This is a genomic window from Streptomyces sp. NPDC007164, from assembly GCF_040634135.1.
In the GTDB taxonomy this organism is placed as follows: Bacteria; Actinomycetota; Actinomycetes; order Streptomycetales; family Streptomycetaceae; genus Streptomyces; species Streptomyces sanglieri.
On record NZ_JBEYFB010000040.1, the window covers coordinates 1 to 50,791 of the forward strand.

Genomic DNA, 50,791 nt, shown 5'->3' on the forward strand with positions numbered 1-50,791 from the left:
GACCTGCTGAAGGGCTGGACCGGCACCTGCACCACCTGCAACCGCCCCCTGCCCCGCAACCGGAGTAGACGCAGAACCTAACGAAGCACTACTAGGGTCTGTCCGGCGGATCAGGGTCGGTCAGGGCGCGGCGTCTGGTGCGGTGCATCGCAAGGCGCCGGAGCATTCTGATAGCGGAGCTATCCGGATGTTTCGGCAACGCCGCGAGGTGCCGTGCCAGACGCCGCGACCCCGGCCATGATCCGCCGGACAGACCCTAGTCCTGCCGGTTCTGCCGGTCCGTTCCGTCCGAACCACTGCCCGCACCACCGACAGCCCGCCGGCATCCCCCACCGGCGGGCTGTCGGCCCGCTGTCGGTGGACTGTCGGTGGCGGCTGGTCTGATGGTCGGCATGACGCGAATCGACAAGAACCCCAGGAGCGGCTCGAACGCCGTCGAGGTCCGGGGGCTGGTCAAGCACTACGGCTCGACCAAGGCTCTGGACGGCGTGGACCTCGATGTCCGCGAGGGCACCGTGCTCGGTGTCCTCGGCCCGAACGGAGCAGGCAAGACCACGCTCGTACGCTGCCTGTCCACCCTGATCCTCCCCGACGCCGGGCACGCCACCGTGGCGGGCTACGACGTGGTGAAGCAGCCCCGGCAGCTGCGCCGCACCATCGGTCTGACCGGGCAGTACGCCTCGGTCGACGAGAAGCTCTCCGGCTGGGAGAACCTCTACATGATCGGGCGGCTGCTCGATCTGCCCCGCAAGGCCGCCCGGTCCCGGGCCGACGAGCTGCTGGAGCGGTTCTCGCTCACCGACGCGGCCAAGAAGGCCGCGATGGACTACTCCGGCGGCATGCGGCGCCGGCTCGACCTGGCCGCCTCGATGATCGGCAACCCGGCCGTGCTGTACCTGGACGAGCCGACGACGGGGCTGGACCCCCGGACCCGTGGCGAGGTCTGGGACGAGGTGCAGCGGATGGTCGCGGAGGGGGCGACCGTGCTGCTCACCACCCAGTACATGGAAGAGGCCGAGCAGCTCGCCAACGAGCTGACCGTCATCGACAAGGGAAAGATCATCGCCCGCGGCGGTGTCGACGAGCTGAAGGCGAAGGTCGGCGGCCGCACCCTGCAGCTGCGGCCCTCGGACCCGGCGCAGCTGTCCGTGATGGCGCAGGCCATCCGGGAGGCCGGCCTGGACGGCGTCGCGGGCGCGCAGGCCGTCCCGGACGAGGGGCTGCTGTACGTGCCGATCCTCAGCGACGAGCAGCTGACCTCCGTCATCGGCCTGCTCGGCACCCGGGGCTTCTCGCTGGCGCACGTCGCCACCGCGCTGCCCAGCCTCGACGAGGTCTTCCTCGCCATCACCGGCGAGAAGTCCACTTCCGTCACCGACACGATTCCCGAGGAGGTCGCGGCATGAGCACGGCGACTCTGACACCCACGCCCACACCCACCGCGTCCGCCCGGGGCGGGGCGGTCCACGACGAGGGCCGGATCGGGCTGCGGAACAACCTGCGCCACATCGGGGCGCTGGTGCGGCGCAACCTGCTCCAGATCAAGAAGGATCCGGAGTCGATGTTCGACGCGCTCCTGATGCCGGTCATCTTCACGCTGCTGTTCGTGTACGTCTTCGGCGGCTCGGTCGGCGGCAGCATGGGCGGCGGCCGGCAGGAATACCTGAACTACCTGATACCCGGCCTGATGGCGATGATGGGCATGAACATCGCCATGGCGGTCGGCTCCGGGGTCAACGACGACTTCCGCAAGGGCGTCATGGACCGGTTCCGGACGATGCCGATCGCCCGTTCCTCGGTGCTCATCGCGAAGATAGTGGTCGAGCTGGGCCGGATGATGGTCGCCACCCTCATCCTGCTGGCCATGGGCTTCGCCCTCGGCATGGAGCTCCAGGAGTCGGTACTCGGGCTGATCGCGGCGATCGCGCTGTCGGCCGCGTTCGGCGCCGCCATCATGTGGATCTTCATCCTGCTCGGACTGACCTTGAAGACGACCCAGGCGGTGCAGGGGATGGGGATGCTCGTGCTGATGCCGCTCCAGTTCGGCTCCTCGATCTTCGCCCCGACGAAGACGATGCCCGGCTGGCTCCAGACGTTCACCGACTACAACCCGCTGTCCAACCTGGCCGACGCCGCGCGGGCCCTGATGATGGGCGGCCCGCTCGCCCACTCGGTCCTGGTGACGCTCGGCTGGACCGTGGTCATCACCGCGGTGATGGCCCCGCTCGCGGTCGCCAAGTTCCGCAAGAAGAGCTGACCCGGCGCGGGTTCAGAGGCTGTCGGGTGGCCTTCGATCGGAAAGCGGACGCGGTCTGGTGCGTGCGATTCCAAGGCGCCGAGATGTCCTCGGGTGGGGCCTCCCCTGCTCGAACGGAGTTGAGAGCTTGGGGAAGGAGCTACTAGGGCATTTCGGCAACGCCGGAAGCGTGCGTGCCAGGGCGTGGCCGCCCGATCAGAGGTCACCCGACAGCCTCTCAGCCCCGGTACGCGTCCGCGAGGGCGGTGGCCTCCTCCAGGGAGAGGCCGCCGCCCTCGGCGTACGCGGCCTCGTAGCCGGCCCGGCCGAGCACGGCCACGGCCAGTTCCTCCGCCCGTGTCCAGTCGTCCCGCTCCATCGCCGTCCGCACATGGCCCTCGGGCAGCAGCCCCCGGCCGGCCCCCAGCAGCCGGGCCGCCGCGGCGGTCCGCTGCTCGCCGCCGATGCCGGCCAGCGAGCGGGCGATGGCGACGAGATGGATGACGGACATCTGGGGCGCCATCATCTGCGACAGCCGGTCCGTGGACCGCTCCAGCGCCATCAGCCCCCGGGGCAGGGCCTGCGCGTACAGCCCCTCCTGGTTGTCCAGCCAGGCCGCCGCGCCCAGCACGACCCCTTCGAAGACCGCCCTGGTGTCGGACTGGAAGTCCTCGCGCAGCGCCGCCAGTTGCTCACGCGCCTCACCGGTGCGGCCGCTGAGGCCCAGCCACATGACCAGATGGAGCCGGGCGAAGGGCACCGCCCCGTGTCCCGCCCGGCGCCCCTCGGCGAGCACCTCGCGCAGGATCTGCTCGCCCTCGGCGCCGTGCCCCAGTTCGGTGAGCACGGCCGCGTGCCGGGTGCGCAGGACCGCCACCTGGGACTGGGCGCCGAGCTTGCCCGCGTAGCCGATCGCGGCCTGGAAGTCCTCGGCCGCCAAGGCGTACTCGCCCCGCCGCTCGTTGGCCTCCCCGCGGGCGGAGAGCGATTCGGCGGCACCCCAGTCGTCACCGATCCGGCTGAAGATGCGCAGGCTCTCGTCGGCGTCCGTGCGTGCCTCGCCCGCCCATTCGGGCCGGTTGGCCAGCACGTTGGCGCGCATCTGGAGGGCCTCGGCGAGCTCCCATTCGTAGCCGTACTCCCGGCAGGCGCGGACCGTTTCGTCCAGCAGCCGCGGCAGGTCGGCGGCCTCGCTGGTGAGCACGACCGCGAAGAACCAGAGCGATGCCGGAACCCGGCAGGTCTGCGGCTGGCCGGCCCGGTAGGTCTTCGCGATGACCCGCATCCGGGCCATGCCCTCCTCGTCGGCCCAGACGTTCTGGGCGTGGTCCGCGCTGACCATCTGGACCAGGGCCACCTGGCGCCGCGCCTCCGCGAGCAGTTCGGGCCCCATCGGCGGCGGCGCGTCGGTGCAGCGTTCGTGGATGGAGGGCGCCGGTTCGACGGCCGCGGTCCCGACGGGCGGGGCGAACGGGTCGGGGCCCAGCGCGGCGGCCGCCCCGGCCCAGTGCAGGGCGTCGGTGCGCAGTTCGCGCATCTGCCAGTACCAGCACAGCGAGAGCACCATGCAGAGCACCTCCTGCTCGTCGCGGGCGGCGACGGCGTGGCGCAGGGCGGTGCGGATGTTCTCGTACTCGCGCTCCAGGAGCGCGATGGCGGGCCGCTGTCCGGCGCCGCGCAGTTCGGGTTCGACGGTACGGACCAGCTCCCGGTAGAACACCAGGTGGCGCCGGACCACCGGATCCCGCTCCGCCGCCTCGTCGAGCCGGGCGGCGGCGTACTCGCCGACGGTCTCCAGCAGCCGGTAGCGCATCTCACCGTCCTCGGCGGGCTCGGCGACGACGAGCGACTTGTCGACCAGGGAGCCGAGCAGTCCGGCGACCTCGCGGGCACCCTGCGGCCCGTCCGCGCAGACCGCCTCGGCGGCGGCTAGGGTGCAGCCGCCCGCGAAGACGGAGAGCCCGCGCAGCACGGCACGTTCGGCTTCGTCCAGGAGGTCCCAGGACCAGTCGACGACGGCGCGCAGGGTCTGCTGACGGGGCAGTACGGTGCGGGCTCCGCTGGTGAGCAGGCGAAACCGGTCGTCGAGCCGGTCGGCGATCTGGCGCGGGGTGAGCATCCGCAGCCGGGCGGCGGCGAGTTCGATGGCGAGCGGCAGTCCGTCCAGGCGGCGGCAGATCTCCGCCGCGGCGGCCGCGGTCTCCTCGTCCGCGTCGGTCCGGAAGCCCGGCCGGGCGGCGGCGCCGCGTTCGGCGAGCAGGCGCAGCGCCATCGGTTCCGGCAGCGGTTCGACGGGGCGGACGAACTCGCCCGGGACACCGAGGGGTTCACGGCTGGTGGCGAGCACGGTGAGGTGCGGGCAGTGGGCGAGCAGGTGGTCGGCGAGGGCGGCGGCCGCGTCGATGACGTGTTCGCAGTTGTCCAGGAGCAGCAGCATGCGGCGCCGGGAGCAGTGCTCGGTGAGCCGTAGCAGGGGGTCGTTCGCGTTCCCCTCGGCGACCCTGAGCTCCTCGGCACCGGCGCCGCGCAGCACGGTCTCGCGGGCGCCGAGCGCGGTCAGTACAGCCTCCGGCACCGACTCGGGGTCGTCGACCGGGGCGAGTTCGGCCAGCCAGACGCCGTCCGGCCAGGTGGCCGCGACGGATTCGGCGGCCTCCTGGGAGAGCCGGGTCTTGCCCGCGCCGCCGGGGCCCAAGAGGGTGACGAGACGGGCGTGCGAGAGGTCCTGGCCCAGGGTCGTGATGTCGCCCTCGCGCCCGACGAAACTGGTGAGCCTGGCCCGGAGGTTGCCGTGCGGTGCGGCGGGGGCCGTGGGGCGGACGTTCGCCGGCGGGGCGGCCGGGACGGCCGGTTCCTGGCGGAGCAGTTCGGCGTGGAGCGCGCGCAGTTCGGGGCCGGGGTCGGTGCCGAGCCGGTCGGCGAGTCCGGTGCGCACCTCGTCGTAGGCGGCCAGCGCCTGAGCGGTGCGCCCGGCGTCGCGCAGGGCGCGCAGCCGCAGTGCCTGGAGGGGTTCGTCGATCGGGTGCTCGGCGCACAGCGCGACCAGTTCGGGCAGGGCCTCGTCCGGGCGGCCGAGCGCGAGGACCGCGCGGAGCCGGTTGCGGCGGGCGTCCAGCCACCGGGCCTCCCAGCGGGCGGCGGCGCTCAGGCGGTCGGGCAGATCGGCCAGTACCGGGCCGCGCCACAGGACGAGCGCGTCGTCGAGCACGGTCCGGGCCTTCACCGGGTCGCCCTCCTCCAGTGCCCGCGCGCCCTCCCCCGCGAGCCGCTCGAAGCGGTGGAGGTCGACGGCGTCCGGCCCGGCGGCCAGCCGGTAGCCGCTGTCCGCGGAGACGATCGCATCGTGGCCGAGGGCGCGCCGGAGCCGGCCGACGAGCGCCTGGAGGGCGCCCACCGCGTCGGCGGGCGGCTCGCCGTCCCACACCTCGTCGACGAGCGCGGTGGCGGGGACCACGCGGCCGGGGCGCAGGGCGAGGACGGTGAGCAGGGCGCGCAGCCGTGCCCCGCCGATGGTGACGGCGGTGCCGTCGTCGCGGAGTGCCCGGGTGGTTCCGAGGATGCAGTAGCGCACCGGCCCATTCTCCGTGACCGGGATCGACAGGCGCACATCTGTCCGCCCGTAACCCTGTGCGTCGTGTTCCGGATCGCTCGTCATGCCCCCACCCTTTCCGGAACCATCGCCCCGGCGCGAGACGTTTGTGACGTGTCGGCGGTACGGTCGGGCTCGCCGCCCGCCGCGCCGTTCCCTTCCGGCCGCCCGTCAGGAGTTCGCCGATGACCACCGCAAGCGCCCGCAGCGACCGGCGGATCAGCCCGGTCTTCCTCGGGATCGCCGCCGTGACGGCGGTGGCGGGCTGGGCGGTGTGGACGGGCACCGGGTATCCGTACGGGCTCGCGGTCTTCGTCTTCGTCACGGCGGCGTGGGTGGTCTCGCTCTGCCTGCACGAGTACGCGCACGCCCGCACCGCGCTGCACAGCGGGGACCTCTCGGTCGGCGCGAAGGGATACCTCAGTCTCAATCCGCTCGCCTACACGCACGCCCTGCTCAGCATCGTGCTGCCGGTGCTGTTCGTGATCATGGGCGGGATCGGGCTGCCCGGCGGTGCGGTCTTCATCGAGCGGGGGCGGATCCACGGGCGGTGGAGGCACAGCCTGATCTCGGCGGCGGGCCCGCTGACGAACGTGCTGTTCGCGCTGGTGTGCACGGCGCCATTCTGGCTGGACGCGCTGGACGGTGTCCCGAGGGAGTTCCGGTACGCGCTGGCGTTCCTGGCCCTGCTCCAGGTCACCGCGGCGATCCTGAACTTCCTGCCGGTCCCCGGGCTGGACGGGTACGGGGTGATCGAGCCCTGGCTGCCGTACCGGATCCGGCGCAAGGTGGAGCCGTTCGCGCAGTTCGGGCTGCTCGCGGTGTTCGGCGTGCTGTGGATCCCGGAGGTCAACCACGTCTTCTTCGACGCGGTCCGCGGCCTGCTGGACTCACTGGGCGTGAGCGGGACGGAGACGGAGTGCGGCCGCGCCGCCTACCAGTTCTGGGAGAACTGGAACCAGGAATACCCGGTCTGCGCCTTCGCCCCGTGACCGGCGCACCGGCCCTCAGCCCGCGGTCTGCGCGGTCTGCGCGCGGTGCCGGCGTACGTAGAACCACGCCATGTTGGACGAGAGCCCGGCCAGCAGCACCCAGACGATCCCGAGCAGGTTGCCCTGGGCGAACGAGATCACGGCCGCGACGACGGCCAGGACACAGACGGTGATGGCGTAGAGAGCGAGTCGGGGCATGGGGGCGGCTCCTGTCGGGGGCGGTGCGCGGTCCCGTCCAGTGTCCCCCATGCCCCTTTTCGCTCGCCGCAGGGTGGGCCGGGCGGCGGCTCGGGCCCGGACGGCCGGTGGCGGGTCCGGCTCAGACGTCGGTGGTACGGAGCCCGGCGTGCGCCTTGTAGCGGCGGTTGACCGAGATCAGGTTGGCGACCAGCGACTCGACCTGGTGCGCGTTGCGCAGCCGTCCGGCGAAGATGCCGCGCATGCCGGGGATCCGGCCCGCCAGCGCCTGTACGAGGTCGGTGTCGGCGCGGGCCTCGCCCAGCACCAGCACATCGGTGTCGATCTCCTCGATGGCCTCGTCCTGCAACAGCACCGCCGAGAGGTGGTGGAAGGCGGCGGTGACCCGGGACTCCGGCAGCAGGGCGGCGGCCTGCTCGGCGGCGCTGCCCTCCTCGGGCTTCAGCGCGTAGGCCCCCTTCTTGTCGAAGCCGAGCGGGTTGACGCAGTCGACGACGAGCTTGCCCGCGAGCTCGTCCCGCAGCGACTCCAGGGTCTTGGCGTGGCCGTCCCACGGCACGGCGACGATCACCACGTCGCTGCGGCGCGCGCACTCCGCGTTGTCCGCGCCCTCGACGCCGTGGCCCAGCTCCTCGGCGGCGCTCCGCGCGCGGTCGGCGGCCCGGGAACCGATGATCACCTGCTGCCCGGCACGGGCGAACCGGTAGGCGAGGCCGCGCCCCTGCGGTCCGGTGCCGCCGAGCACGCCGACGGTCAGCCCGGAGACGTCGGGGAGGTCCCAGGGGTCCTTGGCGGGCGGCTTGGCCGCGCTGTCACTGCCATTCGTAGTCATGGCTCCGACATTACTGCCCGCCACGGAAGGCGACCCGGTGTGGCCCCCGCGCTTCCCGTTCGGCTGGTTCGGGGCCGTTCTCCGGTGCCGGGCCCGGGTCCTGGGGCAGGATGCCGGGCCATGGATGCCGTACGTGTCGCCCTGCTCCGTGAAGTGCTCGCCGGGACCGAGTGGCCCGCCGCGACCCGGCGTTTCGCCGGGGCCCTGCGGTCGTCCGTGGTGCCGCACGGCGGCGGGCTGCTGCTGGTGGGGACGGCGGCTTACGAGCCGTGGCACCTGGCGGCCCATCTGGTCGACGAGTCCACCTGGTCCGGGCTGCCGGAGCTGGCGCCCACCCTGGTGCGCCACCGGGTCGAGCCGGGCGGTCCCGCGCATCTGGCCGTGGGCCTCGGCCGGATCGAGGCGGCGGGGCGGGGCGAGACGCTGCTTCTGGTGGCCCCGGAGCGGCCCGGTGCGGGGCTGCTGGAGCGGGTGCACGACGCGCGGCGCGCCGGGGCCACGGTGCTCTCGCTGAACGACGGCGATCCGGAGGTGCGGGGGCTGGCCCACGAGACGCTCTCGGTGACCGGCTCCGACGACGTCGATCTGGACACCGTGCAGCATCTGGTGAGCGCGGCGGCCGGGGAGAACAGCGCCCCCGCGCCGCGCGGCCGCCGCGGCTTCCGGGACCGGCTGTCCCGGCTCGCCGACCAGCTGACGGCGCCGCCCCCGGCCCGCTGGTGAGGCCGGCGGCGGTGCGGCCGGGGGTGGCGGGCCTGCCCTGAGCCCGCTGCCGGGCCTGCCCTGACGCCCGCTGCCGGACCTGCCCTGACGCCCGCTGCCGGACCAGCGCTGACGCCCGGTGCCTGGCCAGCGCTGACGCCCGCGGCCGGACCTGCCCTGACGCCCGCTGCCGGCCGCCGCGAAAATCCGTTGCGGTGCCGCCGTCGGCGTCTCAGCATGGCCTCCTGTGACCTCTGCTCCCTCCCCGGCCGCCCGGCTGGCCGCACTGCTGCCCGACCTCACCCCCCTGCGCTCCGGCGGCGATTTCCGGCTGCTGTGGATCCAGGGTCTGGTGACGTACTTCGGCAGCTTCATGGCGATGATCGCGCTGCCGCTCCAGATCAAGGAGCTGACGGGTTCGCCGCTGGCCGTCGGGGTGATGGGCGCGGTCGAGCTGGTGCCGCTGGTCGTCTTCGGTCTGTACGGCGGGGCGCTCGCGGACGCCGCGGACCGCCGCAAGGTGATCCTGGCGACGGAGGCGGGGCTGGGGCTGCTCGCCGTCGTACTCCTGGTGAACGCGGCGATGCCCGCCCCGATGCTCTGGCCGCTCTATCTGGTCGCGGCCGGGGTCTCCGCGCTCGCCGGGCTCCAGCGGCCCGCGCTGGACTCGCTGATGGCCCGGATCGTGCCGCACGAGCAGCTGACGGCGGCCGCCGCGCTGAATTCGCTGCGCTGGCAGTTCGGCGCGATCACCGGCCCTGCGGTGGCGGGGGTCACGGTGGCGTACGCGGGTCACGCCACGGCGTACGCGGTCACGGTGGTCACGTTCGCCGTCTCCGCGCTGCTGTGTCTGCGCCTGGCGCCCGCGCCGCCCGCCCGGGACAACACGAAGCCGTCGCTGCGCGGCATCGTGGAGGGCGCGAAGTACGCCTGGAGCCGGCCGGTGCTGCTGGGGACGTACGCGGTCGACATGGCCGCGATGTTCTTCGCCTTCCCGAACGCGATCTTCCCGTTCCTGGCGGACGACCTGCACGCCGACTGGTCGCTGGGCCTGATGTACGCCGCGGACTCGGTCGGATCACTGGTGCTGGGGCTGACCAGCGGCTGGACGTCGCGGGTGCGGCGGCATGGGCTGTTCGTGGTGTTCGGGGCCGCGGTCTGGGGGCTGGCGATCGCGGCGGCCGGCTGGTTCGGCAATGTGTGGCTGGTGCTGGTCTGCCTGGCGGTGGCGGGCGCGGGCGACATGCTCAGCGGTCTGGGCCGCTCGACGATCTGGAACCAGACGATCCCGGAGGAGCTGCGGGGCCGGCTGGCGGGCATCGAGGTGCTCTCGTACAGCATCGGCCCGCAGCTGGGTCAGGTGCGGGCCGGTGCGATGGCGGGCTGGACGGGGACCAGGCCGGCGATCTGGAGCGGCGGGGTGGCGTGCGTGGCCTCGGTCGCGCTGCTCACGGCCGCGCTGCCGAAACTGCTCACCTACGACTCCGAGACGGACGAGGACGCGCTGCGCAGACGGGAGGCCAGGGAGGCCGGGAAGGCCGACGACTCCAGCCCCTCCGCCGCCTGAGGGGCGGGCCCCGGGGACGGGGCCCGGCCTCCCCCGGTCAGGACTCCGGACCGGGCGGGGTGGTGCCCCCGTCGTGCCACTTGGGGTCGTTCTCCCACTCCAGGTTCCGCTCCCGCGCGGTGTCCATCGCGTGCTGGGCCTCCTCGCGGGAGGTGTACGGCCCGAACCGGTCCTTGGCCGGGCACTCGGGGCCCTCCTCGACCTTGTGGTGTTCCAGGCAGTAGTACCACTCGCCCGGCTTGCCCACCGTGCGCTTCTTGAACAGGGCCATCTCCGGCTCCTTCCCTCGGGGCCATGCTGCCCCAAGCGCGCTGGTTAGACTCGCTGACATGTCTGGCCAGTCGCTGCTCGCACCCGGGGAGATCACTCCCATCCGCTCCGTGCCCGGAAAGATCCGGCGCCCCGAATACGTGGGCAAGCCGGCCCCCACCCCGTACACCGGTCCGGAGGTGCAGGACGCCGACACCGTCGAGCGCATGCGCATCGCCGGCCGGATCGCGGCACAGGCGATGGCCGAGGCCGCGAAGCACATCGCCCCGGGTGTCACGACGGACGAACTCGACCGGGTCGCCCATGAGTTCATGTGCGACCACGGCGCCTACCCGTCGACGCTCGGCTACCGCGGATTCCCCAAGTCGCTCTGCACCTCGCTCAACGAGGTGATCTGCCACGGCATTCCGGACTCCACGGTGCTGCGCGACGGCGACATCGTGAACCTCGACGTCACGGCGTACATCAACGGTGTGCACGGCGACAACAACGCCACCTACCTCTGCGGCGACGTCGACGAGGAGTCCCGGCTGCTCGTCGAGCGCACCGAGGAGTCGCTGAACCGGGCCATCAGGGCGGTCCGGCCGGGCCGCCAGGTCAATGTGATCGGGCGGGTCATCGAGTCGTACGCCAAGCGGTTCGGCTACGGCGTGGTGCGGGACTTCACCGGGCACGGGATCAACTCCTCGTTCCACTCCGGTCTGATCATTCCGCACTACGACAGCCCGCGCGCGACCACCGTCATGCAGCCCGGGATGACGTTCACCATCGAGCCGATGCTGACGCTGGGCAGCCACGACTACGACATGTGGGACGACGGCTGGACCGTGGTGACGAAGGACCGCAGGCGCACCGCGCAGTTCGAGCACACGCTGGTGGTGACGGAGACGGGCGCGGAGATCCTGACGCTCCCGTAGCCGGCCGGACCCTTCCGCCTCGAAAGCGGCCGCCCTCCGGGCGGCCGCTTTCGCGTACCCGGTGCGCGGAACCAGGCGTATCGTTTTTACCGACAGACCGTCGGGAAGCTGTTGACTTAGGTAAGCCTAAGTAGGAGGATCGGGGTTGTCGACAGCGGTTCCGCGACATGCGGTCGCTGCCGATATTTCCGTCTCTTTCCGGACTCCCCGCCCCCTCTCGGTCCCAGGAGGCCCGCCTTGGACGCAACCGCCGCCACGCCCTTCTCGACGCTCATCCGTACCGCGTCGCACGAACAGCACACCGAGGCGGAGACCTCGTCCTTCATGAGCGATCTGCTCGGCGGACGGCTCGGGGTGGACGCGTACACGCGCTACACCGAGCAGCTGTGGTTCGTGTACCGGGCCCTGGAGGAAGGAGCGCAGACGCTGCGGGGCGACCGGGTCGCCGGTCCGTTCATCCGGGCCGAGCTGATGCGCACCGCCGAGCTGGAGCGCGATCTGGCCCACCTGCGGGGTGCGGACTGGCGCGAGGGCCTGGAGCCGCTGCCGGCCACGGCCGCGTACGCCGCCCGGGTCGCCGAGTGCGCACGCGACTGGCCGGCCGGATACGTCGCGCACCACTACACCCGCTACCTGGGCGACCTCTCGGGCGGCCAGATCATCCGGGACAGGGCCGAGCGGACCTGGGGCTTCGCGCGCAAGGGCGACGGGGTCCGGTTCTACGTCTTCGAGGGGATATCCAACCCCGCCTCGTTCAAGCGGGACTACCGCGAACTGCTGGACGCGGTGGACGCGAACGACCTGGAGAAGCAGCGCATCGTCGACGAGTGCAAGCGCGCGTTCGCGCTGAACACCGCGGTGTTCCGGGAGCTGGGCGAGGTGTTCCCGCTCAGCGCGTAGTGCCTCGTCCGGCGCGGCGGGGTGTCCGGTCCCACCGGTCGCCCCGCCGCGCCGTCGCGTTCCCGTTCCGTGCTCAGCCGACGTACGGGGCGGGCTTTCCGCGCAGGGCCAGCACGACGCGGCCGCCGATCTCCACCGTGCCGTCGGGCGCCGGGGCGGTGAGGAGCTGGGAGCCTCGGCCCTGCCGGATGTTGAGGGCGCGCCCCAGCTCCGCGCTGAGCAGCAGCGCCGCCGCACCGGTCGCCTCGTCCTCGGTGATGTTGTCGTCGCGCCGGGGGAACGCCCGCGCCCTGACCCGGCCGGCCGCCTCGTCCTCCCAGGCCCAGACGTACAGCCAGCCCTCTCCCGGCGGCGGGCCGGTGAGCGCCTCGACCTCGGCGACGGATCCGTACCGCTCCAGCGTGCGCGGGGGTGCCCACTCGGGGCGGGCGGTGATCCAGGTGAACTCGCCGTCCTGGCGGGCGAATACGTCCCCGACCGCCAGTTCCAGGATCTCCAGGTCGAGCAGCCAGGCCGTGCCGACGAGCGGGTGCCCGGCGAACGGCAGGCGCATCCCCGGGGTGTAGATGTCCACCTGTCCGCGCTCGGGGTCGTCGACGAAGACCGTCTCGCTGAAGCCGAGCCGGCCGGCCAGTGCCTGCCGGGACGCCTCGTCCGGGTGGCCGCGGCCGTCGCGGACGACGCCGAGGGCGTTGCCGTGCCGGCCGTCGGGGCCGCAGAACACCCGTAGTACGTCGATGCCCGCGGGTACGTCGAATTCGCTGTCGCTCACGTGGGCATTGAAGCACCGCCCGGGCGGCGGCCGTACGACCGGGCCGCCCGGGCGATGCTGTCACGCGCGGACGCGGACGGGTCGGACGGTACGGCGACGGCGGGCCGCGATCACGATCCCGGCGCCGGCCGCGACGACCACGCCCGAGGCGGCGAACAGGGCACCCCCCGGGATTTCGGAGCCGGTGGCGGCGAGGGAGCCCGCACCACCGACCGAACCGCCGCCCACCGAACCGCCGACGCTGCCGCCGCCCGCGGTCGCGGAGCCGCCCGCGGAGCCGGAGCCGCCCGCGGAGCCGGAGCCGCCCGCGGAGCCGGAGCCGCCGGCGGAGGCCGGGAGTTCGGCGTCCTTGTCGAGGGCGACCGCGACGGTCAGCGCGTCGAGTTGCTACCCGCCGGGTACATGCCGCCGAAGGCCTTGGTGCCGTCGGCGGTGAGGGTCGCCGGGACGGCCGAGAGGTTCACCACGCCGTTCTTGACGGCGAGCCGGCCCTTGGGCAGCTTCAGGTTCGCGACGGCCAGACCGGTGTAGGTGGAGACCTTCCTGGTGGCCCGGTCCTTGGTGGAGACGTCCGCGATCAGCCTGCCCTTGGTGCCGTTCACCTGGACCTCCATGCCGGACAGGGAGAGATCGAGGGTGTACGCGCCCTTCTCCTCATGGCCCAGGAAGCGGACCTTGCCGTCGAATTCGGCGTTCAGGGTCTGCTTCGCGGCGTCGAAGTGCCCGGTGGCGTCGGGGAAGCGGTAGCCGTCGCCGGAGGCGGTGGCGCCTGCCGTGGTCTCGACCCTGCCGTTGGCGATCGGGCCCGTGACGTACGAGCGGAAGGACTTCTTGACGCCCCAGTCCAGGGTGCCGCCCTGGATCGCGCCCGCTTCGGTGCCGGTCGGTCCGCCGGTGGACGGGGTGGAGGGAGAGGCGGGCGGGGTGGGCTTCGCGCTCGGCCCGGCGGACGGCTTGCCGGTGGGCTTCGTGGAGGGCTCGCCGGACGGCTCGGTGCTGGGTTCCTCGGTGGGCTTCTCGCTCGGCTTCTCGCTCGGCTCCGCCGCCGCCTTCACCGAGAGGGTGGCCGGGTCGAGCGCGTCGCCCTCCTTGTACTGGCCGTCGAAGGCCTCGGAGCCGGCCTTCGTCAGCGTCGCCGGGATGTCCTTGAAGAGCATCGTGCCGCCCTCGCCCCGGTCGGGCTTCACCGCCGAGAGGTCGAGGGAGGCGAACTCCACGTCGTCCTCGGTGCCCTTCGGGGTCGTGACGTCGACGGTGATCGCCCCGCCGGTCCCGGTCGTGGCGAGCTTCACGTCGGAGAGCGTGATGTCGAGGACGCCGCCGTGGGCGTAGAAGTTGACGCCGCCCTTGAACGCGGTGTCGGTGCCGTGCGTGGCCGTGTCGTAGGTGCCCCTGCCGTCGGTGAAGGTGAACGCACCGTTGTCGGCGGCCTGGGTGGCCCCGTCCCTGACGGTGATCTTCCCGCCGGAGAACGACGGGGCGAGGTACTTGCGGAAGGACTCCTTGACGCCCCATTCCAGCGTGCCGTCCGTCAGCTCCAGCTTCGGTGCGGCGGCGGCCCTGCCGCCGGCCGCGGCGCCGTCGTCGGCGAGCGCCGGAAGGGCGAACACGGTGGCGCCGAGGGCGGCCGCCGTGGCGACTGCGGCGGTGAGAACTGTGGGACGGCGGTTGGCTGCCATGGTCGTTGGTCACCTCAGGGACAGGGGTGGTGCAGGGGGGTCAGTTGTTGTTCTGCCGGGTGGTGCGGCGGCGGACGAGCCAGAAGGCGCCCGCGGCGGCGACGAGCAGGGCGGCGCCGCCGAGGACCGGGTACAGGACGGTGCCGGTACCGGTGTCGGAGGCATCTGGGGGTCGATGTCGAACGGCTCCGGATCGTGCTGGTGCTCGTCGTGGCGCTGCTGACCGCCGCCGCGGTGGCGGTCGCCGGGATCATCTCGTTCGTGGGGCTGCTGGTGCCGCATCTGCTGCGGATGGCGAACGGTCCCGGCCATCGCTTCCTGATCCCGGGCAGCGCGCTCGGCGGCGCCCTGGTGGTGGTGGCGGGCGATCTCGCGGCCCGTACCGTCGCCGACCCCGCCGAGCTGCCGCTCGGTGTGCTGACCGCGCTCTTCGGCAGCCCGTTCTTCTTCTGGCTGCTGCGCAGGACCCGTCGCAAGCAAGGTGGTTGGGCATGAGGACGCTCAGGAATCCGTTCCGGGTACGGGGGCGGCTGCTGCCCGCTCCCGTCTCCCCCGGCTCCCCCGTCGCCGAGGCGCGCGGGCTGCGGGTGCGGCTGGGGCAGCGGCCGGTGCTCGACTCCATCGACCTGACCGTCCGGGCGGGCGAGGTGCTGGCGCTCGTGGGGCCCAACGGGGCGGGCAAGTCGACCCTGTTGGCGGCGCTGGCCGCCGATCTGCCCGCCGAGCACGGCGAGGTGCGGATCGACGGGCGCCCGGCCGCCGACTGGTCGGCCGCCGAACTGGCGCTGCGCCGGGCCGTACTGCCGCAGTCCGCCGCGCTGTCGTTCCCGTTCCCGGTGGCGGACGTCGTACGGATGGGGCGGGCCCCGTGGGCCGGTACCGGGCGGGCCGACGAGGACGATCCCGCCGTGGCCTCGGCGATGGCGGCGACCGAGGTCACCGAGTTCGCCGAGCGCCCCTTCTCCGCCCTGTCCGGCGGCGAACGGGCCCGGGTCGCGCTGGCCCGGGTGCTGGCGCAGCGCGCCGGGCTGCTGCTGCTCGACGAGCCGACGGCCGCGCTCGACCTGCGCCACCAGGAGCTGGCGCTGCGGATCTGCCGGGAGCGGGCCGCCGCCGGGGACGCGGTCGTCGTGGTGCTGCACGATCTGGGGCTGGCGGCGGCGTACGCGGACCGGGCGGCCGTGCTGCACGGCGGGCGGATCGCGGTGGTGGGGCCGCCCGCCGGGGTGTTCACGGGCGAACTGCTCGGCGAGGTCTACCGGCAGCCGGTCGAGGTGTTCCCGCATCCGCGGACCGGGGCGCCTCTCGTCGTACCGGCCAGAGGCGCCTGACCGACCCGCCCGCAGACGCGACTTGACCATTGCTTGACCTTTCCGTGGGGCGTCCGTGGGACACCCGTGATCAGTATGTTCCCACGCCTGCGGGATGAGAGCTGAATCACTGCACGGGTGGGTGTCGCTCAGGTAAGCCTCGGTTAAGTTAGGTCCGCCTCACCAGCCTTTGTCCCGATCTTCTCCCGCTTCTCCTTCATCCTTTGTGGAGCCCGTATGCGAGCCGTTCGTTTCTCCGTCGTCACCGCTGCCGCCACGGTGGCCGCCCTGACCGCCGTCACGGGCTGCGCACAGAAGAGCGACGGCAAGGGCGACGGCGCCCTCCAGGTCGTCGCGAAGGACGACTCCTGCGAGGTGTCGAAGAAGAAGGTTCCGGCCGGTCACATCGAACTGGCCGTGCAGAACAAGGGATCCAAGGTCACCGAGGTCTACGTCCTGTTCCCGGACGACCGCATCGTCGCCGAGCGCGAGAACATCGGCCCCGGCACCAAGGCCAATATCACTGCCGAGATCAAGGCCGGTTCGTACGAGATCGCCTGCAAGCCCGGCATGAAGGGCCACGGCATCCGGCAGAAGCTGGAGGTCACCGGCGGCAAGGCGGCCAAGCGCAGCCCCGAGATGGACAAGGCCGTCGCGGAGTACCGCACCTACGTCCAGGCCCAGGCCGACGAGACGCTGCCGAAGGCCAAGAAGTTCACGGACGCCGTCGCCGCCGGTGACGTCGAGGCCGCCAAAAAGATCTACGCCGACTCCCGGCTCGGCTGGGAGCGCACCGAGCCGGTCGCCGAGTCCTTCGGCGACATCGACCCGAAGGTCGACATCCGCGAGGACGGCCTGGAGGACGGCCAGAAGTGGACCGGCTGGCACCGTCTGGAGAAGGCGCTGTGGCAGGACAAGAAGCTGGGCGCCGAGGAGAAGGCCCTCGCGCCGGCCCTCTACAAGGACCTGCTCGACTGGCAGAAGCGGGTCGGCACGGCGGACATCACCCCGACCTCGATGGCCAACGGCGCCAAGGAGCTCCTCGACGAGGTCGCCACCGGCAAGGTCACCGGTGAGGAGGAGCGCTACAGCCACACCGACCTGATCGACTTCAAGGCCAATGTCGAGGGCGCCGAGAAGTCCTACGAGCTGCTGAAGCCGATCGCCTCGAAGAACGACGCGGCGCTGGCCACCACGCTGGACAAGCGCTTCACGGAGCTCAACACGCTGCTGGACAAGTACCGCGAGGACAAGGGCTCCTACGAGTTCACCTCGTACGAGAAGGTCGGCAAGGCGGACCGCAAGGAGCTGTCGGACGCGGTCAACGCGCTGGCCGAGCCGCTGTCCCGGCTCGCCGCCGCGGTGACGAAGTAACGAGCGGGAAGGCTCCGGTCATGTCCGACCAGAAACAGGCCACGCAGTCCCCGGAGGAGACCTCCGGCGCCGCACCGTCCCGCCGGGCACTGCTCGGCTGGGGCGGTGCGGGGCTCGCGCTCGGCGCCGTCGCGGCCGGTGGCGCGGTCGCCGCGGTGGGCACCGGCAGCGACGCGGTACCGGCCGCGGACAGCGGTGCGGCCGTGCCGTTCCACGGTGCGCACCAGGCGGGCATCGCCACCGCCGTGCAGGACCGGCTGCACTTCGCCGCGTTCGACGTGACGACGAAGGACCGGGCCGAGCTGATCGCGCTGCTCAAGGAGTGGACGCGGGCGGCGGAGCGGATGACGGCCGGTCACGAGGTCGGCGACGGGGCGTACGGCGGTCTCGCCGAGGCCCCGCCGGACGACACCGGCGAGGCGCTGGGGCTCAAGCCGTCCCGGCTCACCCTCACCATCGGCTTCGGCCCCTCGCTCTTCGCCAAGGGCCGGTTCGGCCTGGAGGGCAGGCGCCCCGAGGCGCTCGTCGACCTGCCGAAGTTCCCCGGTGACAACCTCGACGCGGCGCGCAGTGGCGGCGACCTCTGTGTCCAGGCGTGTGCGGACGACCCGCAGGTCGCGGTGCACGCCATCCGCAACCTCGCCAGGATCGGCATGGGCCGCACCGCGATCCGCTGGTCCCAGCTCGGCTTCGGCAAGACGTCCTCGACGACGCCGGACGCCCAGACCCCGCGCAACATGATGGGCTTCAAGGACGGCACCCGGAACATCTCCGGTACCGACGCCGCCGCCCTGGACAAGCACGTCTGGGCCGGCGGGAAGGACGACGCGGGCTGGATGACCGGGGGTTCGTACCTGGTCGCCCGCCGCATCCGGATGCACATCGAGACCTGGGACCGCGCCCCGCTCCAGGAGCAGGAGGACGTCTTCGGCCGCGACAAGGGCGAGGGCGCCCCGGTCGGCAAGTCCAAGGAGCGCGACGAACCGTTCCTGAAGGCGATGCTGCCCACCGCGCACGTACGGCTCGCCCACCCGGACAGCAACGGCGGCGCGACGATCCTGCGCCGCGGCTACTCCTTCACCGACGGCACGGACGGCCTCGGCCGGCTCGACGCCGGGCTGTTCTTCATCGCCTACCAGCGCGATGTGCGCAAGGCATTCATTCCGCTGCAACGGCGCCTGGCGGCGCACGACGCACTCAACGAGTACATCCAGCACGTGGGTTCGGCGCACTTCGCCGTCCCGCCGGGCGTCCGCGACAAGGACGACTGGTGGGGCCGGGCGCTGTTCTCGTAACGGGTCGGAACAGAAAGGAGCACCGGAACGTGTTCAGCAACTTTTTGATCGGCCTGCGCGAGGGCCTGGAGGCCAGCCTGGTCGTCTGCATCCTCATCGCCTATCTGGTGAAGACCGGCAACAGGAACAAGCTGGTGCCGATCTGGATCGGTGTCGGGGCAGCGGTCGTCGTCAGCCTGGCGTTCGGCGCCGGGCTCGAATTCGGTTCGCAGGAGATGACGTTCAAGGCCCAGGAGGCGCTGGGCGGTTCGCTGTCGATCGTCTCCGTCGGCCTGGTCACCTGGATGGTCTTCTGGATGCGGCGTACCGCGCGGCACCTGAAGGCGGAGCTGCACGGCAAGCTGGACTCGGCGCTCGCGATGGGCACCGGGGCGCTGGTCGCCACGGCGCTCCTCGCGGTGGGCCGGGAGGGTCTGGAGACCTCGCTGTTCGTGTGGCGTGCGGTGCACGCCGCGGACGACGGCTGGCACCCGATGATCGGCGCGCTCCTCGGGATCGCGGCCGCCGTCGTGCTGGGCTGGCTGTTCTACCGGGGTGCGCTGAGGATCAACCTGTCGAAGTTCTTCACCTGGACCGGCGGAATGCTGGTGATCGTCGCCGCGGGCGTCCTCGCGTACGGCGTGCACGACCTCCAGGAGGCGGAGTTCATCGGCGGTCTCCACAACCAGGCGTTCGACATCAGCGCCACGATCCCGCCGGACAGCTGGTACGGCACACTGCTGAAGGGGACGTTCAACTTCCAGCCCGACCCGACCGTTCTCCAGATCACGGTGTGGGCGCTGTATCTGGTCCCCACCCTCGCGCTGTTCCTCGCCCCGGTAGGGTTCGGACGGTCAGGGGCCCTCTCGGGAGGGGCGACGGATCAGAAGGCGCGGAAAGCAACGGATGAGAAGTCTGAGGCCGATTCGGCTGGCGACGGGGCTCGCGACGGCGACGGTGCTGTCGATGACGGCGAGCGGTTGCGTGACGGTGCACGGCGAGCTGGAAGTGGTACCGGCGGCAACCAGGTCTGAGGCCGCGCGGGCCCTGAAGGCCTTCATCTCCGCGTACAACGCGGCGGACAAGGCGTACGACCCGGCCCTGGACGCGGACCGGGTCACCGGGCCGCTCGGCGCGATCAACCAGGCCGGGCTGAAGGCGCGGCAGAAGAACCATCCGGACGGCAACCCGGACCACTCGCCGCTGGAGCTGACCGACGCCACCTACGTCATCCCGAAGAAGGCCGGCTGGCCGCGGTGGTTCCTCGCGGACACCGACTCCAACCGCGACCAGGACGGCGGGAAGCTGGACAGCCGCTGGCTGGTCGTCTTCGTCAAGTCCGGTCCCGGCGCCGGGTGGAAGGCCGCCTACCTCTCGGTCGTCGCCCCCTCCCGGCTGCCCGCCCTCGCGAAGGACGGCGACGGCCGGGCCCGTCCGGTGACCGCGGACGGTGCCGGTCTGGCCGTGGCGCCGAAGGACCTGAGCACCCAGTACACGCAGTATCTGCAGAAGGGCGCCCCGGACGTCTTCGCCCCCGGCTCCGCCACCTCGGGCTGGCGGGAGACGCGCCGGACCACCCGGCGGGCGGGTTTCTCGTACCAGTACATCGACCGGCCGCTGGACAGCGGTTCGTTCGGCCCGCTCGGGCTGGAGACGGACGACGGCGGGGCGCTGGTCTTCTTCAGCAGCAAGCACTTCGAGCGGCAGACCGCGGCGAAGGGGCTGCGCCCGCCGCTCAACGCCGACGCGGAGGCGCTGCTGACCGGTGAGGTGCAGTCCACCCTCACCAAGGAGCGGGTCTCCAGCCAGTTGGTGTACGTGCCGAAGAAGGGGTCGGCGAAGGACGGCGGCAAGGTCGTCCTGCTGAACAGGCTGCCGGGCCTGACGGCGGCGAAGGGCTCCTGACGGAACCGGGGCCGCCGCTCGGCCGGCCCCGGCCGTGATCCGCCGGAGGATCTGCTAACGGCTCAGTGGCCAGGCCACCGAGTCATGGTCGAGATCGCTCTGGTCCGCCTCGTCCGCGTACTGCGCGCAGGCGTCGGTCAGTGTCTCCAGCAGGGTCAGCGGATCGGGCAGCGGATTCTCCGGCCCACGCACCCAGCGCACGTCCAGCTCACCGGGGAGCAGGGCCGGCGGCAGGAGCACATAGCTGCCCCGGCAGTGCCACCGCAGCCCCGGATGTTCGTCCATGGTCTCGGGGTGGCAGTCGAGCTCGCACGGCCACCACTCGTCCTCGTCCTCGGGCGTACCGCGGGTGGCGGTGAAGAAGAGCATCCGGTCGTCGCCGGAGCGGGCGACCGGGCCGACGTCGATGCCGGCGGCGAGGAGCCGCTCCAACGCCTGGCTGCCCGCGCTCAGCGGCACGTCGAGCACGTCGTGGATCATGCCGGTCGCGGTGATGAAGTTGGCCTGCGGCTGGCTGCGGGCCCAGCGCTCGATCTGTGCCCGGTCGGTGGTGGACTGCGTCTGCCAGGCGAAGGAGACCGGGTGCCGGGCGGGGGTGGGACAGCCGATGCGTTCGCACGAACATCGGTACCCGATGGGATGGGCGGCCGGCGCGATCGGCATTCCGGCCTCGGCGACGGCCAGGAGCAGCGCCTCCCGGGCGGTGTCGTCGACCTCGCTCTGCTGCGGTTTGGGTCGGCGGCGAAGCCATTGGGAAAACTTGCTCTCTGAGCCGCGATAACGGCCGAAATCGGCGCCCATCTATCCCCTTACCTCAGCGTTGCCCCTGCCCATGGTCCCACCATCCTGCGCCTCGGGTGGCCGGACTCCGGAAGCGGGGTACGGACGGCGCCGCCGCGAGCTGGGCGCTATGCCAGTTCTTGTCGTGAAATGACGGGTGCGTCTCGGGGAACCCGGACCGCGCATCGCACCTCAGGGCGCCAGCCCGCGCACCACGTGGTCGACGACGGCGTCCGCGTACTCGCGGGTGAGCGGGAGGGTGCGCAGCAGCCAGCGATGGGTGAGCGGGCCCACGAGGAGCTCCACGGCGATCCGCGGGTCGGCGCCGGCGCGCACCTGGCCCGCCTGCTGGGCGGCCCGCAGCCGGGCGATGTACAGCTGGAGCCCGGGGTCGAGCAGCTTCTGGACGAATGCGGCGCCGACCTGCGGGTCGACGATCCCGGCGGCGGCGAGCGCCCTGGTCGGCGCCTCGAAGGCGGGGTCGTTCAGCTCGTCGACGGTGGCCCGCAGCACGGTCTTGAGGTCGGCGGCGAGATCGCCGGTGTCCGGGATCCCCCGCGCCCCGTCCGCGCCGCTCTGCGCGGCGGTCCGCTCGCCGAGGGCCACGAACGCCTCCAGGAGGACGGCCGCCTTGGAGGGCCACCAGCGGTAGATCGTCTGCTTCCCGACACCGGCCCGCGCGGCGATGGCCTCGATGGTGGTCCGCGGATAGCCCACCTCGGCGACCAGGCCGAGCGCCGCGTCATGGATCGCGCGGCGCGAGCGCTCACTGCGGCGGCTGGCGTCGGGCACCCGGTTCTCTACCATGGCGGCCAATCTAACAGCGGGACGAGCCGGTACGTATCGTCTCCCGGCCCGACGGAACCACCCGATCGGATCACTGCGCACCGGGCCCCGGAGAGCGGACCATGGGCTCACGCACGCACCCGTGCGATGTCCCCCTCGGCAGGCAACCCCTGCCTTTCGTGAGGAGCCCTCGTTGCCTCGTGAAGCCACACCCCGCCGCTACCTGATGTGCGCCCCCGCGCATTTCAGGGTGACGTACTCCATCAACCCCTGGATGGACCCCAGCAAGCCCGTGGACCTCCCCCTGGCCCAGACCCAGTGGGAGGACCTGCGCGACCGGTACCGCGCCCTCGGGCACACCGTGGAGCTGCTCACCCCCCGTCCCGAGCTGCCCGACATGGTGTTCGCCGCCAACGGCGCCACGGTCATCGACGGCCGGGTGCTGGGCGCCCGCTTCGCGTACCGGGAGCGGTACGAGGAGGCGGGGGCCCACCGCGAGTGGTTCCGGGCCGGCGGCTTCACCGAGATCCATGAGCCGGACCACGTCAACGAGGGCGAGGGCGACTTCGCGGTCACCTCGTCGTACGTGCTGGCCGGGCGGGGCTTCCGGTCCAGTCCGCTCTCGCACGGCGAGGCGCAGGAGTTCTTCGGGCGCCCGGTGATCGGGCTCGATCTGGTCGACCCGCGCTACTACCACCTGGACACGGCGCTGTCCGTGCTCGACGACGCGGGCGACGAGATCATGTACTACCCGGGCGCGTTCTCGCCGGGCAGCCGGTCGGTGCTGGCGCGGCTCTTCCCGGACGCGCTGATCGCCGAGGAGGCGGACGCCGCGGCGCTCGGGCTGAACGCGGTGAGCGACGGTCTCCACGTGCTGCTGCCGCAGGCCGCGACGGGGCTCTTCGATCCGCTGCGGGCGCGGGGCTTCGAGCCGGTGCCGATGGACCTGGGCGAGCTGCTCAAGGGCGGCGGCAGCGTGAAGTGCTGCACGCAGGAGCTGCGGGGGTGACCCGGCGGGTGGCCCTCAGGTGTTCTCGCCGGGCGGCCACTCGTCGCCCCACGCGACGTCCCGGGCAGCCCGGTACAGCCCGCCGTGCCGCTTGGTGACCGTGGCGCGCCGCAGGGCCTCGTCGCGGGTGCACAGGTCCAGCAGCACCTGCCCCTTGCGGATCTGCGGCTTGCGGGTGACCCGCGCCGGCACGGGCTGTGTCCCGAAGCGGGTCGCCGCCACATAGCTGAACTTCTCGTCCTCGTAGGGCAGCGAGCCGCCCTTGACCCGCCGGTGCAGCGAGGAGCGGCTGACCCGGGCCGAGAAGTGGCACCAGTCGGTGCCCGGCTCGATCGGGCAGGCGTCGCTGTGCGGGCAGGGCGCAGCGACCGTCAGCCCGGCGGCGATCAGCCGGTCGCGGGCCTCGATGATCCGGGCGTAGCCGTCGGGGGTGCCGGGTTCGACGATCACGACCGCCTGCGCGGCGGCCGCCGCGCTGTCGACGAGGGCGGTCCGGGCGTCCGCGGTCAGTTCCTTGAGTACGTAGGAGACGGTGACCAGGTCCGTGGGGGCGAGTTCGAGGCCGGCGCCGATCCGGGCCCGGCGCCACTCGGCGGCGCGCAGCGCGGGGATGCCGGAGAGTCCGGCCAGTTCGCGGCCGAGGGCGAGCGCGGGCTCGGCCCAGTCCAGCACCTCTGTGCGCGGCCCCTCCGCCTCCCAGGCCCCTGCCACGGCCCAGCTCGCCGCTCCGGTGCCGCCGCCGACGTCGGTGTGGGTGGCGGGCGTCCAGTCGGGGGCGGCCTCCCGGAGCGCGGCGAGTGCGGACCGTACCGCTTCGAAGGTGGCGGGCATCCGGTACGCGGCGTACGCGGCGACATCGGAGCGGTCGCGGAGCACCGGGGCGTCGGTCGGGGTGGTCCCGCGGTAGTTGGCGATGAGCCGTTCGACGGCCTGGGCGGCCTGCTTGGGCGGCAGCCCGTCGAGCAGTCCGGCGAGTGCCGCGCGCAGGACTTCCGCGGTGGGGAGGGTGGCGTTCACCGACAAATTGTAGGCAAAGCCGACGGACCAGTCTCCGCCCCGGTATCCGCGCGGAACTGCACGGAATCCGAACTGCCGCGATGCCCACCCAAGTTGCTACGCTGACCGCCGCCGGGGTCTTCCGTTCGGATCGGGCCGGATCCGAACGAGGCCCTGGGTCGGGATTACCCATCGAGGGGAACCATGAGACAGAAGATCGTGCGCCTGGTTCTGGTCGGCGGAGTGCTCGTGCTGGCCATGCTTCTTCTGCTCGCCACCTGCGGCAGCGGTGAGAAGAGCACGGACAAGCCGGAGAAGCAGGCCAAGAAGAAGAGCCCGGCCGAGGTGACACAGCTCACCGTTCCGTCCGCTTACGCGCCCGAGCGCGGCTGGGAGCTCATCGGGACCTCGCCCGACTACGCGATCTCCCGGACCACGGGACGCCTCGCCTATCTGGTGCGCGAGTCGGAGACCAAATACCGGCTCAGGACCATCGACAACAAGACGGGGCAGGCCGGCTGGCACGGCGAGAGCTGGCGGCCCCCGTCGCCGCACCAGTTCCCGAGGCTCCTTTCGGTCACCGTCGACGACCACGAGTACTTCGTGACGTGGGCGTACGGGAAGGTCGGCGAGAACGCGCTGACCCCCGCCGACACCATCGTGTCGCTGGACGTCTACGACGTGGAGGACGGCTCCCGGCGGCGCGTCGAGGTGCCGTGGAACTCGGTCCCGACGGTCTCCACCACCGGCCCCGGCATTCTGATCAGCGACGGCCGGACGAACGCCGCGGTGGTCGACCCGGTGACCGGCCGGGTGACCGACGTCTCGGCCTCCGCGCTCAAGTACCCGAAGGGCTGCAAGACCTGCAAGCAGCTCACCGAGGTGCGCGGGCTGGCGCAGAAGGGCCTGCTGGTCAGCGGGTCCAAGGAATTCTGGGTGCAGGGCGGCTGGTTCAGCCGCAATGTCGCGCCCAAGGGCACGGACAAGTACAGCGGGATCCCGACGTCGGTGGTCCCGGGCCTGATCCTGGCGAAGTGGCAGCTGGACAAGAAGGCGAAGCGCGCCACCACCCACGACATGTGGGTGGTGCACGACGTGGAGACCGGAAAGCCGCTGGCCTCGGTGGAGTGCAGCAAGCCCGCGATAAAGCCGGGCCAGTACCCGCAGCTCGTCTCCGCTCCCTCGGGTTCCTACCTGGTGGCCGGACCGCTCGCGTTCGACCTGGCCACGAAGCGGGGCTTCTGCTTCGAGGGCGCGGACGGCACGAAGCCGCTGACCCTGGCCTCGGTGAACGACGAGGGCACCGCGTACGGCGCGGCGAGCGCGCGCAACGCGGCCGATGTCCTGGCCGGCGGCGGCGCCCCCGTCGCGGTCGCCGTCCGCAGCGGCTCGACGGGCGCCCTGCCCTCGAACGTGCGCGTCCCGGGCATGGAGACCGCGGACGGCGTCGGCCTGTTCCGCTGGACCGACGAGAAGGACCGCCCGCATCTGATCGGGTACCCGAGGTCTTCGTAGCGTCGCGGAGGACCGGGGCGGAGGTCCGGGGCGGAAGACCGGGGCGGAAGACCGGGGCGGAAGACCGAGTGGAGGACCGGGGCGGAATCTCGTTCGCCCCGGTTCGAACCCCGCTGTTACAAGTGGGACATGGGAATCTGGACCGACGCCTTCATCGCGCCCCCGAAGCCCGTTCTCCTCCGGCCGGAGGCCGCGCGGACCCGGGCCCCGCCGCCCCTCCCGTCATGGAGCCCGGGTCCGCGCGGCCCGTGTCACGACGTCCGCCGCCAGGGCCTGCACAGCCCCAGGAAGCAGGCCATCGCGCCCAGCGCGCAGACCAGCTGGACGACGGCCATCGGGACGGCCGTGTCCTCGCCGGCGATCCCGACGAGGGGCGAGGCGATGGCGCCGATCAGGAAGGACGAGGTGCCGAGCAGCGCGGAGGCGGATCCGGCCGCGTGCTTCGTACGCATCAGGGCCTGGGCGTTCGTGTTCGGCATCGCCAGGCCCATCGCCGACATCAGCACGAACAGCCCGGCCGCGACCGGGACCAGGCCCACCTTCCCGAAGACCCCGGAGGTCATCAGCAGCAGCGCGGCCGCGGCCAGCACGATGACCGAGAGGCCGAAGGCGAGCGCCTTGTCCAGGCTGATCCGGCCGACCAGCACCTTGCCGTTGATCTGGCCGACGATGATCAGGCCGACCGAGTTGATGCCGAAGAGCAGGCTGAACGTCTGCGGCGAGGCACCGTAGATCTCCTGCATGACGAACGGCGATGCGCTCACGTACGAGAAGAGGGTGGCGAAGGCGAGGCTGCCCGCGATCATGTAACCGGTGAAGACCCGGTCGGCGAGCAGTCCGCGCATGGTGCGCAGCGCGTCGCCGACCCCGCCGGTGTGCCGGTCCTGCGGCGGCAGCGTCTCGTGCAGCCACTTCCAGACGACGAGGGTGAGCGCCAGGCCGACGACGGTCAGGACGGCGAAGATGCCCCGCCAGTCGGTGAACCGCAGCACCTGGCCGCCGATCAGCGGGGCGACGATCGGTGCGACGCCGGAGATGAGCATCAGGGTGGAGAAGAACCTGGCCATCTCCACGCCGTCGTACATGTCGCGCACCACCGCACGGGCGATGACGATGCCCGCCGCACCGGCCAGGCCCTGGAGCAGGCGGAAGCCGATGAGGAGTCCGGTGGTGGGCGCGAAGACGCAGAGCGCGGTGGCGACCACGTAGATCATCATGCCCACGAGCAGCGGCCTGCGCCTGCCCCACCGGTCGCTCATCGGCCCGACGACGACCTGCCCGAGCGCCATGCCGGTGAGGCAGGCGGTGAGGGTGAGCTGGATGGTCGCGGCCGGGGAGTGCAGGGACTCGGTGACCGCGGGCAGCGCGGGGAGGTACATGTCCATGGAGAGCGGCGGCAGAGCGGTGAGGCCGCCGAGGACGAGGGTGACGAGAAGTCCGGTGCGCCGGGCCGCTTCGGCAGCGGCTGGTTTCCCGGGTGGTGTGCCGGTGGTCCCGGGCTCCGCGGCCCGGGTTCCGGCGGTCGGTATGTCTGTGCGTTCCTGCTGGGCCCGGCTTGCGCCGCTCTCCGGCATTTCCATCTCCATGTCGTTGAATCCGCATCTATGCTCTCAGCTCAGCCGGACTGGTCGAGACCTCTTGGGGAGCAGGCATGACAGGCATGAGCGGCACTGTGCGATGGGGTGTGCTGGCGACCGGCGGTATCGCCACGACGTTCACCGAGGATCTCCGGTCGATGCCGGACACGGAAGTGGTGGCCGTCGCATCTCGGACGGACGCCTCGGCGCGGGCGTTCGCCGAGCGGTTCGGGATACCTCGGGCGTACGGCAGCTGGGCCGCGCTCGCCGCCGACGACGAGGTCGACGTGGTGTACGTCGCGACGCCGCACTCGGCCCACCTGGAGGCGGCCTCGCTCTGCCTGGAGGCCGGGAAGCACGTGCTGTGCGAGAAGGCGTTCACGCTGAACGCCCGGGAGGCGGACCGGCTGGTGAAGCTGGCCCGGGACCGGGGACTCTTCCTGATGGAGGCCATGTGGACGTACTGCAACCCGGTGATCCGGCGCATGACGGAGCTGGTGCGGGACGGCGCCATCGGTGATGTCCGCACCGTGCAGGCCGACTTCGGGCTCGCGGGCCCGTTCGGTCCCGGGCACCGGCTGCGCGACCGCGCGCTGGGCGGCGGCGCGCTGCTGGACCTCGGGGTCTATCCGGTGTCGTTCGCGCATCTGCTGCTGGGCGAACCGGACCGGGTGCAGGCCGACGCGGTGCTCTCCCCCGAGGGCGTCGATGTGCACACCGCGATGCTGCTGGGCTGGTCGGAGGCGGGCGCCTCGGCGCTGCTGAACTGCTCGATCGTGGCGGACACCCCGCAGACCGGCGCGGTCACGGGCACGAAGGGCCGGATCGAGTTCCCGCGCGGCTTCTTCTACCCGGAGCGGTTCGTGCTGCACCGGCCGGGACACGAGCCCGAGGAGTTCACCGCCGGGGCCGCGGGCTCGGGGCTGCGCAGGATGCAGTTCGAGCAGGCCGAGGTGGTGCGGGCGCTGCGGGCGGGCGAGACGGAGTCGCCGCTGGTGCCGCTGGACGGTTCGCTGGCCGTGATGCGGACGCTCGACGCGGTACGTGACCGCATCGGCGTCCGCTACGCGGCGGACGACCTCGGCTGACCGGGGCGGGGGCCGGGGCCGGAGAGCACCGCGACCGGGGCCCTACGCGGGCGTGAGGCCCTGGTTGCCCACCTCGGTGACGAACGACGCGGCCGTCGCGAGGGGCGCGCCGGGGGTGGTGACGGCGGACACCGTCCGGTAGTCGGCGCGCGCCTGCTCCCGGCCCAGTGTGACGACGGCGTATCCGCGGCGGCCGTTGAAGAACTTCATGTGCGGGTTGGCCTGCATCTGGTTGTTCCAGCTGCCGGGCTTGTCCGAGCCGTCCTTGCCGCTGGTGACGGAGGTGGCGACGATCTCCGTGCCGACGGTGCGGGACGCCGGGTCGTCGAAGTCCTTCTTCAGGTCGAAGCCGTAGCCGACGTGCACATCGCCGGTCAGCACCATCAGGTTGTCGACCCCGGCGGCCTCGGCTCCCTTCAGGATGCGGCCCCGGGAGGCGGGGTAGCCGTCCCAGGCGTCCATGGACAGCTTGAAGGCGTCGGTGGGGACGTCGCGCCGCTGGGCGAAGGTGACCTGCTGCGGTACGACGTTCCAGGTGGCCCGCGAGGCGTGCCAGCCGTCGATCAGCCAGCGCTCCTGGGCGGCGCCGGTCATGGTGCGCGACGGGTCCTGGGACTCCGGTCCGGGCGTCTGCCAGCCGTCGCCGTACGCCTGGTCGCTGCGGTACTGGCGGGTGTCGAGGATGTCGAACTGGGCGAGCCGGCCGAACTGCAGGCGCCGGTAGAGCCTCATGTCGGGGCCGGTGGGCCGCTGCGGGGCGCGCAGCGGCTGGTTCTCCCAGTACGCGCGGTACGCGGCGGCGCGGCGCAGCAGGAACTCCTCCGGCGGGACGTCGTTCTCGGGGGTCTCGCCCGCGTAGTTGTTCTCGGTCTCGTGGTCGTCCCAGGTGACGACGAAGGGGTGCGCGGCGTGGGCGGCGCGCAGATCGGGGTCGGACTTGTAGAGGCCGTACCGCAGCCGGTAGTCCTCCAGCGTGACCGTCTCCCGGTTGTAGTGGGCGGGAAGCCTGCGGTCGGTGTAGTTGCGGGCGCCGCCGGTGGCGTTGACGGCGTACTCGTAGAGGTAGTCGCCGAGATGGAAGACGACGTCGACGTCCTCCTGGGCGAGATGCCCGTACGCGGTGAAGTAGCCGTCGTGGTACGCCTGGCAGGAGACGGCGGCCAGGCTCAGCGAGCTGTTGCGGGCGCCGCGGGCGGGCGCGGTGCGGGTCCGGCCGACGGGGCTGGTCCACGTTCCGGTGCGGAAGCGGTAGTAGAAGACGCGGTCGGCGTCGAGGCCCTCGACCTCGACGTGGACGCTGTGGTCGAACTCCGGGTGGGCGGTGGTCGATCCGCGCCGCACGATGCGGGAGAAGCGCTCGTCGCGGGCGAGTTCCCAGCGCACCTGCACCCGTTTCCTGGGCAGCCCGCTGCCGGGCTCGTACGGGCGCGGCGCGAGTCTCGTCCACAGCAGGACCGAGTCGGGAAGCGGGTCGCCGGAGGCGACACCGAGGGTGAACGGGTCGTCGCCGATCTTCTCCGCGTCCAGCTCGGCGGCGCTCGCGGTGCCCGCTGCGGGCAGGTTGACCGAGAAGGCGAGCGCGGCTGCGGCTCCGGTGACGGTGAGGAAACGGCGGCGGCCGACCTGCCTGGCCGCGTCGCGCATCTCCTGCTGGTGCGATGAGTGTGTCATCTGTCCCTCCCCTGGCTGGTGATGTACTACGGCAGTTCACCGGCCCCGCACATCGGGCGGCTGTCGTGTTCGCGTCGCTCGGGCGTCGGGCGGATGAGGAATGCGGCAGCAATGGGTTCACAGGGACAAAGCCCGCATCCGTGACGGGCCAATGATCATCTTCGCCGGGCCGGGCGGGCCGCGAACGCGCTGTCGTACGCGCCGCCTTGCCCCCTGTGGCCTCACCCGTCGCCGGGGCGGCAGGGCGTACGCTGCGGCCCCATGAGCAACAAAGTGTTGAATTCCGCTCCGAAGACCGCGGTCGTGACGGGCGCGGGTTCCGGCATCGGCCGCGCGGTGGCGCTCGCCCTGACCGGTGCCGGCTGGTCGGTGGCGCTCGCGGGGCGACGGCCCGGGCCGCTCGCCGAGACGGCCGCGCTGGCCGGGGAGAACGCCCGGGTGATCACCGTCCCCGCCGATGTGTCCCGCCCCGAGGACGTGACCGCGCTCTTCTCCTCGGTACGGGAGTGCTTCGGCCGCCTCGATCTGCTCTTCAACAACGCGGGTACGTTCGGCCCCCGTTCCGTCCCCCTGGAGGACCTCTCGGTGGCGGACTGGCGAGCGGTGGTGGACGTGAACGTGACGGGTGCGTTCCTGTGTGCGCAGGCGGCGTACCGGCTGATGAAGGAACAGGACCCGCAGGGCGGCCGGATCATCAACAACGGCTCGATCTCGGCCCATGCGCCGCGCCCGCACTCGGTCGCCTACACCACGACCAAGCACGCCATGACGGGGCTGACGAAGTCGCTGTCACTGGACGGGCGCCCGTACCGGATCGCCTGCGGGCAGATCGACATCGGCAACGCGGCCACGGACATGACCGAGCAGATGCGGACCGGGATCCTCCAGGCCAACGGCGAACTCGTGGTCGAGCCGGTGATGGCGGCGGCGGACGTGGCGCGGACGGTACTCCACATGGCGGAGCTGCCCCTGGAGGCGAACATGCAGTTCGCGACGGTAATGGCGACGGCGATGCCGTACGTGGGACGCGGCTGACGGGGCGCGGCCGGCGGGACGCGACCGGGGAAACACGACCGGAGAGACACAACTGGAGAGACCGCCCCCAACGCGCTGCCCGTCGGGGGCGGTTGCCACCGATCGACCGGACTCCGGGCGGAATGAACACCCGCGTACCGGGGCGCCGCGTGCTGCCCTTATGCTGACACTCCTTCACCAGAACTCCACATAAGGAACACAGCATGCGCATACGCACCGCGGCTCCCCTCGCCCTGGCCGCCGCCACCGCCCTGGCCGGCTCGCTGCTCGTCGCGGCCCCCGCCTCGGCCGCCTCGCACCAGGGCGGGCTGCACCTCGGGAAGATCCAGTACGACAGCCCCGGCAAGGACAACCGCAGCAACACGTCCCTCAACGCCGAGTGGGTGGACGTCCACAACAACGGCAAGTCGAAGCTCCAGCTCAAGGGCTACAAGCTCAAGGACAACACCGGCTACACGTACACCTTCGGCAGCTACACCATCGCCGCGGGCAAGACCGTCAAGGTCCACACCGGCCGGGGCAAGAACGCGTCGGGCAACGTGTACTGGAACCGCGGTTCGTACGTCTGGAACAACACCGGTGACAAGGCCCGGCTGATCAAGCCGAACGGCAAGCTCCAGGACTCCTGCTCCTGGACGAAGTCGAGCAAGGGCACCAAGAACTGTCACTGAGCCGGTGCCCGCGGCTCATTCCCGTTCCGCTACGGCCGGCCGTAGCGGAACGGGAATGAGCCGGGCCGCGACGGGGTTGACGTGCGGCATGAGCCGGCATTCAGGTACCGAGGTCCTTCGCTACACCGCGTTCTCCGCCGACCCCGAGGGCGGCAACCCGGCCGGAGTCGTCCTCGACGCCTCCGGGCTCGACGACGCCGCCATGCTCGCCGTCGCGGCGGAGCTGGGCTACAGCGAGTCGGCGTTCCTGACCGGGCGGAGCGAACCGGGCGGTGCGGAGGCGCAGGACGGTACGGGCGGTACGGGGGCTCAGGACGGTGGCAGGACCCCGGCCGCCCGGGAGTACACCATCCGCTACTTCAGCCCGAAGGCCGAGGTCCCCTTCTGCGGCCACGCCACCGTGGCGACGGCCCTCGCGCTGGCCGAACGCGACGGTCCCGGCGATCTGGTGTTCCGTACGCCCGCGGGCACGGTCCCGGTCACCGTCACCCGGGAGGGCGCCGAGCTGCGTGCCACGCTCACCAGCGTCGAACCGGACGTCCTGGACATCGCCCCCGACGACCTGGCCGAGGCGCTCGCCGCCCTGGACTGGCCTGCCGCCGACCTCGACCCGGCGCTGCCGCCCCGGATCGCCTTCGCCGGCGCCCGCCACCTGGTGCTGGCCGCCGCGACCCGGGAACGCCTCGCCGACCTCTCCTACGACTTCGCGCGCCTGGAGGCGCTGATGCACCGGCTGAATCTGACGACCCTGCAACTGGTGTGGCGGCAGGCGCCGGACGTCTTCCACGTCCGCGACCCGTTCCCGGTCGGCGGCGTCGTCGAGGACCCCGCCACGGGCGCGGCCGCGGCCGCCTTCGGCGCCTATCTGCGCGACCGGTCCCTCGTCCCCGGCACCGCCGTCCTCACCCTCCACCAGGGCGAGGACATGGGCCGCCCCGGCACGCTCACGGTCGAGCTGCGGGCGGACGACGCCCGGGTGCGGGTGAGCGGTACGGGGGCCCGTATCGGGGACTGACGGACCGTACGCCGCCGCCCGCCGCCCGACGTGCGGCGTGCGGCGTGCGGCGTGCGGCGTGCGGCGTGCGGCGTGCGGCGTGCGGCGTGCGGCGTGCGGCGTGCGGCGTGCGGCGTGCGGCAGGCTGGCAGTCTGGCGCCATGGACCAGCACAGCACTCACGGCCCCGGACCGGGCCCCGGCCCCTCGGACCGTCCGGCCGACCGCCCGGCCCCGCGCCCCGACCGGGATCACGACGCCTGGACGACCATCGACGAGCTGCACGACTGGCTCGACGCGGAGACCGGCATCCCGCCCGAGCAGGATCTGCTGCTGCGGATGCTGAAGCTGTCGGAGGAGGTGGGTGAGGTCGCCCAGGCCGTCATCGGGGCCACCGGCCAGAACCCGCGCAAGGGTGCCACCCACTCCTGGCAGGACGTGGAGGCCGAACTCTGCGACGTCATCGTGACCGCGATGGTGGCCCTGCGCACCCTGACCCCCGACGCGGCGACCGTCTTCGCCGGGCATGTGCGACGCGTCGCGGCACGCCCGCGGACCCCGCCCGGCCCGTAGCGGCAGGCCCCGGCACCATGCCCCGACGAAGGATCCCGGGGCATGAGTGCCGACCGTGTCCGAACCACGCATCGCCCGGCAGCTGGTCACCGAGGCTGCGGCTCACTCCGAGGGCCGTCAGGCGCACAGCAGGCAGGTGGCCACCCAAGCGGTGGCCGCGTCCTGGCGCGAACGCGCGCTGAACGTCGAGGAGGGACTGAGTCAGTCGGCGGCAAAGATTCAGGCCCGGCGTCGGCACATCGGTGAACTCATGGCCCGCATCCGAGACCCCGAGCTCGGCCTCCCCGTAGATGCAGTCCAGCGGCTGACCACCGAGAGCACCACCCTCAAACAGCAGCTCCGCACACTGGCTGCGGATCACCACACACTGACGAACCGGCGCCGCCGCCCGGGACAACAACCACTCCCAGCCCCCTGCGGACGGGAACGCACTCGGCCCGTCTCACGAACAGCTCGCGATCCTCCACGGACGGCTGAGGTCTGGGCGATGAGCTTCAGAGGATCGGCGGGCGCCCCAACCGGGTCATGCGCCATACTGTGTGCCACTTCATCGGCTTACGCGGGCCGCACGACGTCCGTACGCCCTCGAAGAATCCGCCCCACCACGCCTTCAGGCCCATCAGGGACCGGGTCCGAGCCGTGGTGAGCAGGATCCACACACCGAGGTAGACCGGAATCAAGAGGACTGGAAGCCGACGGCGGGCCAGCCAGACCCGGTTGCGGGCGGTGAACCGGTAGTAGACCGCGTGCCGGGCGGGCGAGGTCTTCGGGTGTTGAAGGACGAGATCGGGTTCGTACAGGATCTTCCATCCCTCATCGAGCGCACGCCATGCCAGATCGGACTCTTCGTGCCCGAAGAAGAACTCCCCCGCCCACAAGCCGGTCTGCCGGAGCATGGGCATCGAGAAGGCATGTCCACCGCCGAGGAAGGCGGTCACGAGACCGCGGCGCATCGGATCGTCGGCCCGTAGCCGGGGCACCCAGCGTCGCTCGGTGTGCCCGTGCTCGTCAGCAACCCTGAATCCGATGATTCCCAGCTTCGAGTCTTCTGCGAACAGTTGCTGGACCTTACGGAAGACGTCGTCGGTGATGAGCAGGCCATCGTCGTCCAGTTCGATGACGACGTCGACGTCGTCCGAATCGCGCAACATCTCAAGCCCGACGTTGCGACCACCAGGGCAGCCCAGATTCTCTTCCAACGGGATCTTGGTCGCATCCGTCGTGACCTCGGTGAGGGGTGTTGCATTGCCCACCAGAACCACCCGTGCCGCAGGGACATCCTGCTTCTCCACCGAAGCGAGTAGAGCCTCCAGCTCCCGTGGGCGGGTTCCCATGGTCACGATGACAACTCCGATACGCGGCAACGACATAGCAACAAACTCCAGTGGTCGGCAGAGTGCCGATGCTAAGGGCTGTCCCGTAGTCCCACGACTCTGAGGTCATGCCGTATCCGGGGCGGCGCCGATGGCACCGGCCACGCGAAGCGAACGCCCGAGGTCTCCGGTGAGGATTCGGGGTGACGCCGCCACCAGCCGCGCTGGTGCAACAGCTCTCCCACCTCAGTCTCAGTAGCCACGGGCGTGAGGCTCTCATGCCGAATCCGTCCCCGGCCGGGGTGCACGGCTGCACGTCCCCGGGTAACACGGTGGTCGAGATGCCCCCCACGTAGTCGAGACCGCGTTCTTCCAGGCCAAGCCGGAAGCCCGGTGCAGCGAGACCCCGGCCCGGCAGTTGGTGACCTTGCCCGCGCTGCCGGTGTACTGCTGGGCCACACACGCCGACGCATCCCCGTCCTTGAGGAACCCGGTGTCATCAATGACCAGCGCAGTGGGCTTGATGACCAGCTGCATGCGCCAGGCCAGACGAGCCCGTACATGCGCCGGTTCGCGGACGAGGCCGAGCCGGGGGTTCAGCCGGATGTGTGGTGACCGTTGGAGTAAAGGCCCGATCGTCGTCGCCGGATACCGGGTGAGGAAGCGGACGCAGCTCCGAGGCGGCTGGAGACTTGGCCTACTCCCGGGGAGTGCAGATCTCGGAAGCGTCATGCGGAAGGTAGCGAGAGGGCGCCTGAATGGTCAGGCGGATGAGGCAGGCGACGGTGTCGCGGTCAGGATGCGTTCAGAATCGGCCCCAGGCCGGTGGTCAGCGTGACCGGTTCGATCTCGCGGTCGGTCAGGGGATGGAGGCCAGTGACGTTTCCTGGAAAGTCATGGAAGACGGCTGGCCACTGCGGGGGCCGCAGAACGTTTCCAAGTCAGCCACACCACCGCGGCCCGGTGGGCCGGCCGCTGCCGAGCACACGGCCCGGCAGGCATGGAGGACTGCTCCAGTCGCCCACACCACCAGCCTCTGCGCACGCCCGTCGCCATTGAGGAACAGATCATCCGTCAGTGGCGCGAACACCGCATCGGCCCGCTGCGGCTGACGGCCCGCGCCGGCGTCGCCGCCTCCACCGCTCACCGGATCCTGCACCGTCACGGCCTGCCCGTCCTTGCCGTACTGGACCGGGCCACCGGCGAGCCCGTTCGCTGCGACGAACGCGCCCGGCCCGCCGAACGGGTCCACATCGATGTCAAGAAGTCGGGTCCCGGACCACGGCTGGCTGGCCAATTTTGTTCGTTGCTCCAGGGAAGTGCGCCGTGACAGCATTCGGCGCGTGTTCGATATCGGGATGACATGACAGAGCCGCCTGCCCGGCGTTCGAGGATCGCTGACTTGGCCGATTGGCCTGCTCATGAAGGCCCAGCGGCACTGCGTGAGGTGCTGGAGCCGGCCCCTGCCGTGACGCTGGAGGGAGACCGGGCAGCGGCGGCTCGGCGGGAGTTCGCGGTGCTGCTCGGCGAGTTCCGTCGCACGGCGGTGCTGGTGCCGCTGGATGCGGCGGGGGATCTGTGGTCGGCGGAGCAGAACGGGGTCCGCTGGATCTGTGCGTTCTCGGACGAGGAGGCGCTGGCCCGGTTTGCGCGGGCTCGGGGGGATGCGGCGCGGGAGTGGGTGTACCGGACGGTGTTGGGTGCGCGGTTGCTGGATGTGATGGTGCCGTTGTTGCCGGGGCCGGCGGGGGTGGCGCTGGATGCGGGCAGTGAGGACGGCATGTTGTTCCCGCCGGTGGTGGGGATCGTGCCGGATTCGGTGGCGGTGGACCTCGGAGGTGTGGAGTGAGTGGGGACGGTTCCGATCTTCGTGTGCCGCCTGAGGCGTTGGCCGCGATTGCGAAGGGGATCGATCTGGCGCATGCCGAGCTGAAGGATCTCGGGATGGTCGGTGAGGCCTCGGCGGGTCGTGGTTTTTCGGATCTCGGCTTGTCGGGGATGGAGTTGGGTCACGGCGACCTCGCGGCGGAGTTCGAGACGTTCTGTGAGCGTTGGGAGTGGGGTGTGCGGGCTCTGACGCAGAAGGGCAACAAGTTCGCTGTGGGGGTCGGGTTGTCGGCGGGTTCGTTCGCGGAGCATGAGCAGTACGTCAAGGATTCGTTCAAGATCGGTGTGAATTCGCTGAACGGGAATCCGCACCTGTCCGAGGACGAGGTCAAGGAGATGAGCTGGGACACGGTCCGGAGCCAGTCGATGTACGACAACCCGGACTTCAGCGCGGAGTCGGCGCTGACGGCGTCCGAGGAGGTCAGCCAGGTGTGGCGGGACACCGGTGCCGAGATGGGGATCGGGGGGCCGGACCCCACGGGGAACGCCTGGACGGTGGATCCGGGATTACGGGAGGCGGTTGCTGAGGCCGAGCGGTCGGAGCGGGGGCAGGGGGACTGATGGTGGACTGGGGGAGGCTCGGGGACGGGCTGGTCGACGGCGCCGGTCATCTGCTCGACAAGGGCAAGGAGTTCGCCGGCGAGGTCGTCGACACCGGCACCGACATGCTGGGTGCGGGTCTCGACAAGGTCGGGGCGCACGGCTGGGCCGACGAGGTCGAGGACTGGGGGGATGAGACCGCGTCCTCGCTGGGGGCGGAAGTCAGTGAGAAGCAGCTCGGGCAGAGTGAGGAAGCGGACGAGCTGATCCACGGCAAGCCGGAGAAGATCGCTGCCACGGTGAAGAACCTCCGGGACTTCCAGCGGGCGTTCGATCTCGTCGGGGGCGGGATGAAGAGGCTCGACTCCGGCCACTGGAAGGGGGAGGCCGCCGATGTGTTCCGGAGGTATTTCGAGACCCTGCCGACCGACTGGCTGCGTGCGGCGGACGCGTTCGAGGACGCGGCCAGGGCGCTGGAGACGTACGCGCGGACGGTGGCCGGTGCTCAGGGCAAGGCCCAGGAGGCCATCGCCCTGTACAAGGAGGGCAAGCAGGACTACGAGACGGCTGCCGCCGAGTTCCAGCAGAGGGCGGAGGCGTACAACGCGGTCCGCAACACCGACCATCCGCTGCCGCATCCGGGGAAGTTCTCCGATCCGGGGCTGGCCAAGCGGCAACTTGCGCAGGATCTGCTGCAGCTTGCGCGGCAGACGCGCAACGAGGCGGCCGAGACGGCCAAGGGCGCGGTCACCGCGGCGATGGCGCACGCACCGAAGGAACCCGCCGGCCTGGACCGCCTCAAGCGGGAGGCCTACGACCACGCTTTGGGACAGGGCATCGAGCTCGCCCACTTCAGCGGCGGGATCGTCAAAGGCGGCGCGGGGCTGGTCAACTTCATCCGCTCGGTCAACCCGACGGACCCCTACAACCTGACCCACCCGGCCGACTACTTCACGGGCGTCCACATGACACTCGCCGGCCTCGTCTCCACCGGAGCCGACCCCGACCGGGCCCTCAAGAACGCCTGGGACTCCTTCAAGGACGACCCCTCCGAATTCACCGGCCGCCTCGCACCCGAAATGATCGGCACCAAGGGCGGCGGCCTGACCAAGGGCGGCCTGCGCGCCGGGATGAAGGACCTCCTCGAACGCCGGAAGGGCAAGAACCGGCACGGACACGAGGAGAACCCCGACTCCAACTCCCAGCAGTGCAGCAAGGTCAAGTGCGCCGGAGACCCCATCGACGTCGCGACCGGGCGCATGCTGCTCCCGCAGACGGACATCGTGCTGCCGGGATCGCTGCCCCTGGTCTTCGAGCGCGTCTTCGACTCTTCGTATCGGGCCGGCCGCTGGTTCGGATCCGGCTGGTCGAGCACAGTCGATCAGCGCCTGGAGATCGACGCGGAAGGCGTGGTGTTCAGCTGCAATGAGGGCAGCCTGCTGGCCTATCCGCATCCAGCGCCCGGCGTTCCCGTCATGCCCACACATGGTCGGCGGTGGCCTTTGGACCGGGTGGACGGCGGCTACACCGTCACCGACCCGGAGACCGGCCACGTCCGGCACTTCGTCGACCAACCCAACGGCGAGCTGGCACTCCTCGTCCAGATCGACGACCGCAACAACCGGTGGATCACCTTCGAGTACGACGAGACAGGCGCCCCGACTTCGATCGTCCACCACGGCGGCTACCACCTGAAACTCACCACGAACGACGGGAGGATCACCGCCCTCCACCTGGCGGGCGCCGCACCGGACGGCACCGACCAGGAGATCCTCCGCTACGGCTACACCGACGGCCACCTCACCGAAGTCACCAACTCATCGGGCAAACCCCTGCGCTTCGGCTGCGACGAACAGGGCCGCATCACCTCATGGACGGACACCAACGGCAGCCGCTACGAGTACGTCTACGACGAACACGACCGCTGCGTGCACCAGGCCGGCACCAACGGACACCTCGAAGCACGCTTCACCTGGGACGACACCGACCCCCACACCGGCCTGCGCATGACGTCCATGACCGACGGCCTCGGCCACACCACACGCTATGTGATCAACGACCGCTCCCAGGTCGTCGCTGAAATCGACCCCCTGGGCGCGGTCACCCGCTACGAGCACGACCGCCACCACCGACTGCTGTCCGTCACGGACCCGCTGAGCCACATCGCTCGCTCCACCTATGACGAGCACGGTCGTGCAACGGTGGTGGAGCGCCCGGACGGACGGCAGACGCGAACCGAGTACAACGAACTCGGGCTCCCGACACGCATCATCGGCACAGACGGCAATGTCACGCGCCAGTCCTTCGACGGGCGCGGCAACCGCACATCGATATCGGAATCATCTGGCGCGACCACCGCGTTCACCTACGACGACACAGGCGCGCTCACCTCCGTCACGGATCCACTCGGGCACACCTCGATGGTCGCCTCCGACAAGGCCGACCTCCCCCTCAGCATCACCGATCCGCTGGGGGCAGTCACACGGTACGAGCGCGACGCATTCGGCCGACCCGTATCCATCACCGATCCGTTGGGCGCCGTCACGCGGCTGGAGTGGACCGTCGAAGGCAAGCTCGCCCGTCGTATCGAGCCCGACGGCAGCACGCAGGTGTGGACGTACGACGGCGAAGGCAACTGCCTTTCCCACACGGACGCCGTGGGCGCTGCGACCCGCTTCGAGTACACGGTCTTCGACCTGCTGACGGCTCGCACGGGCCCGCACGGCGTGCGGTACGAGTTCGCCCACGATACGAACCTGCGCCTGACGGAGGTGACCAACCCGCAGGCGCTGGCGTGGTCGTACGCGTACGACCCGGCAGGCCGCCTGGTCGCAGAGACTGACTTCGACGACCGAACACTGACCTACGCGTACGACGCGGCCGGGCGTCTGACGTCCCGTACAAACGCGCAGGCCCAGACCGTCACGTACGAGCACAATGCACTCGGCCAAGTGGTTCGCAAGGACGCCGCAGGCGCGGTCACGGCGTTTGAGTACGATGTCTTCGACGAGCTGGCGGCGGCCACCGGACCGGACGCGACGCTGGTACGGCTGCGGGACCGCTTCGGCCGCCTCAAGTCCGAGACGGTGAACGGCCGTACGCTCTCCTTCACCCACGATGCACTGGGCAGGCGAACGGGCCGGACGACCCCGGGCGGGGCGGCGAGCAGTTGGTTGTACGACGCGGCGGGCCGCCGGGCCTCACTGACCGCCTCCGGCCGGACACTCACCTTCGCGCACGACGCGCTGGGCCGCGAAACATCCCGTACGGTGGGCGGCTTCGCGTCTCTGACCTCGTCGTTCGACGAGATGGGTCGTCTCACGGCCCAAGAGATCAGCGCGGGAGATGGCCGTCGTCTCCAGCACCGGGCGTACGCCTACCGTCCCGACGGCAACCTCGTCGGCACCGCCGACGCGCTCTCCGGCGCTCGCCGCTTCGACCTGGACTCAGCAGGTCGCGTGACGGCCGTACACGCGATTGGGTGGATGGAGAGGTACGCCTACGACGCGGTGGGCAATCAGGCGGAGGCTTCCTGGCCTTCTACCCACCCGTCACATGAGTCGGTCGGCCCCCGCACATACACCGGCACGAGTATCACTCGCGCAGGCTCCGTCCGCTCCGAGCACGACGCCCAGGGCCGTACCGTCCTGCGCCAGAAGATCCGGCTCTCGCGAAAGGCGGAAACCTGGCGCTACGCGTGGGACGCCGAGGACCACCTGACGTCGGTGGCGACGCCTGATGGCACGGTCTGGCGGTACACATACGACCCTTTGGGCCGCCGAATATCCAAACAATCCCCTTTGGAGACAGTCCACTTCACCTGGGACGGCGCGACCCTCTGCGAGCAGATGACAGAGGGCACGACCCTCACATGGGACTACGCCGGCTTGCGCCCCCTGACCCAGACGGAACGTCGCCACGGCTCCACCGACGACCGCTTCTTCGCCATCGTCACGGACCTGATCGGCACCCCGACGGAACTCGTCGACGAATCGGGCGCCTTGGCCTGGCGCGCGCGCACCACCCTCTGGGGCATTACCAGCTGGACCCGCGATGCCACGGCGTACACCCCGCTCCGCTTCCCGGGCCAGTACTTCGACCGCGAATCGGAACTCCACTACAACTTCTTCCGCTACTACGACCCGGAGTCGGCCCGCTACCTCACCCCGGACCCCTTGGGCCTGACGCCGGCAGACAACCCGGTCACGTACGTCCACAACCCACACGCGTGGAGTGATCCGCTCGGGCTCGGTCCATGTCCACCCCGGATCCAGGGTGGAGGCTGGGACCTCAGAGGGGATGCAAACCCGCTGAGCATCATCCCGAAGGACGCCGTTCAGGAACCTTGGAAGCCGATCCCGGGCGGTGTCGAGCACGGCATCAAGTGGAAGTGGACGGACGATGTCACGGGTAAGACGGTGCGTATGCGCGTCCACGGGCCCGACCTCGGCCCACACGCCGGCCCCAACGCCAGCAGCGGCCCTATCTACCGCATCCAGATCGGGCACCAGTTCCAGGACGAGGCAGGCAAGCTTTACCACGCGAAGATCGGAAACCCGAACAGTCCGAACTACAATGAGGCGGCGATCAACGACACCCACATTCCGTGGCCTAGCCATCTGCCGGTGCCGTACCCGCACTGAACTGGAAGACGGGACGTATGGAAAGTGAATATTATGTCGACTTCCTCCGAGACCTTCTGAGTCCCGACGAAGCGGTGCGTACGGAGGCGAGCGATCGCGTTCAGGACTTCGTGAACCTGCTCTCCGGCACCCAAGCCAGAGTGACAGGGGACCTGATCGCCATGCTGGCCCCGCACGAGGAATCCCGGGTGGCCCTGGAGGCGCTCTTGCATGCGCTGACCGATCTCGACGGATGCGGGAAGCTCGACGGTGTCGATCTCTCACCCCTGGGGGAAATCCCGGAATCCCTGATCCACGTGGAACACCGCGAGTACATGGAGGAATTTGCCCCGCGCATCGCGGGGGCGGGCAACGGCACGGCAGACTGAGCGTGGACTCGCGCCAACCTGAAGGTGAGGCGCCTGCCTTGGTTGAGCGAGCTGGCCAGGACCCACCGTAGTTCGCATCGTCGGCGGTACTGAAGAAGGCAGGCCAGGCTGTCTGGGCTCCGCCGGGGCCTGGTCGACGCGCGTGCGTACGTTGTCAACGGCGGGTTCACCCTGATCGAGCGACGACTCCGGGGCAGCTATCCCGATGGATAGGCCCTGTCCGCCTGGGACGCCCGTTTGGCGCTCTGGCGGTATCTCCCGCGCCCGGTGGGGGGAGGAGATGCGTCTGACCTTCGGTAACGACTGGCACGCAACAGTGACAGCCGATCCGCTGCCCATCATGCCCCGCTTCTCGGACAACTCCGTAGACATCGCGCGCTTCACTGGCGTGGAGGAGCGTGAGCGGTTTCTCATGGCCACTTTCGGCAGCCAGGAACAGTTGTGGGAAACACTCGACGTCCTCTGGTTCGACCCGAACAGCCGGAGGCTAACCGGTGCCGAGTTCCAAATGCCGGGAGAGTCCGCTTCCGCCGAGGACACCGCCCGCGTCACCTCCCTGCCCGCAGTACGCCAGGGTGGGCTCCGCGCGGACGAGGTCCGGGACTTCCGGCTGGAGATGTGCGAGGTGCTGTGCCGCACTCCTGGGGACACCGTGCTGACCGGTCTGCGCGACCGCGACGTCCTCAACGAGCCGCTGGAGGCCCGCATCGGCATTGCCCCCGATGTGGCCCTCCTCGTCCAGCACGGCACCGTCGTCGGCTGGAGTCTCACGGATCCGGCGCGTTACCTGGCTCAGGCATTCGCAGCCCCCGACCCCAACCCGCCGTTCCCCGCTACCCGGCGGCTGCTCACCGAGTGCCTGAACCTGATCACTGAGCCGTTGATCGACGACGTGATGGACGGCGAACCGGCCGCCCTGGCCCGGCTCAGGGCCGCCGACCAGGCCCTGCGCACTCAGCACGAGGACCGTTCCCGGGCCGACGCGCTGCTCGCGCTCATCGCCAACCTTGTGGAGGACCATCGAAACTGGTGACGGACAGCCGAATAAGCTGAGGCGAACTTGGCGCTGTAGGCCACGTTTCGTGGACTTCGCCGGTTGTTGGTCGCGTAGCTCCATATCTTCGCTGAGACCGGTGGCTGGCCGCCTGCTGCTGGGTGTGGGACTGGTCCGGCCGATCAAGGACACTTTCGGTGTTGCCTCGCGCTAGTCGGCGGGCCCCCTGTCGCGCTGTCGTAGGCCCAGCCTTCTGGCGACAGTGGCTGCTTCGGCAAATCAGGCCGGTCTCGACCGTGACGCTCATTTGACGCGGGTAAGCGTCGCGCGATGTCGCCCTTTCACCGCCTCCCATACGTGCCTGTGACGTGTCATCCCACGTCAAGCCGCATGTGTAGCGCTCCGAGGGAGGAGAACACGAGAAGACGGACCTGTCCTGGCGGGCGCTCGACGCGGGCTGGAAGATCCTCTACGAGCCCCGATCTGCTGCTTCAGCACCCCAAGACCTCCCCGGCCAGGCACTCCGTCTACTACCGGATGACGGCCCGCAACCGGGTCTGGCTGGCCCGCCGGAACCTGCCCCTCCCCCTGGTCCCCGCCTACCTGGGCACCTGGACCCTCCTCACCGTGGCCCGCACCCGGTCGGCGACGGGTCTGCGCGCCTGGGCCGGCGGCTTCGCCGAGGGTGTCCGTACCCCGTGCGGGCGAAGGCAGCCGATGCGGTGGCGCACGGTGTGGCAGATGACGAAACTGGGACGGCCGCCGGTCATCTGATCCACGTCGGGTCCACCGGTGCCGGGCGGCACGGAGCCAGTCCCGCGACAGGAGTTGCCGATGTCCGTCCGCAGAGTCGTCCCCAACATCCGGACCGCCGATGGGCCCACCGCCGAAGGGATGGAGCGGAGCGCGGAGTTCTACGGTCGGCTGGGCCTGCGGGAGGTCATGAACCACGGCTGGATCATGACGCTCGCCTCCGCGTCCGACCCCACGGTCCAGCTCAGCATCATGGGATCCGACGCGACCGCCCCGGTCACGCCGGACCTGAGCATCGAGGTGGAGGACGTGGACGCGGTGCACGCGGCCATGCGGGAGAGCGGCGCGGAGATCGTGTACCCGCTGCGCGACGAGGAATGGGGCGTACGCCGCTTCTTCGTCCGCGACCCGAACGGTCAGGTCGTCAACGTGCTGGGCCATCGCTGACGGACCGTTGCCCGATGGCGTCGCCTTCGGCGCCGTTGCGGTCGGCGCCGTTGCGGTCGTGGCCGGGGCCGTCGTACGGGAGGATCCGCCGCAGCAGGCCCCTGGGGTGGCCTCGCTTGCGCCATTCCCTCGGGTATCCGATGGAGACCTCTTCGAAGCGCACTCCGTCGTACCAGGTCGTCCGGGGTATGTGCAGATGTCCGTAGACCACCGCCGCCACGTTGAACCGCCGGTGCCAGTCGGCGGTGAGTCGGGTGCCGCACCACTGGGCGAACTCGGGGTACCACAGGACGTCCATCGGTTCGCGCACCAGCGGCCAGTGACCGGCGATGACCAGCGGAATCCCCGGATCGTGCGCCGCCAGGCGCTCCTGCGTCCGCGCCACCCGCGCCCGGCACCAGGCGTCGCGGCTCGGGTACGGGTCCGGGTGCAGCAGGAACTCGTCGGTGCACACCACCCCCGTCCGGTGCGCGTACGCCAGGGACTCCTCCTTGGTCGTCGTGCCCGGCGCCCGGAAGCTGTAGTCGTACAGCAGGAACACCGGTGCGACGGCCACCGGACCGTCGGGTCCGGGCCACAACGGGTACGGATCCTCCGGAGTGGCCACCCCGAGGCTCCGGCAGAGCTCGACCAGGTGCTCGTACCGCTCCTGGCCCCGCAGTCGGACCGGATCGTGCTCGGGCGTCCACAACTCGTGGTTCCCCGGGGCCCAGACGACTCGTGAGAACCGGTCCGCGAGCAGCCGCAACGCCCATTCCACGTCCGCGATCCGCTCGGCGACATCACCGGCGACGATCAGCCAGTCCTCGTCCGAATCGGGCCGCAACGACTCGACGAGGGGGCGGTTTTCCGCCATGCCCACGTGGAGGTCGCTCACCGCCAGCAGGGAACCGCGGCTTCCATCGGTGCGATCGGACAAAACGCTGAACCTTCCCACGGAGTGACTGAGCGGAAGACTGAACGGAGGGCCGAACGAAATAGTGCCCCACCACGGACCGTGCCATGGGTCCTGTCGGCAACCCGTCCGGCCGGGGCGCGCCCGGACCGGACGGGTTGCGGGACTGGCGGCCGGAGCCGGCGGAGGGATGATGGAGGCGTCCGTGGACCCGGCGCGGGACCGTCGGCAGGCGGCGAGAGGGAGCTGAGAACGAGGTGGACCGCAAGACCCTTCCGGGCGCCCCCGGCCACAACGGGCTCCCGTTCGCGGACAGCGCGGCCGGGGCCCTGCTCGACGCGGACGGGGTGGTCATCGGCTGGACACCCGCGGCCCAGGAGCTCCTCTCGCTCCCCGCCGACCGTGTCTGCGGCCGTCCCGCCCGGGAGCTTCTCGCGGATCCGGCCGGCCTGCCCGGACCGCCGGGCGGGTGGCCGGTGAGCGCCTGGTCGGGCGAGGCGGTGGTGCGTACCGGCCGGGGCGAGGAGCTGACCGTCGTCTTCCAGGTCCTCCCGCTGGCGGGGCCCGGCACCGGTGCCGGCGCCGAGGGGGCCGGGGGCCCGGCCCGGTACTTCGTGCTCGGGGCGCCCGCCGGGAAGGTCGCCCGGTGGCGGCAGGACCAGGCGTTCACCCGGGAACTCTTCCTTCAGGACCGGCTGGGTCTCGCCGTGTTCGACGCGGAGCTCCGGCTGGTCAGGACCAACACCCATCTGCTGCCGTACACCGGCCTCCTGCCCGACCTGCGCAACCGGCGCCTGGGGGACTTCCTCCAGGCGCCGGACGCGGCGGCGATCGAACGGCGGCTGCGCGAGGTGCTGCGGACCGGCCGGCCGCTGATCCTGGCGGAGGACACCGTACGGACCATCGAGGATCCGGGCGGCGGGGTGGTGATGGCCGTCTCGGCGTTCCGGCTCCAGGCACCGGACGGGCAGGTCTTCGGCGTCACCGCGCTGTTCACGGACGTCACCGAGCAGCGCCGGTCCGACGAGCGGCTGGCGTTTCTGCATTCCGCCACCGCGGCCGTCGGCGGATCGCTGTCCGTCACCGGCACCGGCGAGGAGCTGGCCGCCGTGCTGGTGCCCGGACTGGCCGACCTCGCCGTGGTGGAGATCGCCCGGGCGGTGTTCACGGGCGAGGAACCGGCTCCCGGCGAGGACGGGACGGTGCCGCTCCGGCTGACCGCGGCGGCCGGGGAACGGGCCGGGGAGGTGCCGACCGGCACCGTGGTCCCGGCCGATGCCGGCTCCGCCCCGTCCGTCGGCTGCTCTCCCTCGTCGATGACCGCCCCGTTGCGGGCCCGGGGCAGCTTCCTGGGCCGGGTGACCGTACGGCGCGGCCCCGACCGGCGGGACTACGCACCGGCCGACCTGGACCTCCTGTGCGAGGTCGCCGCCCGCGCGGCCCTCGCCCTGGACAACGCCCGCCGCTACACCCGGGAACACCGGGCCGCCGTCGGCCTGCAACGCAGTCTGCTGCCGCCCGCACAGGCCGAGACCGTCGCCGTGACCACCTCCGGCTTCTACCTGCCGGCCGATACCGCGACCGGCGTCGGCGGCGACTGGTTCGACGTGATCCCGCTGTCCTCCGCCCGGGTCGCCCTGGTCGCCGGGGACGTGGTCGGCCACGGACTGGGGGCCACCGCCACCATGGGGCGGCTCCGTACCGCCGTCCGCACCCTCGCCGACCTCGATCTGGAGCCGGACGAGCTGATGGTGCACCTCGACGACCTGGTCTCTCAGCTCCGCGACGAACCCAACCAGCCCGACGGACCGGACGACCTGGACGGCCTGGACGGCCTGGACGACCTGGACGACCTGGACGGATCGGGGGAATCCGGTGGACCGTGGGAATCCGGTGGGCCGGGCGGGTCCGGTGGGCCGGGCGGGTCCGGTGGGCCGGGTGAGGCCCCCGGGGCCGGCGGACCCGATCGGCCCAGCCCCGTCACCCGGCCGGACGAAGACGGGGCACCCGGCGATCTCCGGGCCGATCCGGTCGGCGCCACCTGCCTGTACGCCGTCTACGACCCGGTCTCCCGGCACTGCGCGATGGTCTCCGCCGGACACCCCCCGCCCGCCGTCGTGGATCCGGACGGGACCGTCTCGTACGTGCCCCTCAACCCCGGGCCGCCACTGGGCGTCAACGGTCTGCCCTTCGAGGTGACCGAGGTGGAACTGGCGCCCGGCAGCCTGCTCGTGCTCTACACCGACGGGCTGATCGAGGGACGCGACAGCGACCTCGACGAGGGCATGGCGGAGCTGAGCCGTCGGCTGGCCCGCCCCGGCGCCGCCACCGCACCGTTGCGCGAGCTCGGCCAGGAGATCATCTCCGCCCGGCCCGCGCACCAACTCGCCGACGACGTGACCCTGTTGCTCGCCCGCACCCATGCGGTACCGGCCGGCAACACGGCTGTCTGGCCCGTGGCCGCCGACCCGGCCGCCGTCGCCCAGCTCAGGCAGGACGCGGCACAGCAGTTGCACGCCTGGGGGCTGGAGGAGCTCGTCTTCACCACCGAGCTGGTGCTGAGCGAGCTGGTCACCAACGCCATCCGCCATGCCGGCGGCCCGGTCGAGGTGCGGCTGATCCGCGCGGCTCAGCTGACCTGCGAGGTCTCCGACCCCAGCGCCACGCAGCCCCGCATGCGCCGGGCCCTGCTCACGGACGAGGGCGGCCGCGGCCTGTATCTGGTCGCGCAGCTCACCACGCGCTGGGGCAGCCGTTACACCCGGCGCGGCAAGACAATCTGGGCCGAACAGCCGATTCCGGATACTCCGGATGCCCCGGACGCCCCGGACGCCCCGGACGCTCCCGCCATCTGATCCGCCCGCACCTCCGAACCGGCCCGCACCTCCGAACCCGCCGAAACGGCCGCGCGCCCGCCCGAACCGGACGATCCGCTTCCCGCCGCGTCGGCCCGCTTCCCACCGCCTCCGCATCGGTTCGCTGAACTCCCGTACCCCGGCGGCAGGTTGCCGGATTCCGACGCCCGGCCCACCCGGCAGACGGCTTCCCTCGGCGCATACGGCCCGGAGCGCATCGCTCCCGCCGGACCGTACGGCGACCCTGACGAACCCTTGAGTACCCCAACGCCCCCATGCTAGAAAACGCTTACCACGCTGGCATTCCCGCACTGGCTCACTCTCCCCCGGAGCTTCGATGACAACTGCCTGGTCCCGTCGTGCCCTGCTGGCCACCGGCGGCGGTGCGGCGCTCGCCCTCGGCCTGCCGACCGCCGCGTCCGCCTCCGGCCCCGCCGCCCTCCCGGCTTCCGCCGCCTCCGCCACTGCCGCCGACGCCGCCGACGAGTTCGCCGCCCTGCGGGCGAAGTGGCGCGATCTGTACCTGGGAACCGGCTTCAGCCCGACCGCCGAGCCCTTCAAGTCGAAGCTCGCCGAGCTCGGTACCCAGGCAAGCGGTTTCCGTTCCACGATGGTCCCCGCGCCCGGCTCCCTCTGGCCGGACCTGGTCCATCTCGACCCCGAACCGGACACCGACACCGAGTCGTTCGGCTTCTCCGCCAACATGAACACCAGTTACAACCGGCTGCGCACCATGGCGGAGGCGTACTCCCAGCCGGGCACCGGGCTCACCGGCGACACCGGCCTCAGGGACGCGGTCATCACCGGCCTCGACCATCTGTACGCCGATGTCTTCAACGAGACGACCACCCGTTACGGGAACTGGTGGAACTGGCAGATCGGCGCGCCCCAGGCCCTCATGGACACCTGTGTGCTGCTGTACGACGCCCTGTCGGACGCCCAACGCGCCGCCTACTGCAAGGCCGTGGACAAGTTCCTGCCCGACTCCGCCGTCGACTCGTACACCGGCACCAGCACCGGGGCCAACCGCGTCGACCTGTGCCGGGGCATGATCCTGCGCGGCATCGTCGGCGCGAACACCGCCAAGATCGCGCGGGCGGTCGCCGCGCTCTCGCCGGTCTTCCCATACGTCACGACCGGTGACGGCTTCTACCCGGACGGCTCGTTCGTCCAGCACACCTCCATCCCGTACATCGGTGGTTACGGCGCGGTCCTCAACGACGGTCTCGGCAGGCTCTTCGCCCTGCTGCGCGGCTCGACCTGGGAGATCACCGATCCGGGCAGCAAGCAGTTCCTCGACACGATCGACGCGGCCATCGCCCCGTTCATCTACGACGGCCTGATGATGGACAACGTCTCGGGCCGCGGCATCACCCGCGTCGGCTCCAGCGATCACACCCGCGCCCACGGTGTGATGGCCTCCATCGTGCTGCTCGGCATGGGCGCCGGCCCCGAGGAGAACGCCCGCTGGCGCGCCATGGTCAAGGGCTGGCTGAAGCGCGACCACTACGCCCCGGCGCTGAAGTCCGGCTCCCTGAGCCTGGTCAACACCGCGCGGTTGCAGGCGCTGTTTGACGACACGTCCGTCACCGCGTCCCCGGAGCCGTCCGCGCACCACGTCTTCCACAACATGGACCGGGCCACCCACCGCCGCCGCGGCTGGGGCGCCGGTCTCTCGATGGCCTCCGAGCGGATCGCCCACTACGAATTCGGCAACGGGGAGAACAAGCGCGGCTGGCACACCGGCGCGGGCTGGCTCCAGTGGTGGGGCGACGGCGCGGGTCTGGAGCAGTACTCGGACGCGTACTGGCCGACCGTCGACCCGTACCGGCTGCCCGGCACCACCGTCTCCCGGAAGAAGCTCGCCGACGGGCAGGGCGGCGCCTGGGCCAACCCGAAGCCGGGCACGAAGTGGGTCGGCGGCACCGGCGACGGCGAGTTCGGCACCACCGGCCAGCACCTCCAGGGCCTGGCGAGCACGATGCACGCCCGCAAGTCGTGGTTCTGGCTGGACGACTGCGTGGTCTGCCTCGGCTCCGGCATCACCTCCACCGACGGCGCGGGCGTCGAGACGGTCGTCGACAACCGCAGCCTCGGCGCGAGCGGCACACCGCGGCTGCTGCTCGACGGCAGGGCCCAGCCCACCACCCAGGGCTGGACCACCACCCGCACCACCACCTGGGCCCACCTCGACCGGCACGCCGGCTACGTCTTCCCCGGCGGCACCGAGCTGCACGCACTGCGCGAGGAACGCACCGGTGCCTGGAAGGACATCAACGACGGCGGGACCGGCACGGCCGAGACCCGCCGGTACGTGACCCTCTGGCAGGACCACGGCACCGACCCGGCGGACAGCTCCTACGCGTACATCCTGCTGCCGGGCGCGAGCAGCGGGCGCACCGCCGCCCGCGCCGCGGACACCGGCTGGCTGCGGATCCTCGCCAATGACGCCGGGCGCAGCGGCATCAGCGTTCCCTCCCTCGGCTTCACCGGCGTCAACTTCTGGGCGGCGGGCACGGCGGGCAAGGTCACGGCGAGCGCCCCGGTCTGCGTACAGATCCACGAGAAGCGCGACGGCACCGCCACGATCTGTGTCGCCGACCCGTCCCGTACCGTCACGGGCCTGACCCTCACCTGGCGGCGGCACGTCAAGTCGGTCCTGTCCAAGGCGGAGTCGGTCACCGGCGTCCGGACCGGTTCCTCGGTGACGGTGACCTTCGGCGACCTGAGCAGCAGCCGGGGCGCCACGCACACGGTGCGCGTGCGGGTGCGGTGACCACGGGCCGCGTGCGGTGACCACGGGCCGCGTGCGGTGACCACGGGCCGCGTGCGGTGACCACGGGCCGCGTGCGGTGACCACGGGCCGCGTGCGGTGACCACGGGCG

Annotated in this window: 39 protein-coding genes and 6 pseudogenes; 30 read left to right on the forward strand and 15 right to left on the reverse strand. The window is 71.3% G+C overall.

The window, feature by feature from the left end:
• Positions 1-383 precede the first annotated feature (383 nt).
• Both ABZ622_RS32820 and ABZ622_RS32825 read left to right on the forward strand, forming a co-directional pair.
• Entirely contained in the window at positions 384-1,406 is a 1,023-nt protein-coding gene (locus tag ABZ622_RS32820) for an ATP-binding cassette domain-containing protein (RefSeq protein WP_360549593.1), read from the forward strand.
• Positions 1,403-2,257: an ABC transporter permease gene (locus ABZ622_RS32825; protein WP_360549484.1), complete on the forward strand. Its 855-nt coding sequence runs from the start codon at positions 1,403-1,405 to the stop codon at positions 2,255-2,257. The genes ABZ622_RS32820 and ABZ622_RS32825 overlap by 4 nt, the downstream gene beginning before the upstream one ends.
• A gap of 217 nt (positions 2,258-2,474) precedes the next feature.
• Here the strand turns inward: ABZ622_RS32825 and ABZ622_RS32830 are convergent, their stop codons facing one another.
• Positions 2,475-5,807: a BTAD domain-containing putative transcriptional regulator gene (locus ABZ622_RS32830; RefSeq protein ID WP_360549595.1), complete on the reverse strand. Its 3,333-nt coding sequence runs from the start codon at positions 5,805-5,807 to the stop codon at positions 2,475-2,477.
• Positions 5,808-6,010: 203 nt separating this feature from the next.
• Between ABZ622_RS32830 and ABZ622_RS32835 the strand changes: the two genes are divergently transcribed.
• A complete protein-coding gene (locus tag ABZ622_RS32835) occupies positions 6,011-6,817 on the forward strand; it encodes a site-2 protease family protein (protein WP_360549486.1) in 807 nt (268 codons plus the stop codon).
• Positions 6,818-6,832: 15 nt separating this feature from the next.
• Here ABZ622_RS32835 and ABZ622_RS32840 read toward each other — a convergent pair whose 3' ends face one another.
• Both ABZ622_RS32840 and npdG read right to left on the reverse strand, forming a co-directional pair.
• Entirely contained in the window at positions 6,833-7,015 is a 183-nt protein-coding gene (locus ABZ622_RS32840; protein ID WP_259929713.1) for a hypothetical protein, read from the reverse strand.
• Positions 7,016-7,136: 121 nt separating this feature from the next.
• Positions 7,137-7,847 (reverse strand): NADPH-dependent F420 reductase, encoded by a 711-nt coding sequence (gene npdG, locus ABZ622_RS32845; RefSeq protein ID WP_360549489.1) that lies wholly within the window; start codon positions 7,845-7,847, stop codon positions 7,137-7,139.
• A gap of 120 nt (positions 7,848-7,967) precedes the next feature.
• Between npdG and ABZ622_RS32850 the strand changes: the two genes are divergently transcribed.
• Both ABZ622_RS32850 and ABZ622_RS32855 read left to right on the forward strand, forming a co-directional pair.
• Complete coding sequence (locus ABZ622_RS32850) at positions 7,968-8,570, forward strand: hypothetical protein (protein WP_360549491.1); 603 nt, start codon at positions 7,968-7,970, stop codon at positions 8,568-8,570.
• 226 nt (positions 8,571-8,796) lie between these two features.
• On the forward strand, positions 8,797-10,116 hold the full coding sequence (locus ABZ622_RS32855; protein ID WP_360549493.1) for an MFS transporter: 1,320 nt from the start codon (positions 8,797-8,799) through the stop codon (positions 10,114-10,116).
• Positions 10,117-10,153: 37 nt separating this feature from the next.
• Here the strand turns inward: ABZ622_RS32855 and ABZ622_RS32860 are convergent, their stop codons facing one another.
• Entirely contained in the window at positions 10,154-10,387 is a 234-nt protein-coding gene (locus ABZ622_RS32860) for a hypothetical protein (RefSeq protein WP_124718011.1), read from the reverse strand.
• A 58-nt stretch (positions 10,388-10,445) separates the two neighbouring features.
• Here ABZ622_RS32860 and map point away from each other — a divergent pair, with 58 nt between their 5' ends.
• Together map and ABZ622_RS32870 are read left to right on the forward strand one after the other, a co-directional pair.
• A complete protein-coding gene (gene map / locus ABZ622_RS32865) occupies positions 10,446-11,303 on the forward strand; it encodes a type I methionyl aminopeptidase (protein ID WP_360549495.1) in 858 nt (285 codons plus the stop codon).
• 237 nt (positions 11,304-11,540) lie between these two features.
• On the forward strand, positions 11,541-12,203 hold the full coding sequence (locus ABZ622_RS32870) for a biliverdin-producing heme oxygenase (RefSeq protein WP_360549497.1): 663 nt from the start codon (positions 11,541-11,543) through the stop codon (positions 12,201-12,203).
• Positions 12,204-12,276: 73 nt separating this feature from the next.
• Here the strand turns inward: ABZ622_RS32870 and ABZ622_RS32875 are convergent, their stop codons facing one another.
• The 3 genes and pseudogenes from ABZ622_RS32875 to ABZ622_RS32885 form a co-directional block, all read right to left on the reverse strand.
• The gene (locus ABZ622_RS32875) at positions 12,277-12,975 is read right to left on the reverse strand and encodes a PhzF family phenazine biosynthesis protein (RefSeq protein ID WP_360549499.1); all 699 of its coding nucleotides are present in this window, start codon (positions 12,973-12,975) and stop codon (positions 12,277-12,279) included.
• Positions 12,976-13,035: 60 nt separating this feature from the next.
• A pseudogene (locus tag ABZ622_RS32880) lies at positions 13,036-14,654 on the reverse strand (HtaA domain-containing protein).
• Between the two features lie 40 nt (positions 14,655-14,694).
• Positions 14,695-14,796 (reverse strand): annotated as a pseudogene (locus ABZ622_RS32885) (hypothetical protein); the annotation flags it as partial.
• A 17-nt stretch (positions 14,797-14,813) separates the two neighbouring features.
• On the opposite strand from ABZ622_RS32885, the pseudogene ABZ622_RS32890 reads away from it, so the two are divergent.
• From ABZ622_RS32890 to ABZ622_RS32915, 6 genes and pseudogenes are all read left to right on the forward strand, one after another.
• A pseudogene (locus ABZ622_RS32890) lies at positions 14,814-15,149 on the forward strand (iron ABC transporter permease); the annotation flags it as partial.
• Positions 15,146-15,985 (forward strand): heme ABC transporter ATP-binding protein, encoded by an 840-nt coding sequence (locus ABZ622_RS32895; protein WP_360549501.1) that lies wholly within the window; start codon positions 15,146-15,148, stop codon positions 15,983-15,985. The pseudogene ABZ622_RS32890 and the gene ABZ622_RS32895, both read left to right, overlap by 4 nt.
• Positions 15,986-16,201: 216 nt before the next feature.
• Complete coding sequence (efeO, locus tag ABZ622_RS32900; protein WP_360549503.1) at positions 16,202-17,338, forward strand: iron uptake system protein EfeO; 1,137 nt, start codon at positions 16,202-16,204, stop codon at positions 17,336-17,338.
• A gap of 20 nt (positions 17,339-17,358) precedes the next feature.
• The gene (gene efeB / locus ABZ622_RS32905; RefSeq protein ID WP_360549505.1) at positions 17,359-18,633 is read left to right on the forward strand and encodes an iron uptake transporter deferrochelatase/peroxidase subunit; all 1,275 of its coding nucleotides are present in this window, start codon (positions 17,359-17,361) and stop codon (positions 18,631-18,633) included.
• A 29-nt stretch (positions 18,634-18,662) separates the two neighbouring features.
• Complete coding sequence (efeU, locus tag ABZ622_RS32910) at positions 18,663-19,646, forward strand: iron uptake transporter permease EfeU (protein ID WP_360549507.1); 984 nt, start codon at positions 18,663-18,665, stop codon at positions 19,644-19,646.
• Positions 19,579-20,517: a hypothetical protein gene (locus ABZ622_RS32915; RefSeq protein WP_360549509.1), complete on the forward strand. Its 939-nt coding sequence runs from the start codon at positions 19,579-19,581 to the stop codon at positions 20,515-20,517. The genes efeU and ABZ622_RS32915 overlap by 68 nt, the downstream gene beginning before the upstream one ends.
• A gap of 54 nt (positions 20,518-20,571) precedes the next feature.
• Here the strand turns inward: ABZ622_RS32915 and ABZ622_RS32920 are convergent, their stop codons facing one another.
• Both ABZ622_RS32920 and ABZ622_RS32925 read right to left on the reverse strand, forming a co-directional pair.
• The gene (locus tag ABZ622_RS32920) at positions 20,572-21,318 is read right to left on the reverse strand and encodes a bifunctional DNA primase/polymerase (RefSeq protein WP_360549511.1); all 747 of its coding nucleotides are present in this window, start codon (positions 21,316-21,318) and stop codon (positions 20,572-20,574) included.
• 171 nt (positions 21,319-21,489) lie between these two features.
• The gene (locus ABZ622_RS32925; protein ID WP_360549513.1) at positions 21,490-22,104 is read right to left on the reverse strand and encodes a TetR/AcrR family transcriptional regulator; all 615 of its coding nucleotides are present in this window, start codon (positions 22,102-22,104) and stop codon (positions 21,490-21,492) included.
• A gap of 172 nt (positions 22,105-22,276) precedes the next feature.
• On the opposite strand from ABZ622_RS32925, the gene ddaH reads away from it, so the two are divergent.
• On the forward strand, positions 22,277-23,092 hold the full coding sequence (gene ddaH, locus ABZ622_RS32930) for a dimethylargininase (RefSeq protein ID WP_360549515.1): 816 nt from the start codon (positions 22,277-22,279) through the stop codon (positions 23,090-23,092).
• Between the two features lie 15 nt (positions 23,093-23,107).
• Here the strand turns inward: ddaH and ABZ622_RS32935 are convergent, their stop codons facing one another.
• Complete coding sequence (locus ABZ622_RS32935) at positions 23,108-24,109, reverse strand: small ribosomal subunit Rsm22 family protein (protein WP_360549517.1); 1,002 nt, start codon at positions 24,107-24,109, stop codon at positions 23,108-23,110.
• Positions 24,110-24,292: 183 nt separating this feature from the next.
• Between ABZ622_RS32935 and ABZ622_RS32940 the strand changes: the two genes are divergently transcribed.
• Positions 24,293-25,603, forward strand: coding sequence for a hypothetical protein (locus ABZ622_RS32940; protein WP_360549519.1), 1,311 nt, complete (start codon positions 24,293-24,295; stop codon positions 25,601-25,603).
• 251 nt (positions 25,604-25,854) lie between these two features.
• Here the strand turns inward: ABZ622_RS32940 and ABZ622_RS32945 are convergent, their stop codons facing one another.
• Positions 25,855-27,177 (reverse strand): multidrug effflux MFS transporter, encoded by a 1,323-nt coding sequence (locus tag ABZ622_RS32945; protein WP_360549597.1) that lies wholly within the window; start codon positions 27,175-27,177, stop codon positions 25,855-25,857.
• A gap of 86 nt (positions 27,178-27,263) precedes the next feature.
• On the opposite strand from ABZ622_RS32945, the gene ABZ622_RS32950 reads away from it, so the two are divergent.
• Positions 27,264-28,268, forward strand: coding sequence for a Gfo/Idh/MocA family oxidoreductase (locus tag ABZ622_RS32950; RefSeq protein ID WP_360549521.1), 1,005 nt, complete (start codon positions 27,264-27,266; stop codon positions 28,266-28,268).
• A 42-nt stretch (positions 28,269-28,310) separates the two neighbouring features.
• On the opposite strand, the gene ABZ622_RS32955 is transcribed toward ABZ622_RS32950, so the two are convergent.
• Positions 28,311-29,939 (reverse strand): alkaline phosphatase D family protein, encoded by a 1,629-nt coding sequence (locus ABZ622_RS32955; RefSeq protein ID WP_360549523.1) that lies wholly within the window; start codon positions 29,937-29,939, stop codon positions 28,311-28,313.
• Positions 29,940-30,200: 261 nt separating this feature from the next.
• Here ABZ622_RS32955 and ABZ622_RS32960 point away from each other — a divergent pair, with 261 nt between their 5' ends.
• From ABZ622_RS32960 to ABZ622_RS32975, 4 genes are all read left to right on the forward strand, one after another.
• Positions 30,201-30,974 carry an SDR family oxidoreductase gene (locus ABZ622_RS32960; RefSeq protein WP_360549525.1) on the forward strand — a complete coding sequence of 258 codons (774 nt, stop codon included), beginning with the start codon at positions 30,201-30,203 and terminating at the stop codon, positions 30,972-30,974.
• Positions 30,975-31,177: 203 nt separating this feature from the next.
• Positions 31,178-31,645 carry a lamin tail domain-containing protein gene (locus ABZ622_RS32965; protein ID WP_360549527.1) on the forward strand — a complete coding sequence of 156 codons (468 nt, stop codon included), beginning with the start codon at positions 31,178-31,180 and terminating at the stop codon, positions 31,643-31,645.
• 88 nt (positions 31,646-31,733) lie between these two features.
• Positions 31,734-32,660, forward strand: coding sequence for a PhzF family phenazine biosynthesis isomerase (locus ABZ622_RS32970; protein WP_360549529.1), 927 nt, complete (start codon positions 31,734-31,736; stop codon positions 32,658-32,660).
• Between the two features lie 140 nt (positions 32,661-32,800).
• Entirely contained in the window at positions 32,801-33,211 is a 411-nt protein-coding gene (locus tag ABZ622_RS32975) for a MazG-like family protein (RefSeq protein WP_360549531.1), read from the forward strand.
• 494 nt (positions 33,212-33,705) lie between these two features.
• Here the strand turns inward: ABZ622_RS32975 and ABZ622_RS32980 are convergent, their stop codons facing one another.
• Positions 33,706-34,581, reverse strand: coding sequence for a glycosyltransferase (locus ABZ622_RS32980; RefSeq protein WP_360549533.1), 876 nt, complete (start codon positions 34,579-34,581; stop codon positions 33,706-33,708).
• 339 nt (positions 34,582-34,920) lie between these two features.
• Positions 34,921-35,091 (reverse strand): annotated as a pseudogene (locus ABZ622_RS32985) (transposase); the annotation flags it as partial.
• Between the two features lie 299 nt (positions 35,092-35,390).
• On the opposite strand from ABZ622_RS32985, the pseudogene ABZ622_RS32990 reads away from it, so the two are divergent.
• From ABZ622_RS32990 to ABZ622_RS33025, 8 genes and pseudogenes are all read left to right on the forward strand, one after another.
• Positions 35,391-35,797 (forward strand): annotated as a pseudogene (locus ABZ622_RS32990) (leucine zipper domain-containing protein); the annotation flags it as partial.
• 90 nt (positions 35,798-35,887) lie between these two features.
• Positions 35,888-36,373 (forward strand): SseB family protein, encoded by a 486-nt coding sequence (locus tag ABZ622_RS32995; RefSeq protein WP_360549535.1) that lies wholly within the window; start codon positions 35,888-35,890, stop codon positions 36,371-36,373.
• Positions 36,370-36,972 carry a hypothetical protein gene (locus ABZ622_RS33000; protein ID WP_360549537.1) on the forward strand — a complete coding sequence of 201 codons (603 nt, stop codon included), beginning with the start codon at positions 36,370-36,372 and terminating at the stop codon, positions 36,970-36,972. The genes ABZ622_RS32995 and ABZ622_RS33000 overlap by 4 nt, the downstream gene beginning before the upstream one ends.
• Positions 36,972-41,594, forward strand: a complete 4,623-nt coding sequence (locus ABZ622_RS33005) for a putative T7SS-secreted protein (protein WP_360549539.1) — start codon at positions 36,972-36,974, stop codon at positions 41,592-41,594. Before ABZ622_RS33000 ends, ABZ622_RS33005 begins: the two co-directional genes overlap by 1 nt.
• A 17-nt stretch (positions 41,595-41,611) precedes the next feature.
• The gene (locus ABZ622_RS33010) at positions 41,612-41,962 is read left to right on the forward strand and encodes a hypothetical protein (RefSeq protein WP_360549541.1); all 351 of its coding nucleotides are present in this window, start codon (positions 41,612-41,614) and stop codon (positions 41,960-41,962) included.
• 340 nt (positions 41,963-42,302) lie between these two features.
• A complete protein-coding gene (locus ABZ622_RS33015) occupies positions 42,303-42,995 on the forward strand; it encodes a hypothetical protein (protein WP_360549543.1) in 693 nt (230 codons plus the stop codon).
• Positions 42,996-43,372: 377 nt separating this feature from the next.
• Positions 43,373-43,730 (forward strand): annotated as a pseudogene (locus tag ABZ622_RS33020) (glycosyltransferase family 2 protein); the annotation flags it as partial.
• A 60-nt stretch (positions 43,731-43,790) separates the two neighbouring features.
• Positions 43,791-44,156 carry a VOC family protein gene (locus ABZ622_RS33025; RefSeq protein ID WP_360549545.1) on the forward strand — a complete coding sequence of 122 codons (366 nt, stop codon included), beginning with the start codon at positions 43,791-43,793 and terminating at the stop codon, positions 44,154-44,156.
• On the opposite strand, the gene ABZ622_RS33030 is transcribed toward ABZ622_RS33025, so the two are convergent.
• Positions 44,134-45,093, reverse strand: a complete 960-nt coding sequence (locus ABZ622_RS33030; protein WP_360549547.1) for a metallophosphoesterase — start codon at positions 45,091-45,093, stop codon at positions 44,134-44,136. The genes ABZ622_RS33025 and ABZ622_RS33030 overlap by 23 nt on opposite strands.
• Before the next feature lie 215 nt (positions 45,094-45,308).
• Here ABZ622_RS33030 and ABZ622_RS33035 point away from each other — a divergent pair, with 215 nt between their 5' ends.
• The gene (locus tag ABZ622_RS33035; protein ID WP_360549549.1) at positions 45,309-47,906 is read left to right on the forward strand and encodes a SpoIIE family protein phosphatase; all 2,598 of its coding nucleotides are present in this window, start codon (positions 45,309-45,311) and stop codon (positions 47,904-47,906) included.
• A gap of 337 nt (positions 47,907-48,243) precedes the next feature.
• On the forward strand, positions 48,244-50,682 hold the full coding sequence (locus tag ABZ622_RS33040) for a polysaccharide lyase 8 family protein (RefSeq protein ID WP_360549551.1): 2,439 nt from the start codon (positions 48,244-48,246) through the stop codon (positions 50,680-50,682).
• Positions 50,683-50,791 lie beyond the last annotated feature (109 nt).

Bases quoted from the DNA above. Each gene is read 5' to 3' on its own strand.
- ABZ622_RS32820 (WP_360549593.1), top strand. From the start codon at position 384: ATGGTCGGCATGACGCGAATCGACAAGAACCCCAGGAGCGGCTCGAAC.
- ABZ622_RS32825 (WP_360549484.1), top strand. From the start codon at position 1,403: ATGAGCACGGCGACTCTGACACCCACGCCCACACCCACCGCGTCCGCC.
- ABZ622_RS32835 (WP_360549486.1), top strand. From the start codon at position 6,011: ATGACCACCGCAAGCGCCCGCAGCGACCGGCGGATCAGCCCGGTCTTC.
- ABZ622_RS32840 (WP_259929713.1), bottom strand. From the start codon at position 7,015: ATGCCCCGACTCGCTCTCTACGCCATCACCGTCTGTGTCCTGGCCGTC.
- npdG (WP_360549489.1), bottom strand. From the start codon at position 7,847: ATGACTACGAATGGCAGTGACAGCGCGGCCAAGCCGCCCGCCAAGGAC.
- ABZ622_RS32850 (WP_360549491.1), top strand. From the start codon at position 7,968: ATGGATGCCGTACGTGTCGCCCTGCTCCGTGAAGTGCTCGCCGGGACC.
- ABZ622_RS32860 (WP_124718011.1), bottom strand. From the start codon at position 10,387: ATGGCCCTGTTCAAGAAGCGCACGGTGGGCAAGCCGGGCGAGTGGTAC.
- map (WP_360549495.1), top strand. From the start codon at position 10,446: ATGTCTGGCCAGTCGCTGCTCGCACCCGGGGAGATCACTCCCATCCGC.
- ABZ622_RS32895 (WP_360549501.1), top strand. From the start codon at position 15,146: ATGAGGACGCTCAGGAATCCGTTCCGGGTACGGGGGCGGCTGCTGCCC.
- efeO (WP_360549503.1), top strand. From the start codon at position 16,202: ATGCGAGCCGTTCGTTTCTCCGTCGTCACCGCTGCCGCCACGGTGGCC.
- efeB (WP_360549505.1), top strand. From the start codon at position 17,359: ATGTCCGACCAGAAACAGGCCACGCAGTCCCCGGAGGAGACCTCCGGC.
- ABZ622_RS32915 (WP_360549509.1), top strand. From the start codon at position 19,579: ATGACGGCGAGCGGTTGCGTGACGGTGCACGGCGAGCTGGAAGTGGTA.
- ABZ622_RS32920 (WP_360549511.1), bottom strand. From the start codon at position 21,318: ATGGGCGCCGATTTCGGCCGTTATCGCGGCTCAGAGAGCAAGTTTTCC.
- ABZ622_RS32925 (WP_360549513.1), bottom strand. From the start codon at position 22,104: ATGGTAGAGAACCGGGTGCCCGACGCCAGCCGCCGCAGTGAGCGCTCG.
- ABZ622_RS32940 (WP_360549519.1), top strand. From the start codon at position 24,293: ATGAGACAGAAGATCGTGCGCCTGGTTCTGGTCGGCGGAGTGCTCGTG.
- ABZ622_RS32945 (WP_360549597.1), bottom strand. From the start codon at position 27,177: ATGCCGGAGAGCGGCGCAAGCCGGGCCCAGCAGGAACGCACAGACATA.
- ABZ622_RS32950 (WP_360549521.1), top strand. From the start codon at position 27,264: ATGAGCGGCACTGTGCGATGGGGTGTGCTGGCGACCGGCGGTATCGCC.
- ABZ622_RS32955 (WP_360549523.1), bottom strand. From the start codon at position 29,939: ATGACACACTCATCGCACCAGCAGGAGATGCGCGACGCGGCCAGGCAG.
- ABZ622_RS32960 (WP_360549525.1), top strand. From the start codon at position 30,201: ATGAGCAACAAAGTGTTGAATTCCGCTCCGAAGACCGCGGTCGTGACG.
- ABZ622_RS32965 (WP_360549527.1), top strand. From the start codon at position 31,178: ATGCGCATACGCACCGCGGCTCCCCTCGCCCTGGCCGCCGCCACCGCC.
- ABZ622_RS32970 (WP_360549529.1), top strand. From the start codon at position 31,734: ATGAGCCGGCATTCAGGTACCGAGGTCCTTCGCTACACCGCGTTCTCC.
- ABZ622_RS32975 (WP_360549531.1), top strand. From the start codon at position 32,801: ATGGACCAGCACAGCACTCACGGCCCCGGACCGGGCCCCGGCCCCTCG.
- ABZ622_RS32980 (WP_360549533.1), bottom strand. From the start codon at position 34,581: ATGTCGTTGCCGCGTATCGGAGTTGTCATCGTGACCATGGGAACCCGC.
- ABZ622_RS32995 (WP_360549535.1), top strand. From the start codon at position 35,888: ATGACAGAGCCGCCTGCCCGGCGTTCGAGGATCGCTGACTTGGCCGAT.
- ABZ622_RS33005 (WP_360549539.1), top strand. From the start codon at position 36,972: ATGGTGGACTGGGGGAGGCTCGGGGACGGGCTGGTCGACGGCGCCGGT.
- ABZ622_RS33010 (WP_360549541.1), top strand. From the start codon at position 41,612: ATGGAAAGTGAATATTATGTCGACTTCCTCCGAGACCTTCTGAGTCCC.
- ABZ622_RS33015 (WP_360549543.1), top strand. From the start codon at position 42,303: ATGCCCCGCTTCTCGGACAACTCCGTAGACATCGCGCGCTTCACTGGC.
- ABZ622_RS33025 (WP_360549545.1), top strand. From the start codon at position 43,791: ATGTCCGTCCGCAGAGTCGTCCCCAACATCCGGACCGCCGATGGGCCC.
- ABZ622_RS33040 (WP_360549551.1), top strand. From the start codon at position 48,244: ATGACAACTGCCTGGTCCCGTCGTGCCCTGCTGGCCACCGGCGGCGGT.